The 57,671-nt window shown below is 67.1% G+C and carries 47 protein-coding genes (1 of these 47 only partly in view); 21 read left to right on the top strand and 26 right to left on the bottom strand.

The features are described from left to right. Positions 1-56 precede the first annotated feature (56 nt). The 3 genes from RUU78_RS04550 to RUU78_RS04560 all read right to left on the bottom strand — a co-directional run bounded on the left by RUU78_RS04550 (position 57) and on the right by RUU78_RS04560 (position 5,293). Entirely contained in the window at positions 57-2,177 is a 2,121-nt protein-coding gene (locus RUU78_RS04550) for a S9 family peptidase (RefSeq protein ID WP_313914121.1), read from the bottom strand. Between the two features lie 225 nt (positions 2,178-2,402). Next, positions 2,403-4,334 carry an oligopeptide transporter, OPT family gene (locus tag RUU78_RS04555; protein WP_313914123.1) on the bottom strand — a complete coding sequence of 644 codons (1,932 nt, stop codon included), beginning with the start codon at positions 4,332-4,334 and terminating at the stop codon, positions 2,403-2,405. 299 nt (positions 4,335-4,633) lie between these two features. Beyond that, the gene (locus RUU78_RS04560; RefSeq protein ID WP_313914125.1) at positions 4,634-5,293 is read right to left on the bottom strand and encodes a hypothetical protein; all 660 of its coding nucleotides are present in this window, start codon (positions 5,291-5,293) and stop codon (positions 4,634-4,636) included. Positions 5,294-5,441: 148 nt separating this feature from the next. On the opposite strand from RUU78_RS04560, the gene RUU78_RS04565 reads away from it, so the two are divergent. After that, positions 5,442-7,262, top strand: a complete 1,821-nt coding sequence (locus RUU78_RS04565; protein WP_313914126.1) for an oligopeptide:H+ symporter — start codon at positions 5,442-5,444, stop codon at positions 7,260-7,262. On the opposite strand, the gene RUU78_RS04570 is transcribed toward RUU78_RS04565, so the two are convergent. Then, positions 7,243-8,370, bottom strand: coding sequence for an FAD-dependent oxidoreductase (locus tag RUU78_RS04570; protein WP_313914128.1), 1,128 nt, complete (start codon positions 8,368-8,370; stop codon positions 7,243-7,245). The genes RUU78_RS04565 and RUU78_RS04570 overlap by 20 nt on opposite strands. A 200-nt stretch (positions 8,371-8,570) precedes the next feature. Between RUU78_RS04570 and RUU78_RS04575 the strand changes: the two genes are divergently transcribed. Further along, on the top strand, positions 8,571-9,710 hold the full coding sequence (locus RUU78_RS04575; protein WP_313914208.1) for a PQQ-dependent sugar dehydrogenase: 1,140 nt from the start codon (positions 8,571-8,573) through the stop codon (positions 9,708-9,710). Between the two features lie 140 nt (positions 9,711-9,850). Here RUU78_RS04575 and RUU78_RS04580 read toward each other — a convergent pair whose 3' ends face one another. The 7 genes from RUU78_RS04580 to rfbB all read right to left on the bottom strand — a co-directional run bounded on the left by RUU78_RS04580 (position 9,851) and on the right by rfbB (position 19,190). Then, positions 9,851-11,809 carry a S9 family peptidase gene (locus RUU78_RS04580; protein WP_313914130.1) on the bottom strand — a complete coding sequence of 653 codons (1,959 nt, stop codon included), beginning with the start codon at positions 11,807-11,809 and terminating at the stop codon, positions 9,851-9,853. Positions 11,810-11,908: 99 nt separating this feature from the next. Continuing rightward, a complete protein-coding gene (locus tag RUU78_RS04585; protein ID WP_313914132.1) occupies positions 11,909-13,882 on the bottom strand; it encodes a S9 family peptidase in 1,974 nt (657 codons plus the stop codon). 215 nt (positions 13,883-14,097) lie between these two features. Next, entirely contained in the window at positions 14,098-15,534 is a 1,437-nt protein-coding gene (locus tag RUU78_RS04590) for a mannose-1-phosphate guanylyltransferase/mannose-6-phosphate isomerase (RefSeq protein ID WP_313914135.1), read from the bottom strand. Between the two features lie 82 nt (positions 15,535-15,616). Further along, on the bottom strand, positions 15,617-16,537 hold the full coding sequence (gene rfbD / locus RUU78_RS04595; protein WP_313914137.1) for a dTDP-4-dehydrorhamnose reductase: 921 nt from the start codon (positions 16,535-16,537) through the stop codon (positions 15,617-15,619). 98 nt (positions 16,538-16,635) lie between these two features. Continuing rightward, a complete protein-coding gene (gene rfbC / locus RUU78_RS04600) occupies positions 16,636-17,193 on the bottom strand; it encodes a dTDP-4-dehydrorhamnose 3,5-epimerase (protein ID WP_313914139.1) in 558 nt (185 codons plus the stop codon). Next, a complete protein-coding gene (gene rfbA / locus RUU78_RS04605; protein ID WP_313914140.1) occupies positions 17,190-18,074 on the bottom strand; it encodes a glucose-1-phosphate thymidylyltransferase RfbA in 885 nt (294 codons plus the stop codon). The genes rfbC and rfbA overlap by 4 nt, the downstream gene beginning before the upstream one ends. A 60-nt stretch (positions 18,075-18,134) precedes the next feature. Next, positions 18,135-19,190 carry a dTDP-glucose 4,6-dehydratase gene (gene rfbB, locus RUU78_RS04610; RefSeq protein ID WP_313914141.1) on the bottom strand — a complete coding sequence of 352 codons (1,056 nt, stop codon included), beginning with the start codon at positions 19,188-19,190 and terminating at the stop codon, positions 18,135-18,137. Between the two features lie 290 nt (positions 19,191-19,480). Here rfbB and RUU78_RS04615 point away from each other — a divergent pair, with 290 nt between their 5' ends. After that, the gene (locus RUU78_RS04615) at positions 19,481-20,878 is read left to right on the top strand and encodes a delta-60 repeat domain-containing protein (protein ID WP_313914142.1); all 1,398 of its coding nucleotides are present in this window, start codon (positions 19,481-19,483) and stop codon (positions 20,876-20,878) included. Positions 20,879-20,898: 20 nt separating this feature from the next. On the opposite strand, the gene RUU78_RS04620 is transcribed toward RUU78_RS04615, so the two are convergent. After that, positions 20,899-21,876, bottom strand: a complete 978-nt coding sequence (locus RUU78_RS04620; protein ID WP_313914143.1) for an ADP-ribosylglycohydrolase family protein — start codon at positions 21,874-21,876, stop codon at positions 20,899-20,901. Between the two features lie 69 nt (positions 21,877-21,945). Then, positions 21,946-23,640 carry a L,D-transpeptidase family protein gene (locus RUU78_RS04625; protein ID WP_313914144.1) on the bottom strand — a complete coding sequence of 565 codons (1,695 nt, stop codon included), beginning with the start codon at positions 23,638-23,640 and terminating at the stop codon, positions 21,946-21,948. A 31-nt stretch (positions 23,641-23,671) separates the two neighbouring features. Here RUU78_RS04625 and RUU78_RS04630 point away from each other — a divergent pair, with 31 nt between their 5' ends. Further along, positions 23,672-24,388 carry a murein L,D-transpeptidase catalytic domain family protein gene (locus RUU78_RS04630; RefSeq protein ID WP_313914146.1) on the top strand — a complete coding sequence of 239 codons (717 nt, stop codon included), beginning with the start codon at positions 23,672-23,674 and terminating at the stop codon, positions 24,386-24,388. Between the two features lie 116 nt (positions 24,389-24,504). Here RUU78_RS04630 and RUU78_RS04635 read toward each other — a convergent pair whose 3' ends face one another. The 4 genes from RUU78_RS04635 to RUU78_RS04650 form a co-directional block, all read right to left on the bottom strand. Then, positions 24,505-24,996, bottom strand: coding sequence for a hypothetical protein (locus RUU78_RS04635; RefSeq protein ID WP_313914147.1), 492 nt, complete (start codon positions 24,994-24,996; stop codon positions 24,505-24,507). 80 nt (positions 24,997-25,076) lie between these two features. Continuing rightward, entirely contained in the window at positions 25,077-25,922 is an 846-nt protein-coding gene (locus RUU78_RS04640) for a CHAD domain-containing protein (RefSeq protein WP_313914150.1), read from the bottom strand. Between the two features lie 262 nt (positions 25,923-26,184). Beyond that, a complete protein-coding gene (locus tag RUU78_RS04645) occupies positions 26,185-26,631 on the bottom strand; it encodes a universal stress protein (RefSeq protein WP_313914151.1) in 447 nt (148 codons plus the stop codon). Between the two features lie 379 nt (positions 26,632-27,010). Next, entirely contained in the window at positions 27,011-27,298 is a 288-nt protein-coding gene (locus RUU78_RS04650) for a metalloregulator ArsR/SmtB family transcription factor (RefSeq protein ID WP_313914153.1), read from the bottom strand. Positions 27,299-27,600: 302 nt separating this feature from the next. On the opposite strand from RUU78_RS04650, the gene RUU78_RS04655 reads away from it, so the two are divergent. From RUU78_RS04655 to RUU78_RS04670, 4 genes are read left to right on the top strand one after another with little or no spacing between them, the layout of a single operon-like run. After that, positions 27,601-28,884, top strand: a complete 1,284-nt coding sequence (locus RUU78_RS04655; protein ID WP_313914155.1) for an FAD/NAD(P)-binding oxidoreductase — start codon at positions 27,601-27,603, stop codon at positions 28,882-28,884. Positions 28,885-28,917: 33 nt separating this feature from the next. After that, positions 28,918-29,133 (top strand): DUF2892 domain-containing protein, encoded by a 216-nt coding sequence (locus tag RUU78_RS04660; RefSeq protein ID WP_313914157.1) that lies wholly within the window; start codon positions 28,918-28,920, stop codon positions 29,131-29,133. Positions 29,134-29,191: 58 nt separating this feature from the next. Beyond that, positions 29,192-30,232, top strand: a complete 1,041-nt coding sequence (locus RUU78_RS04665) for an efflux RND transporter periplasmic adaptor subunit (protein WP_313914158.1) — start codon at positions 29,192-29,194, stop codon at positions 30,230-30,232. Continuing rightward, the gene (locus RUU78_RS04670) at positions 30,225-33,479 is read left to right on the top strand and encodes an efflux RND transporter permease subunit (protein ID WP_313914160.1); all 3,255 of its coding nucleotides are present in this window, start codon (positions 30,225-30,227) and stop codon (positions 33,477-33,479) included. Before RUU78_RS04665 ends, RUU78_RS04670 begins: the two co-directional genes overlap by 8 nt. Before the next feature lie 218 nt (positions 33,480-33,697). Here the strand turns inward: RUU78_RS04670 and ssb are convergent, their stop codons facing one another. Next, on the bottom strand, positions 33,698-34,258 hold the full coding sequence (ssb, locus tag RUU78_RS04675) for a single-stranded DNA-binding protein (protein ID WP_313914162.1): 561 nt from the start codon (positions 34,256-34,258) through the stop codon (positions 33,698-33,700). A gap of 388 nt (positions 34,259-34,646) precedes the next feature. Between ssb and RUU78_RS04680 the strand changes: the two genes are divergently transcribed. The 3 genes from RUU78_RS04680 to RUU78_RS04690 are packed head-to-tail and all read left to right on the top strand — an operon-like array spanning position 34,647 to position 36,725. Next, on the top strand, positions 34,647-35,651 hold the full coding sequence (locus tag RUU78_RS04680) for a polyprenyl synthetase family protein (RefSeq protein WP_313914164.1): 1,005 nt from the start codon (positions 34,647-34,649) through the stop codon (positions 35,649-35,651). A gap of 22 nt (positions 35,652-35,673) precedes the next feature. Beyond that, the gene (locus tag RUU78_RS04685; protein ID WP_313914166.1) at positions 35,674-36,141 is read left to right on the top strand and encodes an SET domain-containing protein; all 468 of its coding nucleotides are present in this window, start codon (positions 35,674-35,676) and stop codon (positions 36,139-36,141) included. After that, positions 36,138-36,725, top strand: coding sequence for a HutD family protein (locus tag RUU78_RS04690; RefSeq protein WP_313914168.1), 588 nt, complete (start codon positions 36,138-36,140; stop codon positions 36,723-36,725). The genes RUU78_RS04685 and RUU78_RS04690 overlap by 4 nt, the downstream gene beginning before the upstream one ends. 136 nt (positions 36,726-36,861) lie before the next feature. Here RUU78_RS04690 and RUU78_RS04695 read toward each other — a convergent pair whose 3' ends face one another. The 7 genes from RUU78_RS04695 to RUU78_RS04725 form a co-directional block, all read right to left on the bottom strand. After that, positions 36,862-37,548, bottom strand: a complete 687-nt coding sequence (locus tag RUU78_RS04695) for a Fe2+-dependent dioxygenase (RefSeq protein WP_313914170.1) — start codon at positions 37,546-37,548, stop codon at positions 36,862-36,864. A gap of 260 nt (positions 37,549-37,808) precedes the next feature. After that, positions 37,809-40,265, bottom strand: coding sequence for a TonB-dependent siderophore receptor (locus tag RUU78_RS04700; protein WP_313914172.1), 2,457 nt, complete (start codon positions 40,263-40,265; stop codon positions 37,809-37,811). Between the two features lie 790 nt (positions 40,266-41,055). Then, entirely contained in the window at positions 41,056-42,681 is a 1,626-nt protein-coding gene (locus tag RUU78_RS04705; protein WP_313914174.1) for a sulfite reductase subunit alpha, read from the bottom strand. A 10-nt stretch (positions 42,682-42,691) separates the two neighbouring features. Beyond that, on the bottom strand, positions 42,692-43,684 hold the full coding sequence (locus RUU78_RS04710; RefSeq protein WP_313914176.1) for an FAD:protein FMN transferase: 993 nt from the start codon (positions 43,682-43,684) through the stop codon (positions 42,692-42,694). Positions 43,685-43,937: 253 nt separating this feature from the next. Beyond that, a complete protein-coding gene (locus RUU78_RS04715; protein ID WP_313914178.1) occupies positions 43,938-44,744 on the bottom strand; it encodes a DUF4198 domain-containing protein in 807 nt (268 codons plus the stop codon). Positions 44,745-45,058: 314 nt separating this feature from the next. Beyond that, positions 45,059-45,592: a DUF2271 domain-containing protein gene (locus RUU78_RS04720; RefSeq protein ID WP_313914210.1), complete on the bottom strand. Its 534-nt coding sequence runs from the start codon at positions 45,590-45,592 to the stop codon at positions 45,059-45,061. Positions 45,593-45,608: 16 nt separating this feature from the next. Beyond that, positions 45,609-46,229 carry a PepSY-associated TM helix domain-containing protein gene (locus RUU78_RS04725; protein WP_313914180.1) on the bottom strand — a complete coding sequence of 207 codons (621 nt, stop codon included), beginning with the start codon at positions 46,227-46,229 and terminating at the stop codon, positions 45,609-45,611. Between the two features lie 365 nt (positions 46,230-46,594). Here RUU78_RS04725 and RUU78_RS04730 point away from each other — a divergent pair, with 365 nt between their 5' ends. The 9 genes from RUU78_RS04730 (at position 46,595) to RUU78_RS04770 (ending at position 53,965) form a co-directional block, all read left to right on the top strand. Then, positions 46,595-47,044 carry an SUF system Fe-S cluster assembly regulator gene (locus RUU78_RS04730; protein ID WP_313914182.1) on the top strand — a complete coding sequence of 150 codons (450 nt, stop codon included), beginning with the start codon at positions 46,595-46,597 and terminating at the stop codon, positions 47,042-47,044. Between the two features lie 23 nt (positions 47,045-47,067). Further along, on the top strand, positions 47,068-48,510 hold the full coding sequence (gene sufB / locus RUU78_RS04735; RefSeq protein ID WP_313914183.1) for a Fe-S cluster assembly protein SufB: 1,443 nt from the start codon (positions 47,068-47,070) through the stop codon (positions 48,508-48,510). A gap of 88 nt (positions 48,511-48,598) precedes the next feature. After that, positions 48,599-49,273, top strand: a complete 675-nt coding sequence (locus RUU78_RS04740; protein WP_313914184.1) for a hypothetical protein — start codon at positions 48,599-48,601, stop codon at positions 49,271-49,273. A gap of 39 nt (positions 49,274-49,312) precedes the next feature. After that, positions 49,313-50,080 (top strand): Fe-S cluster assembly ATPase SufC, encoded by a 768-nt coding sequence (sufC, locus tag RUU78_RS04745; RefSeq protein WP_313914187.1) that lies wholly within the window; start codon positions 49,313-49,315, stop codon positions 50,078-50,080. Beyond that, entirely contained in the window at positions 50,077-51,375 is a 1,299-nt protein-coding gene (gene sufD, locus RUU78_RS04750; RefSeq protein ID WP_313914188.1) for a Fe-S cluster assembly protein SufD, read from the top strand. Before sufC ends, sufD begins: the two co-directional genes overlap by 4 nt. Continuing rightward, complete coding sequence (locus tag RUU78_RS04755; protein WP_313914190.1) at positions 51,372-52,598, top strand: cysteine desulfurase; 1,227 nt, start codon at positions 51,372-51,374, stop codon at positions 52,596-52,598. Before sufD ends, RUU78_RS04755 begins: the two co-directional genes overlap by 4 nt. 2 nt (positions 52,599-52,600) lie before the next feature. After that, positions 52,601-53,065 carry a Fe-S cluster assembly sulfur transfer protein SufU gene (gene sufU, locus RUU78_RS04760; RefSeq protein ID WP_313914192.1) on the top strand — a complete coding sequence of 155 codons (465 nt, stop codon included), beginning with the start codon at positions 52,601-52,603 and terminating at the stop codon, positions 53,063-53,065. Then, positions 53,062-53,613, top strand: a complete 552-nt coding sequence (locus RUU78_RS04765) for a GNAT family N-acetyltransferase (RefSeq protein WP_313914194.1) — start codon at positions 53,062-53,064, stop codon at positions 53,611-53,613. Before sufU ends, RUU78_RS04765 begins: the two co-directional genes overlap by 4 nt. 28 nt (positions 53,614-53,641) lie before the next feature. Further along, positions 53,642-53,965, top strand: coding sequence for a non-heme iron oxygenase ferredoxin subunit (locus RUU78_RS04770; protein ID WP_313914196.1), 324 nt, complete (start codon positions 53,642-53,644; stop codon positions 53,963-53,965). Positions 53,966-54,054: 89 nt separating this feature from the next. On the opposite strand, the gene RUU78_RS04775 is transcribed toward RUU78_RS04770, so the two are convergent. Beyond that, positions 54,055-55,410, bottom strand: a complete 1,356-nt coding sequence (locus RUU78_RS04775; RefSeq protein WP_313914198.1) for a hypothetical protein — start codon at positions 55,408-55,410, stop codon at positions 54,055-54,057. 121 nt (positions 55,411-55,531) lie between these two features. Between RUU78_RS04775 and RUU78_RS04780 the strand changes: the two genes are divergently transcribed. Then, positions 55,532-57,671 carry the 5' portion of a winged helix-turn-helix domain-containing protein gene (locus tag RUU78_RS04780; protein WP_313914200.1) on the top strand. Its footprint extends 116 nt past the window's final position, so the window shows 2,140 of its 2,256 coding nt (coding positions 1-2,140); the start codon lies at positions 55,532-55,534; the stop codon falls past the right edge of the window.

A 57,671-nucleotide genomic window follows, 5' to 3' on the forward strand; every position in this document is an offset into this window, starting at 1 on the left:
TCCCGATTCCCGATTCCCGATTCCCGATTCCCGATTCCCGATTCCCGATTCCCGAACTACTGCGCCGTCCAGCGCTGTATCCACGTATTGACCGTGTTGTGCCACTGCACGCTGTTGTGCGGCTTGAGCACCCAGTGGTTCTCGTTCGGGAAGTGCAGGAACTGGCTTTCGATGCCGCGGCGCTGCAGCGCGGTGAAGGTGGCCAGGCCCTGTTCCAGCGGGATGCGGAAATCGAGGCCGCCCTGGATCACGAGCATCGGCACTTTCCACTTCGCGACATGGTTGACCGGATTGAACTTCTCGTAGTTCTCCGGCTTGTCGTACGGCGTGCCGCCGTTTTCCCACTCGCTGAACCACAGTTCCTCGGTGGAATAACCCATCATGCGCGCGTCGAACACACCGTCGTGGTTGACCAGGCACTTCCACGGCTGCGGCCAGTTGCCGGCGATCCAGTTGACCATGTAGCCGCCGTAGGACGCGCCCAGCGCGCAGGCGCGGTCGCCGTCGAGGAAGCTGTATTTCGCCAGCGCCGCGGCCCAGCCTTTCTGCAGGTCTTCGAGCGGCTTGCCGCCCCAGTCGCCGGAGATCGCATCGGTGAAGGCCTGGCCGTAGCCGGTCGAGCCGTGGAAATTCACTGCGACCACGGCGAAGCCCAGGCCCGCATAGGTCTGCGGATTCCAGCGGTAGTGGAAGTCGTTGCCGTAGGCGCCCTGCGGGCCTCCGTGGATCAGGTAGGCGACCGGATACTTCTTGCCTTGTTCATAGTTCCACGGCTTGACCACGTAGCCCTGCACGCGATCGTTGTTCGCACCCTGGAAGTCGAAGAACTCCGGTTCGCCGAAGACCACGTCCTTGAGCCGCTCGGCGTTGTTCATGGTCAGCTGCTTCGCCTTGCCGCCCTTGGGCGTGGTCAGGAACAGCTGGCTGGGCGACTTCAGCGTGTCGCGGCCGAACACGAGGGTGTTGCCGGCCAGGTCGTAGCCGTTGATGTGGCCTTCGCCGATCACGGTGCGCACCTTGCCGCTGGCGATGTCGATCGCGAACAGCGGATGCTGGCCGTTGTCGTCGCTGGTCGTGAAGATGCTCTTGCCGTCGGCCGAAAGCTTGATCGCGCCGGCGGAACGGTCCCAGCCCGCGTTGATCTCGCGGCTCTTGCCGCTGGCCAGATCCAGCGCCATCACGCCGAAGCGGTCGGCCTCGAAACCGGGACGCTTCATCGCGAGGTAGTACAGCGTCTTGCCGTCGGCCGAGGGCAGCGGGTTCGCGTCCCAGGCCGGATTGGCCGCGGTGAGGTTGCGCGGCTGCGACGATGCGTCGGTGGGCACGGCGTAAAGATCGAAGTTGGTCGACCAGGGTTCGGTCTTGCCGGCAATGCGCGCGCCGAAATAGACGGTCTTGCCGTCCGGCGAGAACGCGTATTCGGAATCGTCGCCGAAAGGCTTGGACGGCACGTCGCCGTCGATCCCGCGCGACATCAGCCTGAGCTTGGGCTGCAGCTTGCCGTCGGCACCGAGTTCGCCGAGAAACAGCTGGCTGCGGCGACCGTCGGACCAGGTATCCCAGTGGCGCACGAACAGCGAGTCGTAGAGCTGGCCCGTGGCCTTGGCCGCGGCGGTGTCGTCGAGGCGCTTCTTCGTGCAGTCGATGTCAGAGCAATCGGTGAACACGTCCAGCGACAGCAGCACGTGCTTGCCGTCGGGCGACAGCTTGAAGCTGCCGACGTCGACGGGCAGGCCGCTGGAGACGATCGCCGCCGCGGGCGCCGCCTCGAAGGCGTTGCGCATCAGCGCCTGCTTGTCCTGCTCGCGCTGGGACAACGCCGGCGCGACGTCGATGCGCCAGAGCTGGTTCACGCCGTCCTGGACCGCGGTATAGAAGATGCTGCGGCCGTCGGCCGACCAGCGCGGACCGGCGCTGCTCGCGCCTTCCGCGGTCAGGCGCAGCGGCGCCGACTTACCGTCGAGGCGCAGCAGCCACAGACCGTTAACACCCTTGTTCGCGGCGAAATCGGTCTGGCGCAGCTGATAGGCAACGAAGCGGCCATCGGGCGAGACCTGCGGATCGCTGATGCGTTCGAGGTTGACGAGATCGTTGACGTCGAGGCCGCGCGCCGCGAATGCGGCGTCCGAAGCCAGTGCGGCGAAGAGCGCAAAACCCAGGGAAACGGGAAGTTTCATGACGTTATCCATTGAAAAACCTGTGAACAAGTCGAAGTTTGCTTTTGATTCTGGAGCCCCCTTGAGTCAAGGGGGCGGCCAAATGCCTGCGCAGCAGGCGTTTGGCGGGGTTGTGGGGATCTGGTGTACATCGCAAGAGCGACAGTCCAAACAACTTGTCCAGAACTCCCCCAGTGGAATCCGCTAAGTCCGCCGCCGCGATGGTCGCGGCGGCGGAAACGAGGATCAGGCTTTCGGCTGGCCCTTGATCGCGCTGCGGAACAGCAGCGCGCCGATGAAGGCGAGCACGGCGAGGCCGGCGATCTGGCCGAGTTCCCAGCCATGCAGCGCGAGCACGTCGGCCTTGCCGCTGACGACGATCGGGATCGCGATCGCGATGCCCATGAGGGCCTCGCCGGTGATCAGGCCCGCGGCGAACAGCGTGCCCGGACGATGCACGCGGTCGCGCGCTTCCTCGTCGGTCGCCGGCACGCCGAAGCGGCGTTCGACCAGGTACGAGAGCACGCCGCCGAGGAAGATCGGCACCATGAGTTCGAGCGGCAGGTAGATGCCGATCGCGGCGGCCAGCACGGGCACGCGGAAATGCGCCTTGCGCGCCTTGAGCCATTCGTCGATGGCGATGATGACGGCGCCGATCACGGCACCGGCAATGATCATGTCCCACGGCAGCTTGCCGCCGAACATGCCTTTCGCGACCGAAGCCATCAGCTGCGCCTGCGGTGCATTGAGCGGGTTCGGATGCTGCGGCGTGGCTTCGCCGATGCCGTAGGCGACCGCGAGCAGATTCAGTACCGGCGCCATGACCAGCGCGCAGGACAGCGAGCCGATCGCGAGCATGACCTGCTGCTTCCACGGCGTCGCGCCGACGAGATAGCCGGCCTTGAGGTCCTGCAGGTTGTCGCCACCGACCGCGGCCGCACAGCAGACCACCGCGCCGATCATGATCGCGGCGACCGCGCCGATCGGCGAGTCGCGTCCGAGCAGCAGCATGAGCACGACGGAGGCAAACAGGATGGTCGCGATGGTGATGCCGGAGACCGGGTTGTTGCTCGAGCCGACGAGGCCGGCGAGATAGCCCGACACCGACACGAACAGGAAGCCCGCGACGACCATGATGATGGCCATCGGCACACTGACCAGCCAGTTGCCGACGATGGCCTGGTAGAGCAGCAGCAGCGGCAGCACGAATATCACGAGCGCGATCAGCATCCACTTCATCGGCAGGTCGCGTTCGGTTTCGGGGACATCGGCGCTGGTGCCCTTGCGCGCCGCGGCGATGCCGCTCCTGATGCCCGACAGCAGCGACTTGCGCAGCGAGAACAATGTCCAGATGCCGCCGATCAGCATCGCGCCGACACCGAGGTAGCGCACCTTCTCGCCGCGGATCATGCCGGCTGCTTCCGCGGCGCCCTTGCCGACGAGGCGGGCGGCCAGTTCCGGATCGAAGGTCGTGGCGAACGCGTGGAACAGCGGAATCGCGATGTTGTAGGACAGCACGCTGCCCGAGAGCACGACGATGCCGATGTTGAGGCCGACGATGTAGCCCACGCCGAGCAGCGCCGGCGACAGGCCGGTGCCCATGTAGCCGAGGTACTTGCCGAAGAAACCGGCAACGGCGGCATTGTCGGGAATCAGGCGCAGGCCACTTTCGGCCATGAGCTTGACCACGGCGCCGAGCACCGAGGACACGGCGAGGATGCGGATGCCCGGTCCCGGGTTCTCGCCGGCCTTGAGCACTTCGGCCGCGGCCTTGCCTTCGGGAAACGGCAGCGGGTCCTCGACGATCATTGAGCGGCGCAGCGGCACCGAGAACAGCACGCCGAGCAGACCGCCGAGCCCGGCGATCGCGAACACCCAGGAATAGCGGAAGTCCTGCCAGTAGCCGAGGATGATCAGCGCGGGGATCGTGAAGATCACACCCGCCGCGATCGACGAACCGGCCGAGGCGCCGGTCTGCACGATGTTGTTCTCGAGGATGGTGCCGCCGCCGAGCACGCGCAGCACGGCCATGGAGATGACCGCGGCCGGGATCGCCGTGGCGATGGTCAGGCCGGCGAACAGGCCGAGGTAGGTGTTGGCAGCAGCGAGGATCATCGCCAGCACCACCGACAAGATGACGGCGCGGACAGTCAGCTGCGGAATGGCAGGTGTACTCATGCGGACTCCGGGAATAGGTAACGACCCGCACGGCTGGCGCGGGGGCGCCAAGCATAACCGCTGCACATGCGGGCGGGCGCGGTCGACGCATCGTTGCGCGGCGTCGTGCAACGTCGTGCTGAGCGCGCCTGCTCGTGCTGCATCGCATCAAGCGGTGGGGCATTCGAGCGTGAGCCGGAGAGCCCGGCGCGCAGGCACGAGCGGCGCACGCCTGAGGACGCCACCGCCGACGCAGGCATCGACGCAGCGGGAAAACCGACCCCGCTGCTGGCGCGTCCGGGGCCGCGTCCGCGCCCGCTTCAGTGAGCCGCTGTCGCACCCCAGGGCGGCGGCGGCAACGGCTGCGGCTGGGTCAGGTCGAACTCGACGCGGAACAGCCGGTTCGTCCGCGCAAGTTCGTAGACGAAGCGCTGCGCATCCAGTTCGACGGCCCAGACGTTGCTGATCGAAATCGTCCGATGTTGCGCGCGGAACAGCGCCATCGAATACAGGTCGGCGGGAAACTCGAAGCGCCATTGACCCGCCATTTCTTCCGCCGGCTTTGCTTCCGGCAGCGCACGACTGTTGCCGCCGTACAGCGTCATCGCGTCGTCGCTACCGTCGGCATGGCGATGCTCGTGCTTCAGACGCAGCACGCGGTGCCCGTCGCCGAGCGTGATCACCCAGGTGCGCGAATGGTCGTCACCGACGTGGAACGGAATGCGCACCGTATCGCCGTCGCACTCGCGCACGTGCATGACGAGCGGCTTGCCGGCGAACGGGTCGTCGGCCGTCGCTGGCGTGTCGGCGACGATGCGGCCCGCGAACGCCTTGCCGCAGAGGCTGCGCAGACGCAGCAGAAAGGCCTGCTGCGGCGTTGACGCGAGCGGCGCGGCGGTAGCGGTGGAGACCTTGGCGGACTCGGGACGGGGAGAAGGGACGCAGGCCGACAGCAGCGCGGCCAGCACGAAGGAAACCATGCAGGATCGATAGGGTCTGGTCATCCGGAAACGTTAACGTTTCGGCGCCGCGGCGGCAACGCGTGCGACGCATCCCGCCCGGGCGAAGCGCCTGCGTCGCGAAACAGCATGGCTATACTCCGGCCACCCCGCACCGACCGGAATCCGCATGTCCGCAGTCCTTCCGCATGCCGCGCCCTACGACGCGACCGACACCTTTCTCGGTCATCCCAAAGGCGTCTACGTCTGCTTCTTCACCGAGATGTGGGAGCGCTTCTCGTTCTACGGCATGAAGGCGCTGCTGCTGCTGTACCTGCTGCAGCACCACAAGTTCGGCGACGAGGTCGGCTACGACGTGATCGGCGCCTACGGCGGTCTGGTCTATTGCCTGCCGGTCATTGGCGGCCTGCTCGCCGATCGCTGGCTCGGCATGCGCAAGGCGGTGCTGTTCGGCGGACTGCTGCTGGTGCTGGGCCACGCAGGCATGGCGTTCGAAGGGCACGAGGCGCGCATCGTCGACGGCGTGACGCAGCGCGACGAGGGCGCGCTGTTCGCGTTCTATTTCTCGCTGTCGCTGATCATCATGGGCGTGGGTTTCCTCAAGCCCAACATCTCGACCATCGTCGGCAAGCTCTATGCGCCCGACGATCCGCGCCGTGATTCCGGCTTTGCGCTGTTCTACGCCGGCATCAACCTCGGGTCGCTGCTGGCGTCCATCATCTGCGGCTATCTCGGCCAGACCCTGGGCTGGGCCTACGGCTTCGGCATCGCCGGCTTCGGCATGCTGCTCGGCCTGCTGCAATTCCTCTGGGGCCAGAAATACCTGCGCGGCCATGCCGAGGCACCGGATCCCGTACGTCTGCGCGAACGCGTCGCCGGCGTTCCTCGCGAATGGCTGATCTATGCGGGCGCCGCCGCGGGCCTGCTGCCGGTCGCCGGCCTGATGTGGGCCGTGGCCAACGGCGCGTTCAAGCTCGGCGGCGAGATCACGCCCGCGCTCGCGCTGATGATCCTCATGATGCTGGCCGTGCTCGGCTGGTTCGCCTGGTTCATCACGACCCAGTGCAACCGCGTGCAGCGCCACCAGATGATCGCGCTGATGTCGATGATCGCGATGTGCCTGGTGTTCTTCACGCTGTACGAGCAGACCTACGGCTCGTGGGTCACCTTCACCGACCGCCTGCTCACGAAGGATCTCGTTCCGGCGCTGGTGCAGCCCACGCCGGCGCTGACCTGGAGCAGCGACTGGTTCGCCAACGTAAGCCTGTTCGTGCAGACCGCGCCATGGTCCATCGTCGTGCTGCTGCTCGCGCCGGGCGCGTTCGTCGTCGCCGCGCGCCTGTCCGACCGCGACCCGCTGTCACGCGCGCCGCGCGTGCTGTTCGGCACCGTCGTCGTCGTCGCGCTGGTGCTGCTCGTGCGCGACTGCCTGGTGCTGCCGCAGACGGCCGGTTCGCTGACCTATCTCGGTGCACTGTTCCTGGTCCTGCTCGCGCCGCTGTTCAGCGGCCTGTGGGGCTGGCTCGACGCCCGCGGCGCGGATCCGTCCAAGCCGGTCAAGTCGGCGCTGGGGCTGCTGCTGGCCGGGCTTTCCTTCCTGCCGCTGCTGTGGGCGGCGCAGCACGCCGGCGCCACCGGCCAGCAGGCCAGCGTGTGGTGGCTGGTAGCGGCTTATTTCATTCTGGAACTTGGGGAAATGTGCCTTTCACCGGTCGGCCTGTCGGCAGTGAGCCAGCTGTCGGTGCCGCGCGTGGTCAGCCTCATGATGGGCACCTGGTTCCTCGCGACCGCGTTCTCCGAAACCCTGGCCGCGCAGTTCGGCAAGCTCGCCGCGATCGAGATCCCCGCCGGCACCACGCTCGCTTTTGCCGACGCGGGTGCCAAGTACTCCCACCTGTTCAGCGTGATGCTCTGGATCGGCCTGGGCTGCGCCGTGGTCGCGTTCGCGCTCGCGCCGCTGCTGCGACGGCTCATGCACGGCGTACGCTGAGCGAGACATCGGCCGGACGCGCGCGCGGCGTGCCGGCGACGATGTCCTCGGCCAGGCCGAACGCGGTCGTCATGCCCAGGCCGCTGCGCCCGGGCGCAGCGGCGACGGTGACGCCGGGCGCGGCTTGCATCGCCACGGCACTCGTCGGCGCGTGAAGCTGCGGCAGCGTCCAGCCCTGCACGATGCGGCAATCGGGCAGTTCGACGAGACGCCGCAGCGCGGCCAGCGCGTGGCGCTGGCCGGCATCGGACTCGTCGACCGCGAGGCCGGCGTCGACGACGAGTTCACCGCTGCCGTTCTGCAGCAGGCGCAGATCGGGCGCGGCTCCCGCGTCGCCGGGGCCGTGCGCGTGCAGACCAGGCGCCGCGGCAGAGGCCTGTCGCGCCAGCGCTGCCGCACTGCAGAGCATCGCGCCGAGGCGGAACCCGTCCGGCTGCGCGGCCAGGCGCAGCAGCAGGCGCCGCTGCAGCCGTGGACGCGCTTCCGCGGCCAGGCCCGGCAACAGCAGTTCCGTCTCGGCGCCGCCGGCCACATAGATCGCATCGGCCGCGTGGCGCCGGCCACCGCTCCAGACATAGGGGTGTTCGATGCGTGTCACCGTGTGCTTCCAGCGAAATTCGATCTCGTGCCGCGCCGCCAGCCACGCCGGCAGGCGGCGCATCACCACGCGCGGGTCGACCAGCATGTCCTCGCCGGAATACAGCGCGCCGCGCAGGCCGCGCGCGGCGACCCAGGCCGAACGCTGGCGCGCGGCGGCGGGATCGAGCAGTTCGCACTCGCGCACGCCGCGGTTGGCCGCCGCGAATTCCTGCAGCAGCGCCCATTCGTCCGCATCGAAGGCCGGCACGAGACAGCCGGCCGGGTCGTGCCAGACGTCGGCGTCGTCGCAGAATTCGCGCCAGACCGCGCGCGAGCGGCGCGCCTGGTCGAGCTCGTGTGGATCGTCCACGCCGAGCAGCCAGACAGCGCCGGCATTGCGCAGCGTCGCGCCGACAGGGCGTTCGTGGCGCTCGAACACCACGACGCGGCCGCCGCGCAGAGCCAGCGCGCGGGCCAGCGCAAGGCCGACGATGCCGGCACCGATCACGATCGCGGTTGCATGGGACATACGCCGGAGTCCTTCCGTGCGCGGGAAAGATCGCAAAGTACATAGGCAATGTGAGGCTTTGGTTGCAGGATGATTGCACCCGCATTTCCATCGATCGGCGGTTTGCCGGCCTCGGCCTGACGTTTTCTTTGCGTCCACTCGTGCATATACCGTGTTCCGCGCCGCAGTCGGCGCACCTGCCGAGAATGCGCATGACCACGATGACCGCAAAACGTACGAGGCTGATCCTGCTGCTGGGGGCCGCGCTCGGCGCATCCGCCTGCGCCGCCCAGACGGCCGCGCCCGCACCGTTCGATACGAAGCCCGTGGCCAAGCTCAGCGAGCCCTGGGCGATGACCTTCCTGCCCGACGGCCGCCTGCTCGTGACCGAGAAGAAGGGCAAGCTCAAGCTCGTCACGCAGGACGGCCGTATCAGCGATGTCAGCGGCGCGCCGGCCGTGGACTACGGTGGCCAGGGTGGCTTCGGCGACGTCGTGCTGCATCCGAAGTTCGCCGACAACGGCTGGATCTATCTGAGCTACGCGGAATCCGGCGACGGCGACAAGCGTGGCGCCGCCGTGGCGCGCGCGAAGCTGAGCCTCGACGACAAGGGCGGCGGCGCACTGAGCGAGCTCGCGGTGATCTGGCGCCAGGAGCCGAAGATCAGCGGCCGCGGCCACTACGGCCACCGCATCGCGTTCGCGCCCGACGGCCATCTGTTCATCAGCTCGGGCGAGCGCCAGCACTTCGATCCGGCCCAGGACATGAAGTCCAACCTCGGCAAGATCGTGCGTCTCAACGACGACGGCTCGCTGCCCAAGGACAATCCGTTCGCGGACCAGGGCGGCGTCGCCGCGCAGGTCTGGAGCCTCGGCCACCGCAACCCGTTGGGCCTGGCCTTCGACGGCGCTGGCAAGCTCTGGAACGTCGAGATGGGCCCGAAGGGCGGCGACGAGCTCAATCTCGTCGTGCGCGGCGACAACTACGGCTATCCGGTCGTCTCCAACGGCGACCACTACGACGGCAAGGAAATTCCGGATCATTCCACGCGTCCCGAATTCCACGCCCCGGCCGTGAGCTGGACGCCGGTGATCTCGCCGTCGAGCTTCATCATCTACACGGGCAAGCCGTTCGCCGACTGGAACGGCGACGGTTTCATCGGCGGCCTGTCGAGCAAGGCGCTGGTACGCGTCGAGTTCAGCGGCGACAGCGCGAAGGAAGCCGCACGCTATGACATGGGCGAACGCATCCGCGAAGTGGAACAGGGTCCGGACGGCAACCTGTGGCTGCTGGAAGACCAGATGAACGGATCCGGCGGGCGACTGCTGCTGTTGACGCCGAAGGCGGCTGCGGCGAAGTAGATAATAAACATTTTAGATTAAAGATTAATTGTAAAACTAAAACACAGTGCCCCACGGGCGACCTGCGCCGTTAAGCCCTCCCCTTCAAGGGGAGGGCTTCAAGCTGTCAGCGAAGCTCTACCCTCGATCGGGATTTCACCTCACGGCACCGTCGACGCATCGAGAAACTCGATCAGGCGCCGATACAGGTCGGCGCGGTTTTCCTCGCCATAGAAGCCGTGCCCTTCGCTGGGCCGGAACAGCCATTCGTGCGCGACGCCGCGCTGGTCGAGCGCGGCGTGCAGGTTCTGGCTGTGCAGCGGTGGCACTGTCCTGTCCTGTCCGCCGGCGATCAGCATCAGGCGGGCCTTGATCGCGTCGAGTGCGGTGACGGGCGAGCGGCGCGCGAGTTCGTCCTCGTCCTCGCCGAGCACGCGCTTGAGGAAGTTGCGGCCGAACGGCGATTCGCCGAGCGGTCCCTCACGGAACAGCAGGCGCAGATCGTAGACGCCGCTGTGACCGATGGCGCAGCGGTAGAGATCCGGCTCGCGCACGGCGCCCATCAGCGCGGCATAGCCGCCGTAGCTGGTGCCGAGGATGCAGATGCGGTGCGGGTCGGCGATGCCGCGCGCGATCAGCCAGCGCGTCGCATCGGTCAGATCGTCCTGCATACGGCCGCCCCACTCGCGATAGCCGGCCACTTCGAACGCAGCGCCGTAGCCTTCGGAGCCGCGGAAATTGACCTGCAGCACGGCATAGCCGCGGCTGGCGAGCAGTTGCACCGTCGGATCGTATTGCCAGCGGTCGCGCACGAAATAGGGACCACCGTGCGCGAGCACGACCACCGGCAGGTTCTTCGCCGTCTCCTGGCCGGGCGGACTGGTCAGATAGCCGTAGACGGTGAGGTCGTCGCGCGTGTTGAAGCGCAGCGGCTCCATGGTCGCGAGGCGGGCCGGATCGATGCCTTCGGCGCGACGGAACAGCGGCTGCAGGTTTCCGCTCTCGCGTTCGAACAGGTACCACTCGCCGGGATTGGTATCACTGCGCACCTGCACTACGACGCGGCTGCCGTCGTCGGACGCCGAGACGATGTCGACGACCTGCCCCGGAAAGCGCGGCAGCAGCGTGCGCAGCACCTCGATGACCGCGGCGTTCCTGTCGATCACCGTCAACGCCGGCTTGCCCGGTTCGGCGATCACACCGGCCAGCGTATGGCCGTCGAAATCGAGCAGCAGGCGATCGCTTTCGACCTCGCGACTGCTCCACACGGGCTGCAGTTCGCGCGCGTCGGCGGACCAGCGGCACACGCCGCCGGTCTTGCCCTCTGGCTGGCAGCGCCAATAGGTCGTCTTGCCGTCGGCGGCGTAGGCCAGCGGTTCGGCGCGTCCGCCGGCAGCGTTGCCGTCGAACACGACCTGCCAGTCGCGCCGCCCGCCGCCGCGATAAAGTACTTTGTATATATTGTCGGCATTGCTGCCGTAGGCGAAGCGCACGACGCCGGCAGGATCGGCGAGAAAGCCGGCCGGATAGCGCAGCGGCGACGCGAACAAGCGCTTGCGCGCGCCGTCGACGACGTCCATGCGCCAGACCGCATGTTCGCCCGCGCCTGAGTCGAGCTGGCTGCCGGCGCTCCAGACCAGGATGTTGCGCTCGTCGCGGCGCAGCGCATCGAGCAGCGTCGCGCTGGCCTTCTCCGGGCGCAATTTCTTGATGTGCGTGCCGGCGTCGAAACGGCCCGCGCGCGCACCGAACAGCAGCGCGCGGTCGGAGCCGTCGGCGTTGACGAAGAACAGTTCGCCGGTCGGCACGGGCTGTTCGACGCCGGGCAGCTTGGTTCCCACGGTATAGAGCAGCCGGCGCGCGTTGACCCAGTGGAACGCGACCACTTCGTCGTGTTCGCGCGGCACCACGTCCACGGTATGCCGGTCGGCCAGACGCATCAGCCGCAGGCTGCGCCTGCCGCCGGAAAGGCTGTCGGTGGCGAGGTAGGCGCCGTCGGGCGAGATGCGCACGTTCTCGTAGCGCAGCGGCTGCGCGAACGCGGCGATCGGGACGGGATCGGCCGCGGCGGCCGTGCCGCACAGGCTCACGAGGCAGAGCAGAAGACCAAGCGTGCGCATCGGATGTCCCTGCGGAACGGCCGGCTGCATTCGCCTGCCGCGAATCACCATGGCCGGACGCCGCGCCGCCGTTACCGGCAGCGCGGCGCCGTCGGCGCCTCAGGGCGCGGGCTGCGCCTTGCCGCCGATGTTCGCATCGAGGAACGCGAGCATGCGTGCGTACATGTCCTCGATGTTCTTCTCGTCGTAGAAACCGTGCGCCTCGGTGCGCTGATAAAGCCATTCGTGTTTCACGCGGTCTTTTTCGAGCGCGTTGTGCACGCTCTCGCCGTGGACCGGCGGCACGCGCTTGTCCTGGCCGCCGACGATCAGCATGAGGCTGGCCTTGATCTTGTCGAGCTGCGTGATCGGCGAGCGCCCGGCAAGGAAGCCGCTATCGTCGCCGACCGTCTGCTTGAGGTAGTTCTCGCCGTAGCGTGAATCCTGCACGTCACCGCGCGTCAGCATCAGGCGCAGATCGTAGACGCCGGCATCGCCGATCGCGCAGCGGTACAGGCCCGGCTCGCGCACGGCGCCCATCAACGCCGCATAGCCGCCGTAGCTCGTGCCGTAGATGCAGACGCGCTTGGCATCGGCGATGCCCTGCCCGATCGCCCATTTCGTCGCGTCGGTCACGTCGTCCTGCATGGTGCCGCCCCACTGCCGGTAGCCAGCGACCTCGAACGCGTGGCCGTAGCCGCCGGAGCCGCGGAAATTGACTTGCAGCACGGCGTAGCCGCGGCTCGCTAGCATCTGCACGGTCGGGTCGTAGCTCCAGTAGTCGCGCACGTCGAACGGGCCACCATGGACGTAGACGACGAGCGGCAGGTTCTTGCCCTGCTCCTGGCCGAGCGGCCGGGTCAGATAGCCGTTGAGATCAAGACCGTCGCGCGACTTGAGTTTGATCGGCTCCATCGCGGCCATCTGGTCCGGATCGATCTTGTCGGCACGCTTGAGGATCGCCGCCAGCTTCTTGTTGTCGCGGTCGTACAGGAAGAATTCGCCGGGGTTCACGTCACTGTGCACGGCAACGATCGCGCGCTTGCCGTCCTTGCTGACCGAGGTGACCTCGACGGTTTCGCCGGGAAATTGCTGCATCAGCATCGACAGCGACTCGATCATCGCGGTCTTCTTGTTGATGACGCCGACGGCCGAGCGGCCCGGGTAGGCGCGCACGCCGACAACGGTGGTGTCGTCGAAGTCCATCAGGATCGAATCCATCTCGACGTCCTTGGCCGACCAGACCGGCTTGAGGGTGCGCTCGTCCGCGGTCCACGAACACAGGCCGCCGATCTTGCCCTCGGGCTCGCAGGACCAGTAGACGGTCTTGTTGTCGCGGTCATAAGCCAGCGGCGTGGGCTCGCCCGGCGTGTTGGTGCCGTCGAATACCGTGGTCCAGTCGCCGCCGTCCTTGCCGCGATACATCACTTGCCAGCGATTGTTGACGTCGACGCCGTAGGCGAAATTGACGTTGCCGGCGTGATCGGCGAGAAATCCATTCGCGCTGCGTATCGGCGAAACGAACAGGCGCTTCTTCGAGCCGTCGTTGACGTCGAACTTGTAGACCACCGGCGGGGTCGGCTCGGCGGTGCTCTTCCATTCGTGCACACGGATGAGGATGTTGTCGTCGTCGTCGCGCAGGTCGTCGATCAGGAAGGCACTGGCGCGCTCGGGACTGACTGCCTTGATGTGGGTACCGGTGGATTCCTTGCCCGCGCGATAGCCGAACAGGATCTCGTTGCGGCCACCGTCGGCATCGACGAAATACAGCTCGCCGTTGGCGACCGGCCGCTCGAGTCCGCCAATCGGTTCGCCGACCCGGTACATCAGCCGCTGCTTGCCGACCCAGGTGAAGTCGACGACTTCATCCATGCGCGGCGTGATGCGCGTCGCCTTCATGTCGCTCAGGCGGATGATCGCGAGCGAGCGGCGGTTGTCGATCACGGCATCGGCGGCGATGTACTCGCCGTCCGGCGAGATCTTGACGCTGGAGTACTGCACATGCCGCGCGAAGTCGGCGAGCGGGACTTCGGCATGGGCGCCGGCGGCGCCGAGCAATGCGGCCAGGCCTGCGGCGAGGCGACGGATGGACATGGAAAACTCCTCTGCAGAAAAAGACGGCGCCGGCCCCTATGGCCGCGCCGGAACAGATGACGCTCTACACCGGGTTTCGCTGCCCCCGCTCTCACTTGCGTATCGCAGGCCTTCACTGTCCCTACCGCGCACGATCTCCCGGGCAATCCATCGGGATGCTCCGCGTGGCCTATCCGCAAGCGGGACGATCGCGCCGAACGTGATCAGGTCTCCGCTCAGCCGCGCGCCGCGCGGCCGTAGCGGTCTTCCAGCCGCACGATGTCGTCTTCGCCGAAATAGTCGCCGCACTGGACTTCGATCAGGTGGATGTCCTCTACGGTCGGGTTTTCCAGCCGGTGCAGCGTATCGATCGGGATAAAGGTGGATTCGTTCGCGTTGAGCAGGAACTCGCGCTCGCCGACCCGAACCTTGGCCGTGCCCTTGACGACGGTCCAGTGCTCGCTGCGGCGATGATGCTTCTGCAGGCTCAGCACATGGCCGGGCTTGACCACGAGGCGCTTGACCTTGCAGTCGTCGGCGTCTTCCAGAACCGTATAGCTGCCCCAGGGCCGGTGCACGGTCTGGTGGAAGGCCGCCGCGTCGTGCTTGTCCGCGCGCAGGCGGTCGACCACGAGCTTGACCTGCTGTGCGCGATCGCGGTCGGCGACCAGCACGGCGTCGTCGGTGTCGACGATGACGAGATCGCGCACGCCGACCGCGGCGACCATGCGCTTGTCACTCTGTATGTAGCAATTGGAACTTTCGATCAGGATGGCCTGGCCGCGCACGCGGTTGCCATGCTCGTCGGACTCGGGCTCGAGATCACTGACCGCCTTCCACGAGCCGATGTCGCTCCAGTCGAACGAGGCCGGCACTACGGCGCGGCGCGACGCGTGCTCCATCACCGCGTAGTCGATCGAGATGTCGGGCTGGGCGAGAAAGGCCTCCCGCGCGTATTCGATCGGGCTTTCGCCGCTGATCGCGCTGGCCTGGCAGGCCTGCGCGGCGGCGAGCACGTCGGGACACGCCTGCGCGGCTGCAAGCAGCAGCGCATCGGCACGGAAGCAGAACATGCCCGAATTCCAGAGATGATCGCCGGCGGCGAGATAGGTCTCGGCCACTTCGCGCCGGGGCTTCTCGACGAAGGCGGCGACCTCGCTGCCCGCGGAGCCGGCTATCGCCGCACCGAGGCGGATGTAGCCGAAACCGGTCTCCGCGTGCGTGGGCACGATGCCGAACGTGGCCAGCCAGCCGGTCTCGGCCAGCTCGCGCGCACGGCGCACGTCGGCGGCGAAACGGTCGAGTTCGCGGATCAGATGGTCCGCCGGCAGCACCAGCAGCACGGCGTCGGGCGAGATATGGCTGACCGCGTGCTGTGCGGCGAGCAGGATAGCCGGGGCAGTATTGCGTCCGGCCGGTTCCAGCAGGAACGGCAGGCGATCGAGGTTCGCCTGCGGGTGCAGCGCGTATTCGTCGCGCGTCAGGAAATAGTAGTCGCGGCCGGTGACGGTCAGCACATGGCCGTCGTCGGCCACGGCCAGCGCGCGGTCGAGGGTCTTGTACAGCAGCGACTCGCCGTCGGCCAGCCGCATGAAGGGCTTTGGATAGGCGCTGCGCGACACCGGCCAGAGACGGGTGCCGGCGCCGCCGGACAGGATTACGGGAATCAGCATGGGCAAGTGTCCGGATCAGTAAGCCTGGACGTGCTCGCGCGTCCCGGTCGGTAAGTGTCGACGCGCTGGCGCGACATATCCCTCAAGCGGCCAGCTCGCCGATGACGTCGCGCAGGCCGTGCCGCCAGTCCGGCAGGTCCAGGCCGAACGTCTCGCGCAGCTTGCGCGTGTCGAGCACGGAATACGCCGGCCGGCGCGCCTTGGTGGGGTAGTCGGCGGCCGCGATCGGCGCGACCTCGGGAATTTTCGCAATCAGGTCCGCGGCGCGCGCCTGCGCGAAGATCGCGACCGCGAAATCGTGCCAGCTGCATTCTCCGGCGCTGACCAGGTGATAGCTGCCCGACATCGCCTCACGTGTCGGCGCGTCGTGATGCAGCCAGCGTGCGAGCACGCACGCGGTCGTGCCGGCAATCAGGCGCGCGGGCGTCGGCGCGCCGCGCTGGTCGGCGACGACGCCCAGGCGATCGCGATCGCGCGCCAGGCGCAGCATCGTGCGCAGGAAATTGCCGCCGCGCGCGGCGTAGACCCAGGCCGTGCGGAAATTCAGATAGGCCGCACCGCTCGCCGCCAGCGCGTCTTCGCCGGCGCGTTTGGTACGGCCGTAGGCGCCGATCGGCGCAGTCGCGTCGTCTTCGCGATAAGGCCGCGTGCCCTGGCCGTCGAAGACGTAGTCGGTGGAATAGTGCACGACGGCAGCACCATGCCGCGCGGCCCAGCGGCCGAGCGCGCCGGGTGCGGCGCCATTGGCGCGCAGGGCGAGTTCTTCCTCGTCCTCGGCGCGATCGACCGCGGTATGCGCCGCGGCGTTGACGATGAGCTGAGGCGCGACGCGCATGCACAGGGCATCCAGCGCTTCGGTGTCGTACAGGTCGACGCGTTCACACGCGGCCGCGCCGGGCAAGCTGCCGCTGCGTGTCGCCGCGACGACCTCGCCGAGCGGCGCGAGACTGCGCTGCAGTTCGAACCCGACCTGGCCGTTGGCGCCGAGCAGGAGAATTTTCAAAAGGCACCTGTATCGTTGTGGAACGTTTTAGGCATGGACGGCGAGCGGACAGGCAACGGCGGGCGAGCCGCTCCCCTTGCCCATCCGCGCGAAGCGGGCTAACCGTTCCAGACCGGCAGCCGTTCCGGCGCGATATCGGCGAGCAGCGGCGCCTTCTCGTCCTTGCCCGACAGCAGCGGCGCGCTGACCGGCCAGTCGATCGCGATGGCCGGATCGTTCCAGCGCACACCCGCATCGGCCTTGGCGTCGTACAGCGCGGTGCACTGGTAGGCGAACGTGGCGAACTCCGACAGCACGACGAAGCCGTGGGCGAAGCCCTCGGGTACCCAGAAGTGGCGATGGTTCTCGGCCGTCAGCATCACACCGGCCCACTGGCCGAAGGTCGGCGAGCCGCGGCGGATGTCGACAGCGACATCGAACACCTCGCCCTCGACCACGCTGACCAGCTTGCCCTGCGGATTGGGCCACTGGTAGTGCAGGCCACGCAACACGCCACGCGCCGAGCGCGACACGTTCGCCTGCACGAAGCGCAGGTCCAGCCCGGCTGCCTTGAATTTTTCCGCATTGTAGCTTTCGTAAAAAAAACCGCGCGCATCGCCGAACACGGCCGGCTCGATCGCCACGCAGCCCGGCAGGCGCGTCTGGATGACTTTCAAGGCACCACTCCGTGCTCGGCGATCTGCAGCAGATAGCGGCCGTAGCCGTTCTTGGCGAGCGGCCTGGCCAGCGTGCGCAACTGGGCGACGTCGATCCAGCCGTTGTGATAGGCGATTTCCTCGGGACAGCAGACCTTGAGTCCCTGCCGGTTCTCGATGGTCTCGATGTAGTTCGATGCCTCGACCAGCGAGTCGTGTGTGCCCGTATCGAGCCAGGCATAGCCGCGGCCGAGCTTTTCCAGCATCAGCGTGCCGTCGTCGAGATAGCAGCGGTTGAGGTCGGTGATTTCCAGCTCGCCGCGCGGCGAGGGCTTGAGCGTGCGCGCGAAATCGACTGCGCGGCCGTCGTAGAAATACAGCCCGGTCACGGCGTAGTTGGATTTCGGATCGGCAGGCTTCTCCTCGAGGCCGACCACGCGGCCGGCGGCGTCGAACTCGGCCACGCCGTAGCGCTCCGGATCGTGCACGTAATAGCCGAATACCGTCGCACCGCGTTCGCGCGAGGCGGAGCGGCGCAGCACGTCGGTGAAGCCATGGCCGTAGAAGATGTTGTCGCCGAGGATCAGGCAGGACGGATCGGTGCCGACGAAGTCCGCACCGATCAGATAGGCCTGGGCCAGTCCGTCGGGCGACGGCTGCGCGGCGTAGGTGATCGAGATGCCCCACTGCGAACCGTCGCCGAGCAGCTGTTTGAACAGCGCCTGCTCGTGTGGGGTGTTGATCACCAGCACTTCGCGGATACCGGCCAGCATCAGCACGCTGAGCGGGTAGTAGATCATCGGCTTGTCATAGACCGGCAGCAGCTGCTTGCTGACCACCTGGGTCAGCGGGTAGAGCCGCGTGCCGGAGCCGCCGGCGAGGATGATGCCTTTCTTGGTCACGTTCGATGCCCTGCGTTGCGAAGTCCGCGCGAGGCGCGGCGGATTGCCCTGTTCATGCACTCACGCGCCGCCGAGGCGCTCGAGGCGATAGCTGCCGTCGGTCACGCGGCCGCACCAGGACTGGTTGTCGAGATACCAGTCGACCGTGCGCGCGATGCCGCTTTCGAAGGTTTCCTGCGGCATCCAGCCCAGTTCGCGCTGCAGCTTGCCCGAATCGATCGCATAGCGGCGGTCGTGGCCTGGCCGATCCTTGACGTAGGTGATCAGGCTTTCGCGGCGGCGGCCGTCGGCCAGCGGACGGCGCTGGTCCAGCAGTGCACAGATGGTTTTCACCACATGGATATTTTCGCGCTCGGAATCGCCGCCGACGTTGTAGACCTCGCCGGTGCGGCCGGCCTCGAGCACACGCTGGATCGCGCGGCAGTGGTCGCGCACGTAGAGCCAGTCGCGCACATTGCGGCCGTCGCCGTAGACCGGCAGTGCTTCGCCTGCGAGTGCTTTCTGGATCATCAGCGGGATGAGCTTTTCGGGAAATTGGTACGGCCCGTAGTTGTTCGAGCAGTTCGTCGTCAGGGTCGGAAAACCGTAGGTGTGGTGGAACGCGCGCACGAGATGATCGGAGGCGGCCTTGGAGGCCGAATACGGCGAATTCGGCGCGTACGCGGTTTCCTCGGTGAACTTGCCGACGGGCCCGAGCGAGCCGTAGACCTCGTCGGTGGACACATGCAGGAAGCGGAAGCCGTCCTGGCGTTCCAGCGTCAGGCCGCGCCAGTAGCCCAGCGCGCGTTCGAGCAGGTTCAGTGTGCCGACCACGTTGGTCTGGACGAATTCCGCAGGACCGTCGATGGAGCGGTCGACATGCGATTCGGCGGCGAAGTTCACGACCGCATCGGGTTTGTGCTCGGCCAGCAAGGATTCGATGAGTGCGGCGTCGCCGATGTCGCCCTGGACGAAGACGTGGTCCGCGTTCGCCTTCAGCGGAGCCAGCGTATCGAGATTGCCGGCATAGGTCAGCTTGTCCAGGTTGATCACGCGGAAGCCGCCCTGGGCCAGCAGGTCAAGCACGAAGTTGCCGCCGATGAAGCCGGCGCCACCAGTCACGAGCAGGGTTTTCATGCGCTACGGTCGCTCCAAGGTCCCCAAATGGTTATCTCGCCGATCAGGCGCTCATGCGCCCGATCGCGGGCGACACATCCCTGTGCCGCCGGCACCTCGGCTTTTTTGAGGTGCCTACGCCGGCCAGGAGGCGGCCGGAAAGCCCGAAAGCGTACCAGAAGGCCGCCACAGGCGCCCTCGCTTGGGCCGGCCGCGCCAAAGCGGACGCTACAGTACGGAAATCGTGACTGTCATGGCTGGCGCCCTGCTTGCGTATTCCTCGGCTGACCTTTCCGCAGCGGAGTCCTGCCATGCGCGTTTCTCATTTCCTCACGTTCCTGCTCCTGGCTGCGGCCAGCGCCGCGAGCACGGCCGAACAGATCGAACCGGCGTTCCGCTCGACCAGCAACGGCCTGGTCAGCTTCACCGCGATCGCGCGGCTGCCACAACCCAATGGCAATATGGTCCTGGTACATGCGTGGCCCACCCAGTCCGGGGTCTGCGGCGATCCGGTCTGCATCGGCATCGATCGCTGGAACGCGAACTTCACTGCGATCGGATCCCGCATCAAGGCCGCGGCGCTGCAATCAGTAAAGGCCGCCACGGTGGACAGCCGTGGCCGCATCATCGTGGTCGGCAACTACCAGGGCGCGGGTGCCGACGGCATCGACTTCGGTATCGTGCGCTTCAATGCCGATGGCAGCGACGACACGAGCTTTGCCGGCGACGGCGGCACCATCGTCAATTTCGGCCTCGGACAGGGCAACAACGACTATCCGCTGGCCGTCACGGTGGACCGCGACGACAACATCATCGTGGTCGGCTCGGCGCAACGCGCGTCGGTCGCCGACAGCGACTTTGCCATCGCGCGCCTGCGCGCCATCGACGGCAGCCTGGATACGACCTTCAGCGGCGACGGCAAGACCACGGTGTTCTTCGACCTCGGCCCGAACACGCGGGTGGACCAGGCCAATGCCGTCGCCGTGCGCAATGACGGCAAGATCGTGCTCGGCGGCATCGCCCTCGACAGCGCGATCTCGCGCACGCGGCCGGTCCTGGCGCAGCTCAACCAGGACGGCTCGCTCGACACGGCGTTCTGCAACACCAGTTGCACGCTCAATGCCGGCTATGCCGGCATAAACAACGGCAAGCGCGTGTACTACTTCGGTACGCTGAGTGCGCATTCCGACGAAATCCTCGGCATCGACGTGGCGAGCAACAACGACATCGCGGTCGCCGGCACGACCTATTCGGACGACGGCTCGGCGAGGCGCGCCGCCGTCGCGCGCTTCAGCGGCGCGGGCGGCCAGCTGAACGAGCGACTCGAGGACGGCATCAGCGGCAACGCGCGTTTTACCGACGTGCGATTTTCCGACGGCCTTGGCACGCGCGTCATCGCCACGGGTGACAGCGGCCCCGGCCCGAATCTGTTCATCGCCCAGGGTTTCAGTGCGACCCTCACACCGATCGCCGGCTACGGCGACTGCCTGACCAGCAACAGCGGCCTGTGCTTCATCGGCGGCAGCGGCCTTGCCGACCCCGGCCCGAACGCGGCGGGCCAATTGCATCTCGACGCACGCGGCCGGCCGCTGTTCGCCGGCACGTTCTTCGTCTCCGACGACCCGGACCGCGGCCACAACCTCTCGCTGCGGATCACCAACAATACCGGGCCACTGCCCGACCGGATCTTCCGCAACGGCTTGCAATAGACCCGCGCACGGCGCGCGGCTCAGCGTGCCGCGCTTTTCCAGGCGTCGGGCGCAGCGTTCGCAAGCAACGCTTCCAGCAGCGGATCGAGCAGTTCGCGCCCGCGCAGCGCACCGCGCCACTGTGACGGGATCCCGTGCAGTCCGAAGCGGATGCCGGCAATGCCGCCGGCTACGGCCGCGGTAGTGTCGGTGTCGTTGCCGAGCGCAACTGCCGAGCGCACGGTATCGGCGTAACAGGTTTCGCGATCGATCATCTGACGTGCCGACCACAGGGTGTCGACGACGTAGCCGCTGCCGCTGACCTGCTGCGCCTGGCGCGAATCGAGCACGAGTTCGATTTCCGCCACCGGCAGTCCTGCCTCATCCGCGTGGCGTCGCAGACTGTCTTCCGCCGCTGCCCAGCTTCCCATCTCGCCGCGTAGCTCGGCCCGTGCCCAGAGGCAGTAGAACGCGCAGGCCACATGAGCGCGTGGATGCGCGTGCGTCGGCAGCGACTGCAACGCGGCGTCGCGCATCAGTTCGGCATCGCTGCCGGTATGCCACAGCGCGAGCGGCAGCACGCGCATCAATGAACCATTGCCGTTGCGGCGCTCGTCCACGGGCGAGGACTGCGTCGGGTCCGCGCCGTCGCGCAGCGCCTGGATCGCGTACGCGGTCTGGATGCCGACGTCGAACACGTCGCCGTCGACGGCGAGGTAGCCGTAGTCGCGCCAGTTGACCATCCGGTTCGCGAAATCATGCAAGTCCATCTGTCCGCAGTGCAGCAACGACGCGAGCAGGCACAGCGCCTGCGCGCCGTCGTCCGACCAGGTACCCGGTGGTACGCGCGCATGCGAACGCACGAAATCCGGCGGCGGCTGCAGGTCGATCTGCTCGAACGGCGGCAGATCGCGAGCGGCGCGGAATTCATACGGAACGCCGAGCGCGTCACCGACCAGCAGGCCGACGAGACCGCCGGCGATCCGATCGGCGGGACTGCCGTCATCAATGGACTGCATCGCGAGCCTCCGGGGAATGCGACATGATCGGCCGCGGCGCTCGTGGACTATGCAACTGGCCGATCGCCATCAGAAGGGGCAGAAGGCGGGAGCCCAGCCGGGCCACAGGGCCGTTGGGCGATCCAGGGCAGCCAGGACCGCCGCATCGCGATGATATACGTCACGTTTGTAGGCCGTCCGCTTGCCGTCGTGCAGGTCGATGCTCCAGTACATCAGCAATACCGCAACCGGGCGCGGCAGGGCCACTGATTGGGTGACGCCGCTCTGCGTGACCTGCAGCAGGGCTGCCCGATTCCACCGGCTCTGATCGTCGAGCAACAATTCGACGAGTTCCAGCGGCCGCTCGACGCGAATGCAGCCGGAACTGAATGCGCGTTGCTGGCGATCGAAAAGCTCGGTGTGCGGCGTATCGTGCAGATAGACGCCGTACGGGTTTGGAAAACGGATGGCTACGCGCCCCAGGGAATTGTCGGCGCCAGCGTCCTGGCGCAACGAAATACCGGAAGCACGGCTCCAGTCGATGCCTGCCGGATCGAGCGGATTTCCTGCCGCGTCGAATGCGCGGAGCCGGTGCGCCGCCAGGTACGCGCTGTCGCGACGCACTTTCGGGAGCACATCGTTTCGAAGAATCGTGGGCGGGACGGTCCACGTCGGATTGAACGTCACGTGGGTGATCACCGACCTGAAACTGGGCGTACGGCGGTAGGGTCGCCCGACCTGCGCGCGCGACATCCATTTCAGGGTCGCGCCTTCGTAGTACGAAACCTTGTATCCGGCGATGTCGACAAGGACGAAGTCATCCTTGATTTCCGGCAACTGCCAGCGCGCACGTTCCAGGTTGACCCGGACCTGATCGATACGCGCCGCGACGGGGACGTTGAGCGCCTCCCGAGTCGCTGCGCCGACCCTGCCGTCCACATCCAGATACTGCTCCGTCTGGAAGTCCCGTACCGCTTGCGCCAGGACGGGGTCATAGAGTTCGGGATCTTCCGTAGCATCGGTGCCGTACCCGGCGACTGCCAGTCGATGCCGCAGAGCGGGAACGCTCGGATCGCGCGCACCCGGTTCAAGGGTCGGGCCGGCCGGGATCGACGGCCATCCGCCCACGGCGGCAATGGCGCGCAACCGGCCCAGTGCCTCGCGCAGCACGGCATACACCGGGTGGGACGGTCGCGCGCGCGCGAACATCGCGGCGATGTCGCCCTCGTCGAGGGCCGAGTTCGCGACCCGCAGACCGTCGGCGAGATTGGCCGCGCGCGGCTCGAAGTTCCAGTCCGGATAGAGCTCCCGCGGCACCACTTTTCCGTAATACAGGTGCGCCAATGCGAGCAGATAGGCGCGTGTCGCCAGCGCATCGGATTCCGCGTCCCACGGGGCCGCGGCGGACGCCGGCCGATCGCGCATGCGCTCAAGCCGGTCGAGGAAATAGTCCGCCGGCACCAGACCGTCGCCTTCGAGGGCCCTGATCCCGGCGATGAGCCGGTCCAGGCGTACGGTATCGGCCCATGCCAGCCTGCAGGAACGCAGTTCGTAGAATTGGTCGAGCGCCGCATCGAGCGTGGTCGAGCTTGATAGTGGCGGAAGTCTCGGACAAGAATGCGGCGGTCCGGATTCCGGATCGGCCACGCACGGCATACCGAAGACCACGATCGGCAACCACGACATCCACAGCGCCGCGACGACTCGCACCAATCGACGAACAGCACCTGTCGACTGCAGCCACGCGAAGCCATCGTCATGATGTTCAACGGGGAAATTCTGCATTGGCCGGGTTCCGCCTCCATTCGGACAGACCATGACACCTGCATCCGCACCTGCGCCGGCCCGGCGCCTGGCTCTACTTGTCATCGCCCTGGCCGTAAGTATTCCGCAGCGGGCCATTGCCGATTTCGTCGACGCCCGGGCCCTGAGTCACACCGCGCCGAATGCCGATCCCGCCGTCCTGGGGCTCGCACTCAACGCGATAACCTGCGCGGTCAAGGGAGGGCATCCACCAGCCACCCGCCTGGCCATCATCGACTACTCCCGGCCATCGACCGAGAGACGATTGTGGGTATTCGATCTCGACAAGCCGGCGCTGCTGCATGAAGAGTGGGTCGCTCATGGACGCAATTCGGGGGACAACCTGACGCACACGTTCTCGAATGCCGAAGGCAGCCTCGCCACGAGCCTGGGCCTTTTCCAGACGATGAACGCCTATGAGGGGCGCAATGGTTATTCGTTGCGGCTGTCGGGGCTGGAATCCGGCGTCAACGACCATGCCTTGCGCCGGGCAATCGTCATCCACGGTGCCTCCTATGTGAATCCGGACCGGCTCGACGCCATGGGGCGCCTGGGGCGGAGCTGGGGTTGTCCCGCGGTCCGCACCGCAGTGGCCCAGTCGCTGATCGACCACCTCAAGGACGGCCAATACGTTTTCGCTTACTACCCTGACTCGCAATGGCTCGCGGCTTCGCCCTATCTCCATTGCGCCACCGGCCCGCAACCATCGTTTGCGCGGGCGGCCCGCTGATGCATTTCCAGCCGTTGCCGCGGCGACGCGGACGAAAGTCTCGCGCGCAGGTCCGGCGTTTGCCGAAGCCGCGGCGCCCGCAGGACGCGAAGCGGTGCCGGTCCGGCCAGGGCCACTCACTGCGGGTCGCCCGGAACAATGCTGAATTCGGTTCGGACCTGCGCCAGGCGCTTTAGCAGCAGTCGTTGTTGCCGACTTTCCCAGCGCTCGAACAGCAGGATCTCGGCGGGTCGCCAGAGCACTACCCAGCCGAGAATCAGCAGCCCCTCCGCGACGACGGCACCGAGCGGGGCCATCGCCCAGGCACCGAGCAGCGCGCGCACCGTCAGGCTGACGCCCATCACGGCCAGACCGATGGCCAGGGCCACCCGGCCCGCGTGCATGCGGCGGCGGTTCCGGTGTTCCGCCTGCAGATAGGCAAATCCGAAATGGTTGTGGATTGCCTCGACGGTGTCGGCGGCATGGATGCAGACGCTATGGGGTGCGTTGATGCGCAGTAGCAATTCGGCCTGGGGCGGGAATTCCGACGCACAATCGACGATGTAGCTTTCGGCGTCGGGATCCAACGTGCGTTCACGAAACGGCGCCGGGTCCAGCGACTCGAACAACTGGGCCAGGGTCCGGATGCGGATTTCGATCGTTGCCATGGGGTCTGCCGTTCCACGGAATGGGCCTGCACGGGTTGCGGTCATTCCGCCATTGCGCTGCGGCGCGACAGACGGTGGCGGGAAATCTGTCGGATCGCCGCGCGGCAATCACTCGGGAACGGGGACCGACCGGCGCAGCGCGCCAACAACAGGCTGTCATCCTGCAACTCGCCCATCAGCACGGCCTGCGCGTCACGGCTGTCCAGCCCGCGCGTCGTCTCCGGCGCGATCGCATCCAGCACGGTGATCTGCTGTCGCCACCGGCGCAGTCGGCGTCGGAAGGTATGCCAACGCGCATCGTCGTCGGGCTTCGCCATGGCCTTGTGTCGCGAACGGCGCAGGCGCCGCTCGCTGCGCCGGAGCGCAGCCAGCGCGGCGTGTGTATCCACCGTGCTCCAGTCCAGCGAGGCCAGCCGCGCATCGACGTTCGCAATACGCCGTCGACGCCTGGCGAAATCCGCATCGCGCTGCAAGGCGTGGGCCAGCACTTCGTCCCGGCGCCGGGTCGCGGCCACGAGCGACCGCGCATGGATGTCCGCGGTGATCGCGGGATTGCCCTCCAGGCGTGCCAGGGATTCCACGAGCGCCTGCGCATCACGGACCCAGGACAACCCACGACAGATCCGTCGCAATTCGAGATCCACCGCCACGAGCGACTTTCGCCACGGTTTCGTACCCATGGCCAATACGGCGCGGGTCCGGCGCAAGCATTTTCGAGCCTCGTGTACGCCGTCGTGCCTGTCGTCTCCCGGGCGCGCCAGATGGGCTTGCGCCATCGTCAGCTGGTCATGCGCAAAGCGCTGCAGGTCCAGCCCGAGCCGGCCACCGCCAGCGCTTGCCCGATGATCAGGTTTCGTGACGCCGTTCGCCGCTTTACTGAGGGTCATGCGATGTCTCCGCCAGCCAGCGTAATGGACGGGCCGGCGCGAAGACTTGATCCAGATCATCCGAAAAGCGCCACCCCACCCTGCCCGGCGCCCCCTGCCGGAGCGCGCTGTAAGGCGGCCGCGCCGGTCGGAAACGGCGGGGAACGGCGCAACAGGGACCGCGTGGACCGGACCGGTTGCAGTCCATCTGCCGCGGCCCCTGCCCCGTTACACCGTCACGCGCGTGGCGCGGCGGCGCCTGCGCCGTTCGGCGGTCGCGCAGCTAGGAATCACTCCGGTAGACCAGTACCGGAATGCTGCTATGCGTCAGCACCTTGTGCGTCTCGCTACCGAGAAGCACGGCCTGCACACCACGCCTGCCGTGAGACGCCATGAGAATGAGGTCGCAGCCGTGCTTTTCGGCGGCGGCGATGATCTCGACGTAGACGGTGTCGCTCACGACGTACGCAGTATCGAAGGGCACGCCTGCTGCCGCAGCGAGTGTGCGGGCATCCTCGAAGTGGAGTCCGGCGCGGATCTCCGCGTGCTGCAAGTATTCGCTGCGGGTTTCCTCGAGCATTTCGGGCTGCACGGTGAAGGTATGGAACTCGGGCGCGGCATGGAAGACGGTGACCCGCGCGCCGAGCGCGCTGGCCAGACGAATCCCGGACTCGACGGCGTGGCGGGACAAGGCCGATCCGTCCGTCGGCAACAATAGGTGCTTGTACATGTCGATCTCCTCTGGTTGGGGGCATGCAGTCGCGCAACCTGCTCATGCGACGGCGCGCCGGTGCAGGTCGGGATGGGTGATGCTCAGGCGCACCGCGCTCGGCCGTCGGGGACCGCGCCTGCGGCGTGCGAAGGCCGACGCCCGCGATAGCGGTACCGTCGAACGACGGACTTCACGGGATGGGCGGCCGATCGGATCGTTTTCACGGTGTATGCGGGGCTATCTGGACGACGGCTCCAGTGTCCCGCTGCGGTGGTGCACGACGTTGATTTGCATCAAGACCGCATGAGATCGCTCGCCGCGACGCACCGGATCATGCCGCCGCCAGCGCGAGCGCGGCCGGTATCCGCTCAGCCGGTGCTACGCCGCGGGAACGCCTTCATTTCCGGCCGCCGCAATACTCGGCATGCAGGACCCCGATGATGCGCTGGGCCGGGCCCTCCGGCAGCGAGTAAATGACGCTCTGCGCATCGCGGCGGGTGGACACCAGTCCGTCCTCCCGCAGCACCGCCAGATGTTGGGACAGCGCCGACTGGCTCAGATCGAGCAGGCCGTTGAGTTCGCCGACGGTGCGCTCGCCATCGGCAAGCAGGCACAGGATCATCAGCCGCTTCTCGTTGGCCAGCGCCTTGAGCAGGCGCGATGCTTCGGCTGCATGCGCGTTCATCTGATCTGCAGTGGATCGGGAGCGCGTAGCACGGCGCGTCATCAGGTCCCTCCCGCGCGCAAATGAATATGCGGCCGTATTCCGCCGCTGCCTGGCGACATGATGCCACCCCCAACGCCTGCAAGCGACGGTGCGGCAACCGACCGCGGCACGTCACGTCACGTCTCAATTTATTAGTTGACTCTAATATTAGACACATCTAATATCAATCGCAGTCCGGAGCGCGCGCCTGCATTGACCTGCATCAATGCAGTGCCTGGCGCAGGTGGGACAGTGAGGCTTACTCCACAAGGAGAATGCGCATGGCCAGGATTCTGATCATCGGCGCGGGACTGGCCGGAATGAGCGCGGCCTATGAATTGCGCGAGACGCTCGGTACGGGGCATGCGATCACGGTGCTCGGCAACGGCGAGCGCTTCAGCTTCACCCCGTCCAACCCGTGGCTCGCGGTAGGCTGGCGCAAGGCCGAGGAATTCACTCTCGACGCCGGCACGTACCTGGCCAAACGGGATATCGGATTCGTTCCGCATGCGGCCGCTCAGATCGACGCGACCACCAACACGGTCGTTGCCGAAGGCGGCGAGCGCTTCGGTTACGACTACTTGCTGATCTGCACAGGCCCGAAGCTCGCGTTCGAGGATGTACCGGGCAGCGACCCAGCCGGTGGCTCCACCCATTCGGTATGCACCACGCCCCACGCAGAGCAGGCCTGGACGGCGTATCAGCGGTTCCTGGAAAACCCGGGTCCGGTGCTGATCGGAGCGGTGCAAGGCGCGAGTTGCTTTGGACCCGCCTACGAATTTGCCTTGATCCTCGATGCCGATCTGCGCAAGCGCAAGTTGCGGGATCGCGTGCCGATGACGTTCGTGACCAGCGAGCCCTACATCGGACACATGGGCCTCGGCGGCGTCGGGGACTCGAAGGGGCTGATGGAATCGGAGTTCCGTCAACGCCACATCAAGTGGATCACCAATGCAAAGGTCGCCGAGGTCCGCCCGGGAGAAGCGCGCGTCATCGAGCACGATGACGGCGCGCAGCCCAGGCATGAGCACGTGCTGCCGTTCGGATACGCGATGCTGCTTCCGGCATTCAAGGGCGTCGACGCGGTGGCGGCGGTAGAGGGCCTGTGCAATCCGCGCGGCTTCGTCCTTGTCGACAAGCATCAGCGCAGCCTGAAGTACCCGCGCATCTTTGCCGCCGGCGTGTGCATTGCCATACCGCCGGTGGAAAGCACGCCGATCCCGACCGGAGCGCCGAAGACCGGATTCATGATCGAGTCGATGGTGACGACGATCGTGCGCAACATCGCCGCCGAATTGAACGGTGAGGCGGCCGATTTCGAGGGCACCTGGAACGCCGTGTGCCTGGCTGACATGGGCGACAGCGGCGTGGCTTTCGTCGCGCTGCCCCAGATGCCACCGCGCAACGTCACCTGGGCCAGGAAGGGTAAGTGGGTACACCTGGCAAAAGTCGCTTTCGAGAAATATTTCCTTTTCAAGATGCGCCACGGAACGTCGGAGCCGATCTACGAGAAGTACGTGATGAAGGCGCTCGGCATCGAGCGGCTCAAGCATGACGGGCATTGAACCTCCCACCTTTGGCCACAACAGGAGAACCCCATGAATCTGGACCGAGCCGTACTGGCGTTTGCCGGCGTGATGATCTTGCTCAGCGTCGCGCTGACGCAATTCGTTTCGCCCTGGTGGTGGCTGCTGACGGCCTTTGTAGGTCTCAACCTGCTGCAGTCGAGCTTCACCGGCTTCTGCCCTGCCGCGATGGTCCTGCGCAAGCTGGGCATGGGCAGGGGAATGCCGGCCGGCTGCGGATTCAAGTGAACGGCGGCAGGAGCGAATCGAGGTGAGGCGCATGCGCGCAATGCTCGTTGCAAGCCTGGTGCTGGTGCTCAGCGCGTGCGGCACTGACCGGAAAGCGGCTGAACTGCCGCCGCTGCGGGAGCTGTCCACGATAACGGTACAGGCCGCAGGCACCGACCGGGGCCGCACGTGGGACGGCGTGATCGAGGCGGTACAGCGTGCCGACCTGTCGGCGCAGACGGCCGGGCGCGTGGCCACCGTCGACGCCGACGTCAACGACCACGTCCCCGCCGACACGGTTCTGCTGCGTCTCACCGCGGTCGAGCAGCAGGCTGGCGCGAATGTCGCGCGCGCGCAGCTGCACGCCGCCACGGCGGCGGCCGCAGAAGCCGAAGCCACGCTGACGCGCTATTCCGCGCTCGCGGCAAAACAGATGGTGTCCCGTCTGCAGATCGATCAGCTGCGCGCAACACGCGACAGCGCCGTCGCCGCCCGCGACGCGGCGCGTGCTCAGCTCATGCAGGCCGAGCAGCAGATGAACTACACGGTGGTGCGCGCGCCATTCGCCGGCGTGATCAGTTCACGCCATGTCGAACCCGGCGAGAGCATCGCTGTCGGACAGGCGCTGATATCGCTCTACTCGCCCGGCGCATTGCGCATTCAGGTGCAGGTGCCGCAATCGGAAGCGGACTCCATCGGGACCTTGAAGCGCGCGCAAGTGTGGCTGGCCGACGGGCGAAGCGTCGACGCTGCGGAAGTCGCTGTTTTCCCCTCCGCCGACCCGGCCACCCATAGCGTGACCGTTCGCGTCGTTCTGCCCGAACTGACGGATGCGCCCCGGCCCGGCGCCACGGCAAAGGTCGTTTTCGCCGTCCAGGGCGCTGCCCCTGTCGTGCGGATTCCACCGAGCGCGCTGGTGCAGCGCGGCGAGGTCAGCGGTGTCTACGTCCTGGACGGAAACCGGCTGTTCCTGCGACAGCTGCGCCTCGGGGCACGGGCGGACGGGCAGGTAGAGGTCCTGGCAGGACTCGCGGAGGGCGAGAAGGTCGCCGCGGATCCCGTCGCAGCGCTGCAGGCGTTGGTTGCCCAGCGCAAGGCGGCAGGACAATCCGGTGAGTGACTCCGGCGCCAAGGCTCCACTGGGTCTTTCCGGCCGGCTGGCTGCCGCCTTCCAGTCCAATCCGCTGACGCCCGTTCTTGCGATCGTGGGGCTGCTGCTCGGCTTGGCCGCGGTGTTGATCACCCCGCGCGAGGAAGAGCCGCAGATCGATGTGACGATGGCGAACGTCTTCGTGCCGTTTGCCGGTGCCAGCGCGCGGGACGTGGAACAACTCGTCAGCACGCCGCTCGAACAGAAGCTCTCCGAAATCGACGGTGTGAAGCACGTCTATTCCATCAGTCGTCCCGGCATGGCCGTCCTTACCGTCGAATACACCGTCGGCATCCCACGCCAGACCGCCATCGTGCGCCTCTACAACCAGGTATTTTCCAACCAGGACTGGTTGCCACAGGGCGTCGGCGCGGGCCAGCCACTGATCAAGCCCAAAGGCATCGACGACGTGCCTGTGATGGCGCTGACCCTGTGGACGGATGATCCGCACCGCAGCGCTACGGACCTGGCCGAGGTGGCACACACGCTCGAAGCGGAGATCAAGCGCATCCCGGGCACGCGCGACGTATATACCCTGGGCGCACCGGACCGCGTCGTGTCCGTCACGCTGGATCCGGCGAAACTCGCCGCGTTCGGGCTGACGGTTCCTGATCTCGCCTCGGCGCTCCAGGCTGCCAGCAGCGTGCGCCAGATCGGCGAACGGATCGGCGGCGACACGGCCGTACCGGTCACCGCCGGCACCTTTCTCGTCGACGCCGATGCCGTATCCAGTCTCATCGTCGGACTGGACGGAGGCCGGCCGTTGCGGCTGGCCGATGTCGCCGTCGTGCAAGCCGGTGCCGACATCGCCACGCGCTATGTCTGGCACGGCGCCCCGCCGACGCAGCCGGGTCCGGCGCACGGCCTGACACCGGCGGTCACCATCGCGATCGCGAAGAAATCCGGCAGCAATGCGGCCGACATCACCGGCGCCGTCAACCGCCGGATCGCGACGCTGAGGGACGAACTGATCCCCGATGGCGTGCATGTCACCGTGACTCGCGACTACGGCCGGACGGCCAATGACAAAGCGCTGAAGCTCATCGAGAAACTGGTGTTCGCGACGGGCTCGGTGGTCCTGCTGGTGCTGTTCGCGCTGGGCTGGCGCGAGGCCATCGTGGTCGGCAGCGCCGTGGTGCTCACGCTGGCGGTCACGCTGTTCGCGTCGTGGGCGATGGGCTTCACGCTCAATCGCGTCTCGCTGTTCGCGCTGATCTTCTCGATCGGCATCCTCGTCGACGATGCGATCGTCATCGTCGAGAATATCCACCGGCACATGACCCGCGACGGCAAGAGCCTGCGCGAGTCGATCCCGCCGGCCGTGGACGAGGTCGGCGGCCCGACCATCCTTGCGACGTTCACGGTCATTGCGGCCCTGATGCCGATGGCCTTCGTGTCCGGCCTGATGGGGCCGTACATGCGGCCGATTCCGATCAACGCCTCGGTCGGCATGCTGCTGTCGCTGGCGATCGCGCTGGTGGTGACGCCCTGGCTGTCGCTGAAACTGCTCGGACGGCACGCGGCGGCAAAAGCGCCTGGCGATGACCACGACGCGGCGGGGGCGAAAGGCCAAGGCCGCCTGCACCGTCTGTTCGCCGTCGTCATGCTGCCATTCCTTGCGCCCGACGCAGGCCCGCGCCGGCGCAGACTGCTCTACGGCGGCATCGCGGCACTCGTGCTGCTCGCCGCATCGCTGGCCGTCGTGCAGTGGGTGGTGCTGAAGATGCTGCCGTTCGACAACAAGTCCGAGCTGCAGGTCGTGGTGGATATGCCGGAGGGCCGCACGCTGGAAGCCACCAACGCACTGCTGACCAAACTCGCCGCAGTGCTCGACGGCGTACCCGAGGTACTGAACTACCAGGGTTACGCCGGCACATCGGCACCGATGAACTTCAACGGGCTGGTGCGCCAGTACTTCCTGCGCAACGGCAGCACAGTCGGCGATCTGCAGGTCAATCTCGTCGACAAGCATTTGCGACAGCGCCAGAGCCACGACATCGCGCGATGGCTGCGCCCCCACCTGGCCGCGATCGGCGAGGCTCACGGCGCGTCGGTAAAGATCGTCGAAGTGCCGCCGGGCCCGCCCGTGATGTCGCCGCTGGTCGCCGAGATCTACGGTCCCGACTACGCGCGCAGCCGCACGCTGGCATTGGCGCTGGAACAGAAATTCCTGCGCACGGACGCCGTCGTCGATGTCGATACCAGCGTAGAGAGCGATGCGGTGCGGGAGACGGTCGTGATCGACCGCGCGCGCGCCGCACGGCTCGGCGTGCCGCAGTCGGCGATCACCGATGCGCTGAGTGCGGCGGTGTCTGGCCTGGACGCGGCCTATGTGCACGACGGCGCATCCAAGTACCCGCGCCCCGTACGTCTGCGCCTGCCGGCTGCGGACCAGTCGCAGATCGCACGCCTGCTCGACCTGCGGGTGCGCGGCGCAGGCAACCAGCTGGTGCCGCTGTCGGAACTGGTGACGGTGCAGCAGGCGCCCTGGGACGGCGCGATCCTGCACAAGGACCTGCTTCCGGTGGTCTATGTCACCGGTGACGAAGCGGGCCGGCTCGACAGCCCGCTGTACGGCATGTTCGACCTCGTCGGCCAACTTCGCCGGGACAGCGTGGACGGACAGAAGATCGCGCAGACCTTCATCGCCCAGCCCGACGACACCAGCGATTTCTCGATCAAGTGGGACGGTGAATGGCAGATCACGTACGAAACCTTCCGCGACATGGGAATAGCCTATGCGGTGGGCCTCGCGCTGATCTATCTGCTGGTGGTCGCCCAGTTCCGAAGCTACCTCGTGCCGCTCGTCATCATGGCGCCGATCCCGCTGACCGTGATCGGCGTGATGCCTGGGCATGCGCTGCTTGGCGCGCAATTCACGGCGACGTCCATGATCGGCATGATCGCGCTGGCAGGCATCATCGTGCGCAACTCGATACTGCTGGTGGACTTCATCAACCAGGCCGTCGCGGAGGGCAGGAGTCCCGAGAATGCCGTCGTAGAGGCCTGCGCGGTGCGCACCAAGCCCATCCTGCTCACGGGCCTGGCGGCGATGATGGGCGCGTTCTTCATCCTGGACGATCCGATCTTCAACGGGCTGGCCGTTTCGCTGATCTTCGGCATCCTGGTTTCGACCGCGTTGACACTGGTCGTCATTCCGCTGCTGTACTTCACGTTGCTCAAGCACATCGGCGCGGTGCCGCACGCAGGCAGCTGACGAAGGCCCCGGAAACGGCGGCGGGACCGAAGCCGATTCCGGTCCCGCCCCTGTGATTCGGCAGACGCCACACGCCCGGAAGAACTGCGGCGTTGGCCTCGCATCCGGTGGGTGGTGCGCTTGCCCTTCACACGACCGCCTTTCTCTCGGCCTGACACGAAGAAGCCCTCGATGACGAGGGCTTCTTCAATCGGTTCATCGAGCGCGGATGTGGGCGCTCAGAACGGAATGTCGTCGTCGTCGAAACCGGTGTTCTGCACCGGCTGCGGCGCGCCGCGCTGCGGAGCGGACTGCGGGCCGCGCGCCGGGCCGCGCTCGCGTGCTGCGCCGCCACCGCCACCGCCGCCACCGCCTTCGTAACCGCCACCACCGCCGCCACCGCGCGAACCGCCTTCGTAGCTGCCGCCGCCGCGGGAACCGCCGCCTTCCATGTCGCCGCCGCCCGGACGGCCGCCGAGCATCTGCATTTCCGCAGCGACGATGTCGGTGGAATAGCGCTTGACGCCGTCCTTCTCGTATTCCTCGGTACGCAGCGAGCCTTCGACATAGACCTGGCTGCCCTTCTTGAGGTATTCGCCGGCGATCTCAGCGAGGCGGCCGAAGAATTTCACGCGGTGCCATTCGGTCTTTTCTTTCTGCTCGCCGGTCTGCTTGTCTTTCCAGGCTTCGGACGTCGCCACGCTGATCGTCGTGACGGCCATGCCGCCTGCGCTGTAGCGGGTTTCCGGGTCCTTGCCCACGTTGCCGACGAGAATGACTTTGTTGATGCCGCGTGCCATGGGAGTTCCTTTGACGGTGGGCCGCTCGGGCCTGACAGGGCCGGAAAGATACCATGCGACCCGCTCCGCTCCGGCAGGAATCCGCGGTGTCGGCGCCTGGGAAATGTCCGAATCGTCGGACCCGTCTGCTACGGCCAGCGCGGCTGACACGCCCTGGCGTCTGGGGCGGCTGCGGGACGGGGTGACGGCCCGAGGGCGGCGTCGGTACGGTTGTCGCATCGCGATACCACACGCGGCGCAGCCTCGCGCCAGCGGTCTGCGGCGCGGCGCTGCGGCGCGCCAAGCCGCGGCGAAACGACGCAGATTGCGCCACCGGCGGCGCGCCGCCGCCGGTGTTCGTAGCGGGCCGCTATAATCCGGCCGAATTCAGCCCGAGCTTCCCGTCCCGATGCCCAGCGCCGCCGTGGCTCCGTCGCCCGCTACAACCGATTTCGCCGCCGTCCAGGCCCTCGCCGGGCCGGACATGCAGGCCGTGGACACCCTGATCCGCACGCGCCTGGCGTCTGACGTGGTGCTGATCAACCAGGTCTCGGCGCATATCGTCGGCGGCGGCGGCAAGCGCCTGCGGCCGATGATCCATCTGCTCGCAGCACGCGCCGCCGGCTACTGCGGCGACGAGCACGTGCAGCTGGCCGCGGTCATCGAATTCATCCACACCGCGACCCTGCTGCACGACGACGTCGTCGACGAATCCGACCTGCGCCGCGGCCGCAAGACCGCCAATGCGATGTGGGGCAACGCGGCGAGCGTGCTGGTCGGCGATTTCCTCTATTCGCGCTCGTTCCAGCTCATGGTGGAACTCCAGCGCGTGCGCGTGATGCAGATCCTCGCCGACACGACCAACGCGATCGCCGAAGGCGAAGTGCTGCAGCTGCTCAATATCGGCAACCCGGACACGGACGAGGCCGCCTATCTGCGCGTGATCGAACGCAAGACCGCCGTGCTGTTCGGCGCGGCGACGCGTCTGGGCGCCGTGCTGGCCGGCCTGCCGCCGGACCAGGAAGAGGCGATGTATCGTTTCGGGCTGGACCTGGGCTACGCGTTCCAGATCGCCGACGACCTGCTCGACTACATCTCCGACGCCGGCACCCTGGGCAAGAACATCGGCGACGACATCGCCGAGGGCAAGCCTACCCTGCCGCTGATCTACGCGATTGCGCGCAGCACGCCGGAGCAGACGCAGAGCCTGCGCAGGGCAATCGAATCGGGCGGGCTGGATTCGCTCGACAACATCGTCGCCGCGATCCGCGATTCCGGCGCGCTGGAACTGACCCGCGCCAAGGCGCTGGGCTATGCGGATTCGGCGCGCAGCACGCTGCGCCTGCTGCCGCCGTCGCCGGCGCGCGACGCACTGGAGACGCTGGCGCATTACGCGGTCGACCGGTCGTACTGATGCGCCGCGCCGGAGTCGCTGCATGATCCTGCCGCGCTATCACGTCTATGATTCGCTGATCCCGGGCGCCGGCAAGGGCCTGTTCCTCGACGAGCCCGTTGCGCGCGGCCGCCTGATCACCGCGCCAGATGCGATTCCCGAAGTGTTCCGCTTCGACGAGATCGCGCAGCGCCCCGATGCGGCGCAACTGCTGCCGGCGACAGTGCGCTGGTTCGAGGACCGCTATACGGTCACGCCGGAATGGCCGGACGAGTGCTACATCAACCACGCCTTCGATCCCACCGGTCTGTGGCATCTCGGCTTCGTCTTCGCGCTGCGCGACCTCGACGCGGGCACCGAGATCACGGTCGACTACCGCCATCTGCTCGCTCCGGGCCAGGCCGAGGACTTTCCCGACGCGAGCACCGGCGCGGCCATCATCGGCTACAGCTGGGACGAGAGCATCCGCAGCTCGACCGCGCAGCTGCATGCGTTGCTGGGAAGGCCATGACGACGCTGCGCCTGCTGCGCGCGTCCGACTACCGCCGCATGGCCTGGAAGAACGGCGGCGGCATCACTACCGAGATCGCGCGCGACGCGAACGGCAACGAGGCGTTCGACTGGCGCATCTCCATCGCCGAGATCGCACAGGATGGTGATTTTTCCATCTTTCCTGATGTGGACCGCGAACTCATGCTGCTCGACGGTGGCGGCGTGGAGCTCCTCATCGGCAGCGACGAACCTGTCGCGCTGACGCGGCGCTACCAGAAGCATGTGTTCCCGGGCGAGGCACCGGTCAGCTGCCGCCTGCTCGACGGCCCCACGCGCGACTTCAACCTGATGGTACGGCGCGGCCGCTGCGCCGCCGAGCTGCTGGCGCGGCCCATCGTCGGCGCGCAGCTGCTGTTTCCAGCGGCCGCAACGACCTGGCTGGTGCATGTCGTGCACGGCCACGTCCGCGTCAACGCACGCACCGACGTACCGCGCGCCGAAGCCGGCGAAACCCTCGTGATCGAATTCACCCAGAGCGGCGGCTCGCCGCTGGTGCTCAACGGCGCGGGCGAGCTGGTGCTGGTCAAGCTGACGGCGCTGTAATCCGGCGCATGCGGCGTCATCCGAAAGTCGGGGGTCCAGGTTTTGCTTTTGGAGCCCCCTTGAGTCAAGGGGGCGGCCGACGCGCAGCGTCGGCCAGGGTTGTGGAGATCTGGTGCACGGCCCAACGGCCACACTCTCAAGTCTCGGACCACCGCCTCAACAGGTTGTGATACACGCCAACCAGTGACACCAGCGCCGGGTGCTCGGCGTGCTGCTGGGTGAGGCTCTGGATCGATACGTCGAGATCGAACAGCAGGCGCCGCTCGCCTTCGTCGCGCACGAGGCTCTGGATCCAGAAGAACGACGCCACGCGTTCGCCACGCGTGATCGGCATGACCTGATGCAGGCTGCTGGCCGGATACAGGATCAGATCACCGGCCGGCAGCTTGACGCTGTGCGTGCCGAAGCTGTCTTCGATCACGAGCTCGCCGCCGTCGTAGTCGTCGGGATGGCTCAGGAACAAGGTCGCGGACAGATCGGTACGCAGCGGGTTGCGGTCTTCGCCGGTGCGTGGATAGCGCACCGCGTTGTCGACATGGAAGCCGAAGGACTGGCCTTCCCGGTAGCAGTTGAACAGCGGCGGGAAGATGCGCCGCGGCAGTGCGCCGGCCATGAAGGTGGGATGGCGCTGCAGGCGCTCGAGGATCAGCGCGCCGAGCTCGCGCGCGGCCGGATGATCGTCGGGCAGCTGCAGATTGTGTTTGGCCTTGGCCGACTGGTAGCCGGCCGTGATGCGGCCGTCGGCCCAGTCGGCGGTATCCAGGCGCTGGCGGCAGCGCGCGACTTCTTCGGGACTCAGGACCTGGGTGACGTGCAGAAGCATGGTTTCGACCTGCAGTGACGGCGTCCGCTTGACGCAATTTTTAGTTTTGTGGAACTTGCTGCAACCGGATGCGTGCGACGCTGCGTGGTTCCTGATGGGAACTGGCCCGATGCGACCGGGCGGCAACCGCCCCTGAAAATGCACGCGCCGATTCTGCGTCATGCACGCGCATCGTGCACACGGAAAACGGCCAGGCATACGCCCGGCCGTTCCAGTCCCGAAACTGCCGCCGCGTCCGTGCGGCGGTCTTGCCACACTCGTCAGAACGCGTAGTTCGCCTGCAATGTGACCTGGCGGCCTTCGCCCGGCGTAGCCCAGCCGCTCGCGGCGGTGCGGACGCGGACGTAGTACTCCTTGTCGAACAGGTTGTTCACGTTGAGCTGCAGGCGCAGGTCGCGGTTGACGTTCCACGCCGCCATCGCGCGGTGCGTCCAGTAGTCGTCGGCCTTGGCCAGCGGGCCGTTGAGGTTGGTCGCGTTGTGCTGGTTGAGATAGAACTCGCCCTGGTAGTTCATGCCGTAGCCGAATTGCCACTGGCCCACGTCGACGGTGGTCCAGACGTTGAACGAATGCTTGGGCACGCTGACCAGTTCATCGCCCTTGGTGTAGTCCAGGCCGAGCGAGGACTGCAGATTCGATACACCTTGCAGCACTTCGCTTTGCAGGTAGGTGTAGTTCGCGTAGACCGCCCAGTTCCGCGTGAGGTTGCCGCTCGCGCCCAGCAGCACGCCGTCGACTCGCGCCTCGCCGTCGAGCTGCTGCTCGCCCGCCAGGTTGTCCGGATTGCCCGGGTCGGCCACGCGATAGTTCTCGCGGTCGTTGCGGAAGATCGACGCGGTCAGCGAGAGGCGCTGGTCGAGCAGATCCCACTTCGTGCCGAGTTCGTAGTTGATCGCGGTTTCCGGATCGACGTTGCAGTTGTTGGTGCCCGGCAGCGGGCCGCTGGCCGGCGGCGCCGCCTGCGTGCAGCTACCGTTGACTGAGGCCTTCGAGGGCGTCTTGGAGTTGCCGTAGGCGAAGTAGATGCTGCCCGTCTCGACCGGCTTGAACACGAGGCCTGCGCGGTAGGAGAACAGATCGTCCGTGTTCCTGGTCGGCGCGGCCGCGCCGGTGACCGTGCCGATCGGGCCGGCGGCACCGGCAGCCGTCGATACCGTGTACGCGGTGCTGCTGCCTTCGTTGCGCTCGAAACGCGTGCCGAGGTTGAGCTGCCACTGCTCGCTGAACTTCATCGTGTCGAAGGCATAGACCGCGGCGTTGTCGAGTTCACCGTCGGTCTTGCTGGTCAGCGTGCGGTTGCGCGGGCCGGTATACAGCGTGTCCGGGTTGTAAGGGTCGGTATAGGGCAGGTGATTCGGCGCGGCGAACGGACTACTGCCGTCGGCGTTACGGAATTCGTTGCTGCCGTCGAGCGCGAAGCTCTCGTGCATCAGCGAGAAGCCGCCGACCAGCGTGTGTTCGATCGAGCCGGTGTTGAACTTCGCGGTCAGGTCGGTCTGGTTCACGAGCATGCGGTTCGTGGTGTCGCGCACGTTGCCGCGCGGGCCGCTGGGCATGTAGGTGTTGACCGGAACCACGATCTGCGCCGCACCGGTGCCGATGGTGCAGCTGCCGCCGATCGGCGTCTGGTTGTTGGCCAGGCAGAACGTACCCTGCGGCGGATCGACGATCAGGAACTGGTTGACCTCCTGCACGCGCGTGAAATTGCGCACGCTGAGGTTCGGGCTGAAGGTGTGGGCGAGGATGCTGGTGAAGGCGTCAACCTCGATTTCCTGCGTGTCGACGTTGCGGTAGCCGTAGTACGTGCTGGAGTCGCCCCCTGGCAGGGTGAAGCCGCGGTTGCCGGCGAAGAAGTACGGCACGCCGTATTGCGGCGTGTTGTCGTCGCGCTGGTGCAGGTAGCTCAGCGTCAGCGTGGTGTCGGTGCCGAGGCCAAAGGCGATCGACGGGGCGAAGCCCCAGCGTTTCATTTCCTCGACATCGCGCCCCGGCACGTCGTTGCGATGGCCCATGACGTTGACGCGCACGGCGGTGCTGTCGCCGATCATCTGGTTGGTGTCGAGCGTGACGCGGCCGTAGGAGTCGGTGCCGACGCCGGCGCCGAGATTGGTGAAATCGCCTTCGCGCGCGGCCTTGGACACGAGGTTGATCGTGCCGCCGACCGAGCCCGCGCCCGAGTACACCGAGTTGGCCCCGTTGATGACTTCGATCTGTTCGAGGTTGAAGGTGTCGGTGCGCGAGTACTGCGCGCTGTCTCGCACGCCGTCGACCTGGATGTCGTTGTTCGCGGAGAACCCGCGCAAGTTGATGCTGTCACCGAAACCGCCGCCGCCTTCGCCGGCACCGAACGTGATGCCCGGCAGCGTGGACAGCACGTCGCGCAACGACAGCAGGTTCTGGCCGGTCATCACTTCCTGCGGCACGACTTCGATCGACTGCGGCGTGTCGCGCAGCGGCGCGGTGTATTTCGGCGACGACGCCTCTTTCAGCGCCATGCCATGCACGTCGACCGCGTCGAGCTTGGTCTCGTCACGGCCGCGGCGGCCGTCGGCGCCGTCCGGCGTCTGCACGCTGGCCGCATCGGTCGCCGTCGCAGCGGCCATCGCGGTTTCGGCGAACGCATGCGGTGCGGCCGTGGCCAGTGCCAGGCCCAGCGCGGTGGTCAGCAGGCGCGGCGGGGTGGCTGCGGCGGAACGGATATACGAGGAGTTCGACATGGTAGTTCCCTGGGTCCTTCAGCAATGCGATCGGGTCTGCCGGCGCGCAGCGGCGCGCCCGCGTTGTTGTTTGGCGAGGTGGAAGCGAATTCCCCTGGCGAACCGGGTCGCGCGGGCCTTGCGGCGCTGCGGGTTACCGGCCATCAACGAAAGGTTAACAGTAAATAAGAATGATTCGCAACACACCTATCGGTAGTGTCTGCGTCCGTATCAAGTTTGTCGGTCGGCAACATCGTGGTCAGCGATGGCAGTACGTCGTGCAGCGCGCCGCTGTCTGGCGCGACGCGAGCGGGAGCGGCCAACGTGCGCTACAGCCGGCTGACGCAGGACCGCGCCAGCTGTTCGCGCGGCGATGCGCTCGCGGCGTCCGAGCCGGCCGCAGTCGCGCGCACGGCGTACTCGCCGCAACGGGCCTCGGTGCGGGCGATCATCCCTGTGACCGGCCTGGTCAACGGCACGTCCGTGAGCAGGCGATGACGGTCGACGCAACACCGTCCGCGCCTTCCGCGTCAAGGGGAAGACAAACGATCGGCGAAACCTCGTGATGCCAGCCGTGGTTCGACGGATGGCAATGACAAGGCCCTCGCCTTCAAGAGGGTGATGGACGATCGCTCAGAGCCGGAGGTTCTCATCGTCCTGAACGCCCAACGGTTCGTAGGTCTGGGCGGGGATGGCGACTTACTTTGTGCACCGCTCGACTTTGCTCACTGATGCGCATCACGCATGAAATTGAGCGTGGTCCATGCGGCCTGATCGCTCGCCGAGCCAGGGCCAACCACGCAGCCCGCAGTCAATACACATCACGCCGATATCGCCCCTGCTCCGCCAGCGTATCCACCGCCTGCGCGCCGAGCGCCGCACGCAGTTCCGCGTCGACGGCCGGTGCCATGCCCTGCAGGCTGCCACAGACGTAGATGCAGGCACCGGCGGCGACCCACTCGCGCAGCGTCGCGGCGGTCTCGCCGACACGCTGCTGCACGTAGATGCGTTCGGCCTGATCGCGCGAGAACGCGAGGTCGACGCGTTCGAGCACGCCACTGCGTTGCCAGGCCTCGATGTCCTCGGCGAAAAAGAAATCGCGGTCGCGCTGGCGCTCGCCGAACAGCAGCCAGTTGCGTCGCTGGCCGCGGTTCGCGCGCGCCTTGAGCAGCGCGCGCAGGCCGGCGATGCCGGTGCCGTTGCCGATCAGGATCAGCGGGCAGGGCTGCGGCGGCAGATGGAACTGACTGTTACTGCGCAGGCGCAGGTCGACGGTCGCGCCGACCGTCGCATGCGCGGTCAGCCAGCCCGAGCCCAGGCCGAGGCTGCCGTCGTCGCGGCGCCACTGGCGCACCAGCAGATCGAGGCGGCCGTCCTGCGGTATGGACGCGATCGAGTATTCGCGGTGCGGCAGCGGCTTGAGCGAGGCGAGCCAGTCGTTGCCCGCATCGCCGGCGGCCGGCGCCGTTTCGGGCCACTGATGCCGGGCGAGGAATTCGGCCACGCTTTCACCGCCGTCGAGCAGGCGTTCACCGTCGAGGCCGCAGCGCCGCAACTGCGCCGCCACCGCTTCGGGTCCATGACGCGGTCCGATCTCGGCCACGTCGCCGGCGGACCAGTCCGGCGTGTCGCCCTGCGGCGCCTGCAGCGACAGCAGGAAGCACGCGCCGCCGACGCTGCCGGGATTGAGCTGGCGCCGCGCAGCCAGTTGCCAGCGCGAATAGCGCGGCGCGGTCCAGTCGGGCTCGTCAGTGCGGCCGGCGAGCACGCCGATCTGATGCTGCCAGTGGCGCAGCGCGCCGGGTTCCGCATTGTCCACATCGATACGGTCGAACAGCGCCTGCGCCCCCTGCTGGCGCAGCCAGGTATCGACGCTTCGGCCGAAACCGCAGAAATTGACGTATTCACTGTCGCCGAGCGCGAGCACGCCGTAGCGCAACTGAGGCAATGCGAGCTTGTGCGCGAGCAGGCGGCGCGCGAAGCCCGCGGCCATGTCGGGCGGGTCGCCCTCGCCGTAGGTGCTGACGATGAACAGCGCGCGCCGCGTCGCGCGCAGCAGGGCTGCATCGATGGCATCGAACGCGACGAGCCTCGCCGCACATCCCGCGTCGTCCAGCGTACGCAGGGTGCGCCGCGCGAGATCTTCGGCCGTGCCGGTCTGGCTCGCATAGGCGACCAGGACCGGATCGGCCACGGCGACCTCGGCCACCTGCAGGCGCGCCGCGCGCACGCGGCGCCGCCAGCGCAGTGCGAGGCAGAACGCGACGAACACGACGACGACGACGGCCGCGCCGGCCAGACGCGCCGGTGCCGGATCGGTCCAGGCCAGCGGCACGCGCTGCCAGTACGCGAACACCACGGCAATGACCACCAGCGCGAGCAGCACCGCGGCATTGCCGATCACGCTGCGCGAAATGAGCCGCGGCTTGTCTCTCATGCGTGCCGGCTCATGCGTAGCGGAAGCGCGCGAACGCGCTCGACTCCACCGTGGCCAGCCCCTGCGCCGCGCGACTCACGAAGCGCGCGGCGATGCCGTGGCGCTGCGCGAATGCAAGACCGTCGTCGGCGCCGAGCACGCTGAACGCGGTCGCGTAGGCGTCGGCGAGCATGGTCTCGTCGTGCAGCACGCTGACCGCGGCGAGCGCGTGGCTGACCGGCTCGGCGGTGCGCGGATCGATGGTGTGAGAATAGCGCTGGCCGGCAGTTTCGAAATAGCGCAGGTAGTCGCCCGAGGTGGCGATCGCACCGTCGCGCAGCACGCCGATCAGCGGCATCTCGGCTTGTTTCTCGGGCGATTCGATCGCGACATACCACGGCCGCCCATCGCCTCGAAAGCCGCGTGCGCGCAGCTCGCCGCCGACCTCGACGAGATAGTCGTGGATGCCATGGCGCTCCAGGCTCGCGCAGACCTGGTCGACGGCGAAGCCTTTGGCAATCGCGGAGAGGTCGAGAAATACGCCGCCGGGCTGCCACACCGCGTGTCGCGCGTCGTCGCAGCGCAGGCGTTGCCAGCCACAATCGGCGCGCGCGCGTTCGATCGCCGCCGCTGGCGGTGGTGACTCGCGCGTACCGTCGGGACCGAAACCCCAGAGATTGACGAGACGCCCCACCGTCGGGTCGTAGGCGCCGCCAGTCTCCCGCGCGACCGCGAGCGCCGTAGTGACGACGCGATAGCAATCGTCCGGCAGTTCCACCCAGACCGGCCCAGCCGCGGTGTTGTAACGGCTCAGGTCCGAATCGGCGCGCCAGGTACTCATCTGCCGATCGACGCGGTCGAGTTCCGCCTCGATCGCCGCACGCACGACGGCCGCGTCGGGCCGGCGTCGCGCGCAGACCTTCACCGACCAGTGCGTGCCCATGCTGTCGCCGCTCCACGCGCGCACCGGCCAGCGCAGCACGCGGCGCGGCAGAACCCGGCGCGCGAGCATGGCGAGGTTCATGCCTTTCGCTCTGCGAAAGGAATAGACAAGCACCGCTCCGCGAAAGGAATAGACAAGCACCGCTCCGCGAAAGGAATAGACAAGCACCGCTCCGCGAAAGGAATAGACAAGCACCGCTCTGCGAAAGGCGTGGACAGGCATCGCCCGGTGACAGGAACCGCCCCGCGTCGCGGCGCGCAGCAAGCCGGCGTGCTCTCGCACGCGAAAAGACCGGCACTTCCCCTTGCCGCGATGCGAAAATCGCGCGACACGCCTACTGCGCCAGCACCTCGAAGGTCGCGACATAGCTCGCGCGTCGCGACGTCGCTTTCGGCACGGTCGCGTTCTTGTCCTGCAGCGAGGTTTCCAGCCAGTACATGCCTGCGGCCGGCCAGGTCACGCTGATTTCGCCGTTCTTGTCGGTCTTCAGCGCGATCTCGTTCTGCGCGTTGCGCCAGCGGCTGCCGCCCGGAACGACCTCGACGGCGAGGTCGACGGCCGGCTTGCCGTCGAGCGTGAAGCGGAACTTGGCCGTCTCGCCCGCGAACAGGTCGTTCGGATGCGTGACCGGCGTCATCTCCAGGCCTTTGCCTGTCGCCTTGAGCGCGGTGTCGTTCGGCGCGCCGGCGGTAGCAAAGGTTTCGATGCGTCCCGCCGACTGGGTGATTTCCACATTTTTCGCGTCGGCCGGGATGTCCTTGGCCATGTCGTCCGGCTTGCCGCGCCAGCGCTTCTTCTCGCCGTTGAGTTCATAGCTCGCAAACACGCCGTTGTTGACCAGGGCCATCTTGTAGGTGCCTGGCTTGTCCAGGTGCAGGTCGAAGCTCGAACGGAACTTGCCGGTGAACGGGTTCTCCGGCTTCACGGCGCTGCCGTCGGGCGCGGTGATCTCGAGATTGTCGAGGCGGATCGGCACGTGGTTGAAATAGAACAGGTCGTTGGAGACCGCCGCATCCACGGTGATCCACTGGTCAGCGGTCAGCACGGTGGCCGACGGCAGCAACCAGGATTTGTGGGCCTGTGCCGCACTGGCGGCGAACAGGACGAGTGCGGCGGCAACGACGGGACGCAGAGCTTTCATGGGGTGTTCTCCGAATTGAAGAAGCGCGGAAAAATTCAACCGCTCAAGCCCTCCCCTTCAAGGGGGAGAAGGGCGATGGTTTGGAACCGCAGGTTCTCATCGTCCTGAACGCCCAAAGGGCGGGCGGGTTGGGTGGGGATGGGTTCGGCTTGAGTGACTAAAACGGGGTTGACACCAGACACGTTCGAGACTGGGTGATGGCTCTGTTGCGGTTCGACGCAACATCACACCATCCCCACCCAACCCTCCCCTTGAAGGGGAGGGCTTTGGCGTTCTTGCCTCGGATCGGCTGCGCGACATCAGGCTGGAAATGCCTATGGCGCCAGGTCCAACGAAATATTCCCGAGCTCCAATTCGCCCTTGGTATCGCCGTGGAAAGCCTTGGCCGGCGGCCAGTCGAACGGAATGCGCACGAGCTCGCGGCCGCCGACTTCGCGCGCGGCCTCGACGACGAGGGCGTACTTGCCGGGCTTGAGGTCCGCGAGCTGGGGCTGCTTGTCATTGAAGCTGAGCTTGTGCACGCCGGCCGGACGCGTCGCGCCGCTGACGCCGTCGATCGGCAGCGTGCTGCTGCGGCCGCTGCGGCGCCACCACTGGCGCAGGTCGGCCAGCCACTTGGTGCCGTGCTCCTGTTTGCCGGTCGCCGCGTCCTTGCCGCCCTTCTGCTGGTACCAGACCGCGAGGTTGGCCGCCACGCTGTTGTCCGGGCGCTCGACCCAGACCGCCACGTAAGGCCGGTGGTACTCGGCCACGCTGAGGTTCGGTACTTCCACGCCGACGTTCAGATCAGCCGCGGCCGCACTGCCGGCGAGAAGCGCGCTGAGCGCGCAGGAAAGCTTCAGTTGCACACGCATGGGCACTCCATCAATGGATGAACAGAAGTATCAGTACGACAGGAACCGCAACACCCAGCACGACCATCGGCCAGGTCGCCGGCCGGCGCGGCGCATGCAGCTGCAGCAGGAACAGACCGGTGATCGCGAACACGAGGCAGGCCACGGCGAAGATGTCGATGAACCAGGTCCACACCGGGCCGGTGTTGCGCCCCTTGTGCAGGTCGTTGAGCCAGGCGATCCAGCCGCGGTCGGTGCGCTCGTATTCGACCGCGCCACTGGCCAGATCCACGCTGGCCCAGGCGTCGCCACCCGGCCGCGGCAGCGAGATATAGATTTCGCTCGCACTCCATTCGGCCTCGGCCGCACCTATACGAAGGTCCAGCGCCTGCGCGAACCAGCGCGCGAGCTCGGCATCGACCGGCTGCTTGCCTTCCAGTCCGCGCGCGGACAGCGACGCGCGCAGGGCTGCCGGAATTTCCGCCTGCCGGTTCAGCACTACCGGTTCGGCGCTGATCTGGCTGGCATGGTTGAGCGTGATGCCGGTGAACGCGAACAGGATCAGCCCGATCAGACAGGCCGCCGACGAAATCCAATGCCATTGATGCAGCGTCTTCAACCACCCGGCGCGGCGTTGCGGATCGTTGGCCATGGAAATCGGGACTGCTCGCGACGCGGGAGCGCCGGTTGGCGCAAGAGCGGCGATTACAGCACAAATGAGAATCAGTCTCAATTCGAAGCCTGGGCGAGACTCTGGCACTGCCGCGCCTGTACTCAGCACCAGATCTCCACAACCCCGCCAAATGCCTGCTGCGCAGGCATTTGGCCGGTCCGGCCCGTCGGGCGTTCAGAGCGATCAGAACCTGCGGTCCTGAACGATCACTCCTCACCCCCTTCACTTAAGGGGGCTCCGGAATCGAAAGCCGTATCGCGCACCGCACCGGACCCCGGCGATGCGTCATTGCCGCCGCGCGCTTAAAACCGTACCATTTCGGTCTACTTTAGCGGCGTCCTCCCATGCTCCGCGTCAGCAAGCTCACTGATTACGCGACCGTCGTCATGACCGTTCTCGCCGAGGCCGGCAGCGACGTGCTCAGCGCGCAGGTGCTGGCCGAGCGGGCGCGACTGGAGATCCCGACCGTGTCCAAGCTGCTCAAGCAGCTGGTGCACGCCGGACTCGTCGAGTCGTTCCGCGGCGTCAACGGCGGCTACCGCATCGCCCGCACGCCGGCCGCGATTTCGGTCGCCGAGATCGTCGTGGCGATGGAAGGGCCGATCGGCATGACCGAGTGCAGCGTCCACAGCGGCCTGTGCGATCACGAAAGCCACTGCGGCGTGCGCGGCAACTGGCAGCGCATCAACCAGGCGATCGCCGACGCCCTGGCCAGCGTGACGCTGGCTGACATGATGAAACCTCCAGGACCAAAGCGGCCGATACCGACGCCGCTGCGTGTCGCGCTGGTATGAAAAGCGAAATCAGTAGGCAGCCCATGGCAACCGAACGCAACGACGAGATCGTCACTGCACTCAACCGGCGCTACGAAGCCGGCTTCGTGACGGATATCGAAACCGAATACCTGCCGCCCGGCCTGTCCGAGGACGTGGTGCGCCAGATCTCGGCCAAGAAGAACGAGCCGCAGTGGATGACCGACTGGCGCCTCAAGGCCTATCGCCATTGGCTGACGATGCCGATGCCGGACTGGGCGCAGCTGCGCATCGCGGCGATCGATTTCCAGTCCGTCAGCTACTACGCCGCGCCCAAGGAGCGGCCCAAGTCGCTGGCCGACGTCGATCCGAAGCTGCTCGAGACCTACGACAAGCTCGGCGTGCCGCTGCATGAGCGCGCCAGGCTCGCCGGTGTCGCGGTCGACGCGGTGTTCGATTCGGTCTCGGTCGGCACCACGTTCCGCAAGGAGCTGGCCGAAGCGGGCGTGATCTTCTGCTCCATGTCCGAGGCGATCCAGGAACATCCGGACCTGGTGAAGCAATACCTCGGCTCGGTCGTGCCGGTCGCCGACAACTACTTCGCCGCGCTGAACTGCGCGGTGTTCTCCGACGGTTCGTTCGTCTTCATTCCCAAGGGCGTGCGCTGCCCGATGGAGCTGAGCACCTACTTCCGCATCAACGCGCTGAACACGGGCCAGTTCGAACGCACCCTGATCGTCGCCGAGGAAGGCAGCTACGTCAGTTACCTCGAAGGCTGCACCGCTCCGCAACGCGACGAGAACCAGCTGCATGCGGCGGTGGTGGAACTGGTCGCGCTCGACGATGCGCAGATCAAGTATTCGACGGTGCAGAACTGGTATCCGGGCGACGAGAACGGCGTCGGCGGCATCTACAACTTCGTGACCAAGCGCGGCGACTGCCGCGGCGCACGTTCGAAGATTTCCTGGACCCAGGTCGAGACCGGTTCGGCGATCACCTGGAAATACCCGAGCTGCATCCTGCGCGGCGACGATTCCACCGGCGAGTTCTATTCGGTCGCGCTGACCCACCACGCGCAGCAGGCCGACACCGGCACCAAGATGATCCACATCGGCCGGAACACCAAGTCGAAGATCATCGCCAAGGGCATCAGCGCCGGGCGCGGCCAGAACAGCTACCGCGGCCTCGTCAAGGTGGAAAAGAGCGCCGAGGGCGCGCGCAACTACACCCAGTGCGATTCGCTGCTGATCGGCAAGAAATGCGGCGCGCACACCTTCCCGTATATCGAGGTCAAGCATCCCAGCGCGATCGTCGAGCACGAGGCCACCACGTCGAAGATCTCCGACGACCAGCTGTTCTACTGCCGCTCGCGCGGACTCGACCAGGAAGACGCCGTGTCGATGATCGTCGACGGCTTCTGCAAGCAGGTGTTCAAGGAACTGCCGATGGAATTCGCGGTGGAGGCCAAGAAGCTGCTGGAAGTGTCGCTCGAAGGGGCGGTGGGTTGAGCGCCGTACAGCGCAATGAGCGCAGGACTGCCGTTTCCGTGCGTGCAGTGAACGGCGAATCGTCGCCAGTCGATACGGAGTGTGTGTGATGCGCATCGTGATGCTGACGCTGGTCCTGCTGTTGCTGTCAGCCTGCGGCGCCCGCGCCGACGGGCCGCATGGGCTCTACCTGATGACACGGTTTTCGGTCGGCACCCTGACGCTGGAGGCCTATCGCTTCGCTGACGGCACGGTCGTACGCAACCCGACCGCCGGCACCGACGAGATCGAGCGCGAGCGCAAGCAGCGCCCGCACGACGTCGGCAGCTACCGGCTCGACGGCGGCAATCTCGTCATGAGCTTCGACGGCAAGCCGGTCAGCAGCACGTACGAACGCGGCGACGGCGGCTGCTTCGGCTGGGATGCCGGTTCGTTCTGTCCCGTCGAGACCTTCGCCAGCAATACGCGCATCGACGGCGTCTACGCCGGCGGGGCGAGCGTCGGCGGTGGCGCGGTCATGTCCGCCTCGACCCTGACCTTGCGCGGCGACGGCAGCTATTCGCTGTCGACGATCGGAAGCGTCGCGACCGGCACGGAGGCCGGCAGGGTCGGATCCAGCGGCGAGCAACAGGGACGCTACCGCTTCGACGACAACGCGCTGATCCTGACGACCGCGGCCGGTGCCGAGCAGCGCTATTCGAGCTTTCCCTACGACGACGGCAGCGCCGGACCCGCGCCGCGGCGGATCTATTTCGGCGGCGGCATGCTGAAGCGTCAGAACTGACGCCGCTCTTTCTCGTTCCCTTTCTGCAGACCTCGCGCAATGCTCAAAATCGAAAACCTCCACGTCCGCATCGCCGGCAAGGAAATCCTCAAAGGGCTCAGCCTCGACGTGAAGCCCGGCGAAGTGCACGCGATCATGGGGCCGAACGGCGCCGGCAAGTCGACGCTGGGCAACGTGCTCGCGGGCCGCGAAGGCTATGAGATCACCGCCGGCACGGTCGACTTCGGCGACCAGGACCTGCTGCAGCTCGAACCCGAGGAACGCGCCGCGGTCGGGCTGTTCCTCGCGTTCCAGTACCCGGTAGAGATTCCGGGCGTCAACAACACGTATTTCCTCAAGGCCGCGCTGAACGCGCAGCGCCGGTACCGCGGCGAGCCGGAGCTGGATTCGATGCAGTTCCTCAAGCTCGTGCGCGAGAAACTGCGCGTGCTGCACATCTCCGATGATCTGCTGCATCGCGCGGTCAACGCGGGCTTCTCCGGCGGCGAGAAGAAGCGCAACGAGATCTTCCAGATGGCGCTGCTGGAACCGCGCCTGGCGATCCTCGACGAAACCGATTCGGGCCTGGACATCGACGCGCTGAAGATGGTCGCCGAAGGCGTCAACCACATGCGCAGCGCGCAGCGCGCCTTCGTCGTGATTACGCACTACCAACGTCTGCTCGACTACATCGTGCCCGACTACGTGCACGTGCTGGCCGAGGGCCGCATCGTCGAGAGCGGCGACAAGACGCTTGCGCACAAGCTCGAGCGGCAGGGCTATGCCTGGCTCGACGAGCGCCGCGTGCCGGAGCGCAGCCCCGCATGAGTGCACCGCTGCTGCAGGAACTGGAACGCGGATTCGCCGGGCTGCCGATTGCGCAGCTCGATGCGGGCGGACTGGGCGCGTCGCGCCGCGCGCAGCTCGCCGCCGCGCTGGCCGACGGACTGCCCGGCGCACGCGCGGAACGCTGGAGGCATACCTCGCTGCGCGCGCTCGAGCGGCGTGCGTTCTCGCCGCTGCCCACGGCGACGCAGGCCGATGCGGACGCGGTTGCATCGATCCCGGGACCGCGACTGGTTTTCGTCAACGGCACGTTCTCGCCATCGCTTTCGCTGCTCGACGGCATACCCGACGGTGTGGAAATGACCACGCTCGCGCAGGCGCTCGCACATGGTGATGCGCGCGACGTGGATTTCCTCGCGCGCCGCTTCGACGCAGCCGACGAGACCTTCGCCCGGCTCAACGCGGCGTTCGCGCTCGATGGCCTGCTGCTGCGCGTCGCCGACGGCGTGCATTGCCCCACGCCGATCGCACTGGTGATGCTCGGCGCCACCAGCAGCGGCGACGCGGCGATCCACCTGCGTCATCTCATCGAACTCGGCGAAGGCGCGCGTCTGACGGTCTGCGAATACCAGCTCGCCGCGTCGGCGCAGACCCATCTCGTCAACAGCCTCGCGCACGTACACCTGCGCCGCGACGCGCGGCTCGACCACGTTCGCGTGCAGAACGAAGCCGCGACGGCGACGCTGGTGACGCGTACCGACGCGGTGCTCGGCAGCGCGGCCGACTATCGCCGCATCGACCTCGAGCTCGGCGCCGCCCTGTCGCGGCACGAACTCAACGTCGCGCTGCAGGGCAACGGCGCGCGCGTCCATGCCGCCGGTGTGCTGTTCGCCGACGGCCGCCGTCATGTCGACACGCGCCTGAACATCGAACACATTGCACGCGACACCGCCTGCGAACTGAACTGGCGCGGCCTCGGCGCCGATCGCGGCCGTGTCGTGTTCCATGGCGGCATTCGCATCCGCGCCGGCGCCGATGGCACCGCGGCGCAGCTGTCGAACAAGAACCTGCTGCTGTCGCCGCACGCGGAGATCGACACCCAGCCCGTGCTCGAAATCCACGCCGACGAGGTGCAGGCCAGCCACGGCGCGACCGTCGGCCAGCTCGACGACGCGGCGCTGTTCTACCTGCGCTCGCGCGGCGTGCCCGAAATCGAGGCGCGCACGCTGCTGACACTCGCGTTCTGCCGCGTGGTGCTGGACGGGGTTGAAGACGGCGCCCTGCGCGAGCAGCTGGACGCGCTGCTCAGCGCGCGCCTGCCGCAGGTGTCCGCATGAGCGAACCTTTCGATCCACTGCGCTACCGCGCCGACTTCCCGCTGCTTTCGCGCCGCGTACACGACGACAAGCCGCTGATCTATTTCGACAACGCGAACACGGCACAAAAGCCGCAGTCGGTCATCGATGCGGTCGATGGCTACTACCGCACCTACAACGCCAACGTCGCGCGCGCCGTGCATACGCTCGGCGAACAGGCGACGGCAGCCTACGAAGGCGCGCGCAGCAAACTCGCGATGTTCCTCAACGCCAATCGCGACCAGCTCGTCCTCACGAGCGGCACGACCCAGGCGATCAATCTCGTCGCCTACAGCTTCGCGCTGCCGCGCCTGGCGGCCGGCGACGAAATCCTCGTCACGCAGATGGAGCACCACGCCAACATCGTGCCGTGGCAGCTCGTGGCCGGCCGCACCGGCGCGACAGTCAAGGCGGCGCCCATCGACGCGAACGGCGTGCTCGATCTCGAGCGTTTCGAAGCGCTGCTGACACCAGCGGTCAAGCTCGCCGCGGTCGCCCATGTGTCCAACGTGATCGGTACCATCAACCCGGTCGCGCAGATCGCAAAGCTCTGCCGCGCGCGCGGCATTCCGCTGCTGGTGGACGGCTCGCAGGCCTGCCCGCACCAGCGCGTCGACCTGCAGGCGCTGGGCTGCGATTTCTATGCCATGACCGGACACAAGCTGTTCGGCCCCACCGGCACCGGCGCGCTGTGGGCGCGGCGCGAGCATCTGCAGGCCATGCCGCCGTTCTTCGGTGGCGGCGAGATGATCCGCACGGTCAGCTTCGACGGCACCGTGTTCGCCGATCCGCCGCACAAGTTCGAAGCGGGCACGCCGAACATCGCCGGCTTCATTGGTCTGGGTGCCGCGATCGACTATGTCGAGAGCGTCGGGCTCGACCGCATCCAGGCCTACGAGGCGGAGCTGCTCGCCTACGCGACCGCGGCGCTGGACAGCGTGCCCGGCCTGCGCCTGTTCGGCCGCGCGCCGCATAAAGCAGCCGTGCTGTCGTTCCTGATCGACGGTGTGCATGCGCACGATGTCGCCACGCTGCTCGACCACGAAGGCGTGGCGGTGCGGTCGGGCCATCACTGCGCGCATCCGCTGATGCAGTTCTTCGGCGTGCCGGCGACCGCACGCGCGTCGCTATCGTTCTACAACACGCGCGACGAGGTCGATGCGTTCGTGCGCGCGCTGGACAAAGTGCGCCGTCTGCTGGCCTGACCGTGAACGCGCTCTACCGCGACATCGTGCTCGACCATCATCGCGCACCGCGCCGCCACGGTGCGCTCGAGCAGCCGACCCACGCCTGCGATGGCGTCAACGCGCTCTGCGGGGATTCGCTGCATGTGGAACTGCGCCTGCACGAGGGCCGCATCACCGAGTACGCTTTCCGCGGCGAATGCTGCGCCATCGCGACGGCCACGGCCTCGCTGCTCGGCGAGCGCGTGATCGGAATGACACCGCCGGAAATCGCCGCGCTGCAGCAGGCCTTTGCCGCGCTGGTCGGCGTCGAGGGTGTGGGCGCGGGGCTGCTCGACGATGTCACGCCGGATCTGGGCGATCTCGCCGCGCTATCGGAACTCACGCGCTATCCTGCGCGGCGCAAATGCGCCCTGCTGCCCTGGGCGACGCTGGCCGCCGCGCTGGCCGGCGAAACCCGTACGACTACCGAAAAGGACTCCGCATGAATGCCGTCGCCGACGCTCCGATCACCTTCCGCGCCGCGGTCACGGCGGACATACCGGCCATCGTCGCGCTCGTCGAGTCCGCCTACCGCGGCGACGTGAGCAAGCAGGGCTGGACTACCGAGGCCGATTTCCTCGAAGGCCAGCGCACCGACGCGGATTCCGTCGCCGCTCTCGTCGCGCGCGGCTATAGCCGCATCGTGCTGGCCGAGCGCGACGGCGGACTGCTGTGCTGCTGCCACATCGAGCGCCTGCAACAGGACGGCCGCAACATCGGCTATTTCGGCATGTTCGCGGTCGACCCGCGGCTGCAGGGCGGCGGCGTCGGCAAGCAGGTGCTGGCTGAAGCCGAGCGTATCGCCAAGGTGGAATGGAATTGCGACGAGATGCAGATGACCGTGATCACGGTGCGCGAGAGCCTGATCGCCTGGTACGAACGCCGCCGCTATGTGCGCACCGGCGTGCTCAAGCCGTTTCCGTACGGCGACGAGCGCTTCGGCATTCCGACGCGCGACGACCTGCAGTTCGAAGTGCTGGCCAAAGCGCTGTGAGCACAATGACCTTCGGGGCGACGCAGCCGTGAGCGCCGCCTGGATCCGCGTCTGCGCCACGGCCGAGCTGCTGCCGGGTGAATTCCAGGTCGCCTGGGACGGTGACGTCGCGATCGCGGTGTTCAATATCGACGGTGACTTGTACGCGGTCGAGGACATCTGCACCCACGACGGCGGCGAACTCGCCGGCGGTCCGCTCGACGGCTTCGAAATCGAATGTGTGCGCCACGGCGCGCGCTTCGACCTGCGCACCGGCGCCGTGCTGTGCCCCCCGGCCTACGAGCCGATCGCGAAGTTCCCGGTGCGCGTCGAGGACGGCGCGGTATTCACGCGGGACGATCGCTGGGATTGAAATCCGGCATCAAGGAATCTCTGAACAAAAAGAGCGCCCGGCCAGAAGCCGGGCGCAAGCGATCCGAGTCAGGTCGGATCGACGTCGCGCTATTGCGCCGGGCGGTAGGTGAACCATGTCAGGAACACCAGACCCGCGCCGTCGGTGTCGAGCATGAACCCCTCTCCGTCGCGGGAGGGACCGCCGTACCAGGCGCCCTGGATCCAGTTGGTGTTCGGGGCGCCGGCAATTCCCGTGCTCTGGCATGCGGTCACGGCCGGCGTCGTCAGCATGCGTTCGATGCGGTAGCCGCCGCTGCCGAAGCGGGCGCTGTTCTCACCGCTGGACTGCCAGGTCAGCTCGGCTTCGACGCAGCTCAGGAAATTGATCTGGATCGTGCCCCAGCGCGGCTTCTGCACCGCAGCCGGATTGAACGCGGCACCGAACGCCGCACCCAGCGCAGTGTTGGCTTCGAGTTCCACGCGGGTGCCGACCAGACGGCCCAGGGCGGTGAGCCAGTACTGCGAACCGATGGTCGCGGGATTGGGCGTTTCGCTGCCGACCTGGCCCTTCGGAATGACGGCGACATAGGTAGGACCCGACAGACCACCGGAGCCCACCGGGATCAGCAGCGACTTCTCCTCGCCGCTCTCACCGTCGATCTTGAGCACGCCGACACCGCGCGCGCCGTTGCCCGCGACGAGCAGGCTGCCGTCGGGATGCCAGGCCATCCCGGTCGGCGAGCTGATCGACGCACTGATGACCTTGTCGAGACCGCCGCCGGGGAAGTTGTAGCGCAGGATCTGATTGGATCGCTCACCGGTCACGTAGAGCTTGTCGCCGGCGGGATTGAGCAGCAGGCCGCGGGCGGAGCGCAGGCCGTTGTCGCGCACACCGGCGAACTGGGAATACTGGCGCGACTGCGGGTCGAAGCGCACGACATTGTTGCTGTCGTAACCGGGCACGTAGATCTTGCCGTCGGGCGCGTCCATCATGCCGTTGTCCGGCCCCTTGAGCACCGTGATGCCGGCCAGCGGCAGGCTTTCCGGAACACCCGTGGCGATGTCGTACTCGCGCAGCGCGCTGGTCGCGTAGCTCGACAGGTAGGCACTGCCGTCGCTGAACGCGACGCCCGTCAGACCCCAGTCCAGCGGCAGGCGCGCAAAGGTGTCGATGAAATCCAGCGTCTCCGCGTCGTAGCGCAGCAGGGTGTCGGCTTCCTCGCTGACCACCCAGAGTTTTCCGTCCGGCCCGATCTTGACGGCCTGCGCGCCCTGGATGCGGCCGCTGTCGTCGAGGTTGCGCAGGAAAGCGCCCGTGCAGGCATCATAGACATGCACATTGCTGTAATAGCCGCTGACGAGGACGCGGACGTCGTCGCAGGACGCCGCCTGAGCGGCATGCAGGGAAAAGGACAGTGAGAACAGGACCGAACAACGTGCCCACCAATTTGACTTGCGGCTCATGCGTAATCTCCTTGCGTCAACGTGAGGCCGCAGGGTCAACGAGAGCCACCTCCCCGGTCCTGCGCAACAGCTTCGCGTTAGCTGCGCAAAACCCCGGTGTATTCAAATCAACTGCTTGCGCATGAATTCCGCTCCCCTTCCGGCTGGCGAACCGACCCCGGCCCAGCGCTTCCGCCTTGGCGACTGGCTGGTCGATGCAGGCAATCACGAGCTCATCGCCGAAGCCGGCCGCGTGCGGCTGCAGCCGCGCCAGATGCAGTTGCTGCTGCGCCTGGCGCGCGAGCCGGGCACGGTGCTGCGCCGCGAGCAGCTCATCGAGGACGTCTGGGAAGGCCGCTACGTCAACGACGAGGCACTGTCGCGCGCGATCGCCGAACTGCGCCAGTTGCTCGCCGACGACCCGCGCGCGCCGCGCTACATCGAAACCGTGCCCAAGCTCGGCTACCGCCTGATCGCCCTGCCGCGGATCGACAGCACCACCGTCGCAACGCCGGCGGTCGCGCAAGCGCTGTCGCGCACGACCGCGCGGCTCGACGCGAGCGGCCTGCCACTGGCCGACCCACGCGTGCGCCGGCGCACGCAGATCGCCGGCATCGTGGTCGGCGTCGTCATGGTCGCGCTGGTCGCGGTGCTCGCGCTGACCCTGCCGCAGCCGCCGGGCGCGGAACAGGAAGCGGCTGACCTGCGCGCCCGCGTCGATCGCGCGCGGCCGCTCGCGATCGAACCCGGTTTCGACCAGAGCGCCAGGTTTTCGCGCGACGGCCGCTGGGTCGCGTGGTCCACGTCCGACGCCGAGCTCGACCGTGCGCATATCTGGGTCGCCTCGCGCGACGGCCAGTCGCGCCACCTGCTCAGCGACGGCGAAGCCTGGGACATGTCGCCCGTGTTCGTCGACGACGACAGCAGCGTCATCTTCGTGCGCTACACCGCCAGTACCTGCGAGTTGCGCGAGCAGAAACTCATCGAGCGGCAGTCGCGCCGAATCGGCGAGTGCGCACCGCCGCCGGCGACCAGCCGCATCGATGCGTCGCCGGATGGCCGCCGCGTGGTGTTCGCGCAGGCGCGCGAGGCCGGCCGCACCGGGCTGGCCCTGCTCGACCGCGCCAGTGGCACGGTCAGCACGCTGACCGATCCCGGCGAACTGGCGCTGACAGACCAGAACCCGCGTTTTTCCGGCGACGGCAGCCAGCTCGTCTTCACCCGCGGCCAGCACAGCCTGCAGCGGATCTGGCTGCTGCCGCTCGCCGCACCGGCGCGCGCGCGCGCGCTGGTGGAGGCCAACGGTCTCATCTATGGGGCAGCCTGGCTGCCGGGCGACATGGCGCTCGTGCTGGCCGGCGACCTGTTCGGGTACCGCGCGCTGTACCGCGCGGACGCGGCGACCGGCGCACTCGAATTCCTCGGCGCGCGCGGCGCGCGTTATCCCGATGTGGCCAGCGACGGCGCTTTGATCTACGAGATCGCCGACTACCAGGCCAACCTGTGGCACGCCGACCTGAGCGACCCGCGCAAACCACCGGAACCGATCACGACATCACAACGCTACAACAACCAGCCTGCCTATTCGCCCGACGGACGCTGGCTCGCGTTCGGGTCCAACCGGGACGGTCTCGAAGCGCTCTACCTGGCCAGACCCGACGGCACCGGCGTACAGCGCCTGGCGCTGGATACGAGCCAGCGCTGGGTCCGGCCCCACTGGCATCCCGATGCCACGCACCTGCTCGTGACGGCGATCCTCAACCGCAGCGACGGTACCGAATGCCTGCCGTATGCCTGCAGCAGCGAGCACAGCGAGGTCTACCGCTACGACCTCGCCGCACGCCAGGCCCAGCTCGTGACCGGGCTCGGCGAGGACGCGCGCTATGCGCAGTACAGCGGAGACGGCCGCTGGATCTTCTACGTGCGGCGCAAGAACGAACGCGACCAGCTCTGGCGCGCGGCGGCGGACGGCAGCGGCGCGCGTCTGCTGCTGGATGCCAATGTGGAACATTTCACGAGTGACGAACGCCACCTCGTCGTCGACGTCGCCGCGGAGCCGGGCCTGCGCCTGTGCCGCCTGGACGCCAGCGAGTGCCGCGTCGTGCTGGACAAGCTGGAACCCGGCAGCGGCCTGCAGCCGGACAACACCTACGTCGCACTGCACGGTGGCGGGCTCGCATTCGTCGTACGCGACGACGCCGGCAAGCGCTATGTGCAGCGTTACGACCTGACCAGCGGCCGCGTCACGACTCTGCTCGCCGATGCGCCGACGACCTTCGCGC

Source organism: Tahibacter sp. (assembly GCF_032229445.1).
GTDB lineage: Bacteria > Pseudomonadota > Gammaproteobacteria > Xanthomonadales > Rhodanobacteraceae > Tahibacter.

What these genes read in the sequence shown, in the direction of transcription:
- RUU78_RS04645 (WP_313914151.1), bottom strand. Translation starts at nt 26,631, where the DNA reads ATGTACAAGCACCTATTGTTGCCGACGGACGGATCGGCCTTGTCCCGC.
- RUU78_RS04705 (WP_313914174.1), bottom strand. Translation starts at nt 42,681, where the DNA reads ATGAGAGACAAGCCGCGGCTCATTTCGCGCAGCGTGATCGGCAATGCC.
- RUU78_RS04620 (WP_313914143.1), bottom strand. Translation starts at nt 21,876, where the DNA reads ATGCAGTCCATTGATGACGGCAGTCCCGCCGATCGGATCGCCGGCGGT.
- RUU78_RS04585 (WP_313914132.1), bottom strand. Translation starts at nt 13,882, where the DNA reads ATGTCCATCCGTCGCCTCGCCGCAGGCCTGGCCGCATTGCTCGGCGCC.
- RUU78_RS04575 (WP_313914208.1), top strand. Translation starts at nt 8,571, where the DNA reads ATGACCGCAAAACGTACGAGGCTGATCCTGCTGCTGGGGGCCGCGCTC.
- RUU78_RS04710 (WP_313914176.1), bottom strand. Translation starts at nt 43,684, where the DNA reads ATGAACCTCGCCATGCTCGCGCGCCGGGTTCTGCCGCGCCGCGTGCTG.
- ssb (WP_313914162.1), bottom strand. Translation starts at nt 34,258, where the DNA reads ATGGCACGCGGCATCAACAAAGTCATTCTCGTCGGCAACGTGGGCAAG.
- RUU78_RS04570 (WP_313914128.1), bottom strand. Translation starts at nt 8,370, where the DNA reads ATGTCCCATGCAACCGCGATCGTGATCGGTGCCGGCATCGTCGGCCTT.
- RUU78_RS04755 (WP_313914190.1), top strand. Translation starts at nt 51,372, where the DNA reads ATGAGCGAACCTTTCGATCCACTGCGCTACCGCGCCGACTTCCCGCTG.
- RUU78_RS04765 (WP_313914194.1), top strand. Translation starts at nt 53,062, where the DNA reads ATGAATGCCGTCGCCGACGCTCCGATCACCTTCCGCGCCGCGGTCACG.
- RUU78_RS04660 (WP_313914157.1), top strand. Translation starts at nt 28,918, where the DNA reads ATGAATCTGGACCGAGCCGTACTGGCGTTTGCCGGCGTGATGATCTTG.
- RUU78_RS04650 (WP_313914153.1), bottom strand. Translation starts at nt 27,298, where the DNA reads ATGAACGCGCATGCAGCCGAAGCATCGCGCCTGCTCAAGGCGCTGGCC.
- RUU78_RS04775 (WP_313914198.1), bottom strand. Translation starts at nt 55,410, where the DNA reads ATGAGCCGCAAGTCAAATTGGTGGGCACGTTGTTCGGTCCTGTTCTCA.
- sufD (WP_313914188.1), top strand. Translation starts at nt 50,077, where the DNA reads ATGAGTGCACCGCTGCTGCAGGAACTGGAACGCGGATTCGCCGGGCTG.
- RUU78_RS04695 (WP_313914170.1), bottom strand. Translation starts at nt 37,548, where the DNA reads ATGCTTCTGCACGTCACCCAGGTCCTGAGTCCCGAAGAAGTCGCGCGC.
- RUU78_RS04700 (WP_313914172.1), bottom strand. Translation starts at nt 40,265, where the DNA reads ATGTCGAACTCCTCGTATATCCGTTCCGCCGCAGCCACCCCGCCGCGC.
- RUU78_RS04555 (WP_313914123.1), bottom strand. Translation starts at nt 4,334, where the DNA reads ATGAGTACACCTGCCATTCCGCAGCTGACTGTCCGCGCCGTCATCTTG.
- RUU78_RS04690 (WP_313914168.1), top strand. Translation starts at nt 36,138, where the DNA reads ATGACGACGCTGCGCCTGCTGCGCGCGTCCGACTACCGCCGCATGGCC.
- sufB (WP_313914183.1), top strand. Translation starts at nt 47,068, where the DNA reads ATGGCAACCGAACGCAACGACGAGATCGTCACTGCACTCAACCGGCGC.
- sufC (WP_313914187.1), top strand. Translation starts at nt 49,313, where the DNA reads ATGCTCAAAATCGAAAACCTCCACGTCCGCATCGCCGGCAAGGAAATC.
- RUU78_RS04630 (WP_313914146.1), top strand. Translation starts at nt 23,672, where the DNA reads ATGACACCTGCATCCGCACCTGCGCCGGCCCGGCGCCTGGCTCTACTT.
- RUU78_RS04685 (WP_313914166.1), top strand. Translation starts at nt 35,674, where the DNA reads ATGATCCTGCCGCGCTATCACGTCTATGATTCGCTGATCCCGGGCGCC.
- RUU78_RS04625 (WP_313914144.1), bottom strand. Translation starts at nt 23,640, where the DNA reads ATGCAGAATTTCCCCGTTGAACATCATGACGATGGCTTCGCGTGGCTG.
- RUU78_RS04680 (WP_313914164.1), top strand. Translation starts at nt 34,647, where the DNA reads ATGCCCAGCGCCGCCGTGGCTCCGTCGCCCGCTACAACCGATTTCGCC.
- rfbB (WP_313914141.1), bottom strand. Translation starts at nt 19,190, where the DNA reads ATGAAAACCCTGCTCGTGACTGGTGGCGCCGGCTTCATCGGCGGCAAC.
- RUU78_RS04565 (WP_313914126.1), top strand. Translation starts at nt 5,442, where the DNA reads ATGTCCGCAGTCCTTCCGCATGCCGCGCCCTACGACGCGACCGACACC.
- RUU78_RS04740 (WP_313914184.1), top strand. Translation starts at nt 48,599, where the DNA reads ATGCGCATCGTGATGCTGACGCTGGTCCTGCTGTTGCTGTCAGCCTGC.
- RUU78_RS04640 (WP_313914150.1), bottom strand. Translation starts at nt 25,922, where the DNA reads ATGACCCTCAGTAAAGCGGCGAACGGCGTCACGAAACCTGATCATCGG.
- RUU78_RS04655 (WP_313914155.1), top strand. Translation starts at nt 27,601, where the DNA reads ATGGCCAGGATTCTGATCATCGGCGCGGGACTGGCCGGAATGAGCGCG.
- RUU78_RS04590 (WP_313914135.1), bottom strand. Translation starts at nt 15,534, where the DNA reads ATGCTGATTCCCGTAATCCTGTCCGGCGGCGCCGGCACCCGTCTCTGG.
- RUU78_RS04580 (WP_313914130.1), bottom strand. Translation starts at nt 11,809, where the DNA reads ATGCGCACGCTTGGTCTTCTGCTCTGCCTCGTGAGCCTGTGCGGCACG.
- RUU78_RS04715 (WP_313914178.1), bottom strand. Translation starts at nt 44,744, where the DNA reads ATGAAAGCTCTGCGTCCCGTCGTTGCCGCCGCACTCGTCCTGTTCGCC.
- RUU78_RS04725 (WP_313914180.1), bottom strand. Translation starts at nt 46,229, where the DNA reads ATGGCCAACGATCCGCAACGCCGCGCCGGGTGGTTGAAGACGCTGCAT.
- RUU78_RS04560 (WP_313914125.1), bottom strand. Translation starts at nt 5,293, where the DNA reads ATGGTTTCCTTCGTGCTGGCCGCGCTGCTGTCGGCCTGCGTCCCTTCT.
- RUU78_RS04550 (WP_313914121.1), bottom strand. Translation starts at nt 2,177, where the DNA reads ATGAAACTTCCCGTTTCCCTGGGTTTTGCGCTCTTCGCCGCACTGGCT.
- RUU78_RS04730 (WP_313914182.1), top strand. Translation starts at nt 46,595, where the DNA reads ATGCTCCGCGTCAGCAAGCTCACTGATTACGCGACCGTCGTCATGACC.
- RUU78_RS04615 (WP_313914142.1), top strand. Translation starts at nt 19,481, where the DNA reads ATGCGCGTTTCTCATTTCCTCACGTTCCTGCTCCTGGCTGCGGCCAGC.